We start from the raw sequence: 57,671 nt of genomic DNA, 5'->3' as shown, positions 1-57,671 counted from the left end.
GAAACTGATGAGATAGCTTCGCTAATTCCTGCTGCATTTGCCATTTCGTTAAGGCATCTAAGGCAGCAAAGGGCTCATCCATCAAGAGAACTTTCGGTTCGGTCATGAGGGCTCGAGCAAGAGACACTCGAGACATCATGCCTCCAGACAACTCATGAGGAAATTTGAGCTCATTTCCGGCCAACCCTACGAGTTTCAAGATCTCTTTCGCTTTCTTGCCATCTTCCTCTGTCACCCTTCGCTTCAATTCAATAGGAAGGAGAACATTTTCCAAGACATTCTTCCACTCAAGAAGGATAGGCCTCTGAAAAACATAAGTCGTCTTTTCCTTAGGCTCTATTACCTTTTCTCCTCCCACGAGCACCTCACCAGAGGTTGGGGAGAGCAGCCCTGCCATTAACTGAAGAAGACTGGTTTTTCCACAGCCGCTTCGTCCGATCATACTCACGAACTCCCCCTGATTCAATTCTAGATTGATCTGATCCAATACAGGAGGACTCTCCTTAGAAAAGGTAAGCGAAATATTCCTCAATTCTACTTGTACAGTCTTCAATAGATCCAAGCCTCCCTTCCCCTAATCTCGGTTAGGATCATAGCGATCCATTTGCTCTTCGGCAGAGGACTCTATATCACACCAACGGACGAGATCCCCTAAGTTCAAACGCCCGTCATGGTGCCAGCCCGACTTAGGTTGAGGCATTTCTCCCAAGGCACATATGCGGTTAACCCCGCATTGGCCTAGAAGCTCGATCCATTTACGAAACTTCAGGGGAGGACAAGCAATTCCTACCGTTTGAAGATAGGCCTTGAGTGCGGTTACTTTCTTAATCCCTTCCTCTAGATCTTGAATTGGAATGACGGAAACAAAACGATTTAATGGAGAGAGGGAAAAGTCCGCCTTCTCCCGGTAGATCACCGTCCAGGAAGAATCCTCTCGACTCGCTAAACATTCTGTCCCTTCATCCTGGAATGATTGGAACTCCGCTTGTGAGCGTGCTTGGATTAACGCTTGTTGCTCCTCGGTCGAAAGAGCGGCTCTTGGCATCTTATGTTCGAAGGCTGCCATTTCCTGAGCAAGTAATCTTGAAAAGTCTCTAGGAGAGATCTTCCCGCCTTTTTCCACAAAGAAAACATGAGGAGACAGACATCCCTGCTGATCAAACCAAGAAGCATCTCTTGCGGCTAACCGTGCCGTTATGGAGGCTAAGGAGACCTCTAAACATTCACGAGCAATCACCCCAAAGCTGACTTTGTGCCCGTGAGGGATAAAACGGACATGTGATGGGATCCTACGAGCAATCTCTCTGGTCGACCTTTCACTTCCATAGGCAATCACGAGCTCAGAATGGCCGAAAGCCGTTTCTTCAAGCTCCTGGTGACCGCCTTTCCACCATACGATGGCGATCGCGCGAGCCAGCTTTGGGTTGATCTCTTCTATCGTCTTAACAAATAGAACAGGAAAAAGCGGTTCAGACGATGACACTTTTCCCAATGTGGCCGATTTCACAAGAAGACCAGAAGCTAGACTCCAAAGTGGTAATCCCGGTACATTTCCCGAGAAGATATGCGTGGCAAGCTCAGGCCCATAGGCCCGGACAAGACCCCCTGCCATTCTTGGACGGAACTCATCGAGAACAAGCGGATTCGTAAAGTCCTCATCCACGATTCGCTGCAATTTTTCCTTGCGGAAATTTCGCAAATATTGCGTGAGAAATAAACGAATCATCTCGCCATCATACCCTGTGATGATGGGCAAACACTCCTGAGCGATTTGTCTCCGCTCATAACTTGGATCGAGCCAGCGTTGTACCGCTTGATCTAATACATCGATCACGTCTTGAACACGGAGATGTCTTACATAGTCTTGATATTGTTTCTTAAGGATCCTTGTGATTTCCTCTAACTGAGCTGCGGTTAAATCAGGAACACGTAATTCGATCTTCCCTGTTTTTCCTTCAAAAGTTAAAGATCGATATTCGAGCTGGTCTCGAATTTCTTCTGGCACATGAAAGCAATCTAGTATCATGCCTTACTCTCACTTTTTGAGGCCACAAACTGTTCAACAGCTAACGAGCAGCCTTTTGCTTCAGCACCCGCCGCACGACCGAGCAATAGAAAACTCCCGTCTTCCATCGAAACCCCTACATCTTCGGTCATAATAGCAAGAACAGAGTTAAGATTAGCCAAGTCATAATGAATAATAATCCCTTTTTCTCCGCTGGCCTTTCGCTCCATGGTAGCCGGGTCTACCATGACGGTCCGCACCCAATGAGGAGCTTTCTTGTACGAGCTGACTGTTGGGTTTTGAAGAATATGATCACGGTAATGAGCGTCATAAAACTGGGAGCTTAATTCGCTCATGCCGTACATGTTAATGCAACCATAAGGTGGTACGCCAAAAAGGTCGCATAATTGCCCTCTTAATTCCTCTGGATCCATTTCTCTGGATCGCCCTTTCGCTCCCCCTGTGTCCATGATTCGACTTCCTTTTGGAAGTTGAAATCCCATTCCTTTAGCGCGGCATTCATCAAGATAGTGAATGAATGAAAAAGTAGCTCCAATCACGAGAATCGGATCGCCTTCTACTTCTGCTTTTCTCAAGAAGCTCGTCAATTTTTCCGTTTCCATCCCTTGTTCGGAGAACATGTACTCGCTGCCTTCTAATCCAAAAGACTCCAGTCCTAAATGAAGATAGTGAGCAAGTGATGAGTTAGGAAGTTCTTGCTCGGTTGGGAATAGGATCGCCATTCTGATCTTATCTACATCGGGTAGAATATAATTTTTGAACTGTTTCTTCATGGATAAGTCCCAAATCTCAAGATCCTGATGATAATTTTTTCCTTTTTTCTCCGGGTTGGTCGTACCACTCGTCATAAAGACAGCTTGAGCCTCTTCAGGAGGACAGCAGGATAGAGCGGCTTCTTTAAAAGCTCCGATCGGTACTGCTGGGATCTGCCAATAATAAGTCACAGTCGAAGGGGAGACTCTTCGTTTCCTGCAATACTTTCGAAAGGGGGCATTGTTTTCGTATTGATAGGCAAACAAGGTAAGAGCCCATTGGTTGAATTCTTCTTCCGTCGCTGAGTCGCTAAGAATAAATTCACGGGCTTGGTGCTTCAACGTTTCATACTTCATTTTCTTCCCTCCTTACATAAGAGAAGCCGCTTCTCCCGAACGGACAAGCGGCGTAGAGAATAGACAGCCGGCGTCTTAACCTAAAAATCGATGATAAAGGCTCTTCGCCTCGGTAATGTCTTTGGTTCCATGGACCAGAACACGCCCATCCTGAAAAATAGCCAAACGATGTTCTCCAATCGTTAAGGACACGAGATAAGGATTCTTTTCTACTTTTCCGTGTCCTGCAAGAGAGGCTGCTAATTCATCCAAGTTTCGATTCATCCGAGTTACAGGACGGATCTGAACCGTTTCTCGCCCACACAAGACGGCTGTCTTCGTATGATTGGATGCGTCCAGATAAGGATAAGCAGGCGCTTCCCCACAAGACGGACAGCCTGGCTTCTTCACTCGATCAACTCGAATGGAAGCATGCTGATTCTTCCATAAGTCAAACGAAAGCAGCGTCCCTCGCAAAGCATCCAAATCTCCCACTAGGATCTTTAAGGCCTCTGCCACTTGATAAGCCACCACCATCTGCACGGCAGGGCTAATGATACCGACGGTATCACAAGTCGCTCCACCTAATGGCACGGATTCTAGCAAGCAACTTAGACATGGGGTTACACCAGGAACAACGGTATACGTCAAGCCATAGCTTCCTACGCAAGCACCGTAAATCCATGGAATCCTGTATTTCTGAGAAGCATCATTCAACAGCAGACGCGTGTCGAAGTTGTCTGTCGCATCTAAAATGATGTCAACTCCACTCACGAGATCATGAATTTCTTCTGTCGTCACATCCGCCACTATGGCACGAATTTCAACTTCTGAATTAATGCTCTTGAGACGTTTTTCAGCAGCAATGGCCTTCGGGATGCGATCCCGTGCATCTGCTTCGGTATAAAGTTGCTGTCGCTGAAGATTACTCCACTCCACATAATCGCGGTCCACAATGGTTACTTTCCCCACTCCGGAGCGAACCAAGGCCTCCGCATTCCCGGTACCGAGAGCTCCCGCTCCAAGGACGAGAGCATGTTTTTGGGCCAGCTTCACTTGGCCCTCCTTGCCTATCGATGGAAATAATTCTTGTCTGGAGTAACGATCACTCACACCGTGCTCATCCCTTCTTGCGGGCTGCTTGCTGTGGCATAGCGCTTCTTCGGAATGCGTCCCGCTTCATAGCCCATGCGTCCCGCTTCGATTGCGAGCTTCATGGCACGCGCCATCTTGACTGGATCCTTTGCCCCAGAAACAGCTGTATTCAATAGAACACCATCTGCCCCCATCTCCATGGCAATCGCTGCATCGGAAGGGGAACCGATTCCTGCATCCACAATAACAGGTACAGTCGATTGTTCTATGATAAAGCTTAGATTCAGCGGGTTAATAATTCCCTGACCCGAGCCGATCGGGGAAGCTCCCGGCATAATCGCGTGAACACCCAAATCTTGCAATCTCTTAGCCAACAACACGTCGTCTGAGGTATAAGGTAGAACGGTAAAACCTTCATTTAATAGAATCTCGGAAGCCTTTAAAGTTTCTACTGGATCTGGCAATAGAGTCTTAGGGCAGCCAATGACTTCTACCTTAATCATGTCACATAAACCAGAAGCCTTCGCTAATCTCGCAATTCTTACCGCTTCTTCAGCTGTTGACGCTCCTGCTGTATTCGGAAGCAAGGTGAAATTCTTCACATCTAACATTTCTAAAAAGTTAGGCTGGCTTGGTTCAAAGATATTCATGCGTCTCACGGCAAACGTAAGGATTTGCGTTTCTGATACATCTACTGCTTCTTTTTGGATTTCAAAATTAGGGAACTTCCCTGTTCCTAACAATAATCTCGAACGAAACTCATATGATCCTATTTTTAACATGTCATCCGCCTCCTACAAAATGTACGATTTCTACTCGATCACCATCACTCAACTGCGTGCGGGCGTGTTCCTCTTTTTGCAAAATGTTCGTGTTGAGTTCGATAATTAACACCTTATTTTCCAAACCAAAATGCTGGATCAAATCTGTTACATAAGAAACCGCATCTGGAACTTGAATTTCTTCTCCATTAATATGAAGCTTCAAAGGCCATTCCTCCCTTCTATTAAACCGTTAATCCTCTGGCTGCTTGGAAGGGCTTGATTCCCCCCACATCTTTTCCTTCCATTAAATCGGCAATAACAACCCCTGTCACCGGGCTCAGTAAGATTCCATTGCGATAGTGACCTGCCGCCAGATAAACTCCCTTCCACTCGGGATGCTCTCCAAGAATGGGAAGTCCATCCCGGGTCTGCGGACGGGTGCCCGCCCAGGCCTTCTCGAACTCTGCTTCAGCAATTGCCGGAAGTAGGCGCTTCGCTCGTTCCATGAGGGTGGATATACCTTCAATGGAAACCTTGCGATCGTACGTGTGCTCCTTCATGGTTGCCCCAATTACGAGCCTTCCGCCTCTCTTTGGAACCAAGTAACATCCGTGAGAGAATACCGTAGTTCGTAGTAACGGACGTGTGGTCAGAACGGATAAGCATTCTCCTTTTACGGGATAGACAGTAGCAGGTTCGTTTCCTTGACCTAGCCATGATCCGCTCCAAGCTCCTGTCGCGACGACCACTTGCTCGCTGCGAATGGTCTCACCATGGGTGACAACACCCTTCACTTCTCCTCTCTCAACAAGAAGGGACTTTACTTCGGTATACTCCCGCAGCTCGGCTCCCAATACAGCAGCAGACTTTAGAAAGGCAAGGGAGAGCTCCGGAGCTAAGACCTGTCCGTCATTGGGAATATACATAGCACCTAGGATCACTTCGGATAACCCGGGTTCGCGAGCTCTAACCTGCTCCCCTGTCAGCCACTCGGCCTCTTGGCCTGCTTGAAGCTGACAAGTCATCACTTCTTTTAGTTCATGTACTTGTTCCTGTGACGTGGCAATCTTCAGCATCCCACGATTAATTAAGCTAATATCGATACCAGATAGTTCTCTTAACTCTTCTGCCAAGTGTGGAAACATCGCCCTACTCTGAACGGCTAACTTGAACAATGGGCCGGTTTCTTTCTCCAACTCCCCTTGTGCTGCCAACATTCCTGCCGCCGCTCCAGAAGCTTGCTCAGCCAGTCTTCCTTTCTCCAGGACAATAACCTTCTTCCCACGCTTCGCTAATTGAAAGGCAATGGATCCCCCTATGACTCCACCGCCAATAATGGCTACATCATAAACCAATCCCATTTTTGCTTCCCCCTTGAAGTAATGCTTCGCTGTAGTGCATGGCAACATCCAGCGGGTCCTTAGCCTCCACGATTCCAGACATAACCGCAATGCCAGCCGCCCCTGTTTCCATGACGTCTTTTACTTGATCAGGACCAATTCCTCCAATAGCAATAACAGGAATTTGGACAGAATCTACCACTCTAGCTAAAGCTTCCAACCCTCTGGCCTCAAGCCCTGGCTTAGAACCTGTAGCAAAGATATGTCCAAACAAGAGATAATCCGCTCCCTGTTCCTCCATCGCCACGGCTTCGGCTGCGGAATGAACCGATCGACCAATCCTTAAAGTAGGGAAGAATGGTTTCACCTGCACAGGATCTAAGCTGTGATAGGCTAATTGCACTCCCCTTATCCTAGTAGACCAAGCCACATCCACTCGATCATTCAAGTAGATTTTATCGGTTGGTACTCCCCTTTCTACTAGACACTCGATCCATTCATGGAGTTCCCGAGCTGTCTTCGCCTTCTCCCTCAAGTGCAGGGCCGATACAACAGGATGAACAAGAGCAGCGATATCAGCAAACTGATCTAGCGGTTGTTTACCATTACTGATTACATGCAACTCAGGTATTGGCATCTTTAGCTCCCTCTTTCGTACAAAAACAAAAAACCACTCTCCTGTGAAAGAAAAGCGGTTAGCTATGAGCGTATGTATACGATACGGCTATCCACTTCCCTACGCTGGTATTAACCAGATCAGGTACAAAGGGTCTGGAAGTTCTCTCTTCCATCTCAGCTAGTAACAAGCTCCCCTAGGGATTAGGCAAACTATTTAGTTCTCTTTTATGATAACACGGAGGTGGTTATTGTCAAGATTGGCACTCTCCCTAAAGAGCTGGAGCATATTTCCATCCCTTAAGAAACATACTACATGTTAAAAAGGAGGGATTCCAGTGGTTCAGTGGAGCAACAACGATTTAGCTGTAATAGAGGAAGCGTTAAAGGAAGCCATGGCGAATCAAGCCGATTACCAAGCCGTGCTCGCCTATCAGGAAGTCCTACAAAAGCTGCAAGGAAATCCAGGTACCGGGGACGCCTTAACTGCCAATGTCGGTGAGCCCGTTCAGGATGGGTTCCGCTATGATTATGATGATTCGTCTAATGTATAGGTAGGGTGAGGGGTCAGTGTCGGGTAGGCGAGAAGTTCCTGCGGATTTTTTTATTATGGTCAGTTTTCAGCTCTTTTTTGATGAATTTATTGTAAAAGTGACTTGAAGACCCAAAGAATCGTCCCTCCCCACCCTCGCCAGCACATTTTTTTTACCGTTTTCTTTTAGATTGGCCCTGAACTAGACGTCTTGGAAACTTCAGAACGGCTGGTTAGGGCCCCATATGTTCAGCAAACTCACGAATTTTTGGAAATACTCACGGATTTATCGGTTTTTGTCACGATACAGAAGTCATTTGTCACAAAGCTGTAGCCATTACAAATAATAGTCTTGTGATACTCACGAAAACGACTATTATATTCACGCGCCTAAAATCATTCCAAATAAATCCAAGTGTAATCTCGCTATTTCGAAAACCAATTTACCAAACTTACGAAAGTACTCTCCAATGTCACGAACGTTAGTTACGGAGTCACGAACCGCTAATAATTACAAATAAGTGACCCTATGTACTTCATTTCTCCCGATCATATTTCCTTCCAAGGAGAGGTTTTTTTAGTTTAAATAAACTTAATTTCACTCATCTCCTCATTTTTCTTAAAATCCAAAATATCACAGCGTGCAAAAGGATAGCTAGCAAGAGGATCTTATAGTCGACTAGATAAATTAGCACTCCTAGTTGTAAAGCTAGAAAAAGAGGAATGAGGACACGAAACCTAGTCTTATTAATTTTATGATAGTAGTCCTTCATCCCTCGCCATGCCCCGAACGCCCCACCAATAGAAGCAAAGACTAGCAATCGGCTCTCCGGCGTACGCCATTCTTTCTTGCGAGCTCGGCCCTTATCCTGAGCATAGAGAAAGTAAGTTAGTAGGTTTATGAGTAGAACATAGAGAAGAAGCCACTTCATCGTTATAAAAACTCCTTAGATAAATTGAAAAAGAAAAAAGCCAAGCCAAATACTCGCTTAGCTGTAGTGATAGCCGTTACCCGCCAATATGGGACATTTCTACTTTGGTTCGTTTTTTTAAACCTTTGGTGTTTTTCAGTCTTTCCTCTGAGTAGCGATCCGTTCTAGCAGACCAAACATCTTCGATAAACTGGCGTATCTCTTCGTCCGTTGCCCCTGAACGAATGACCTTGCGTAAGTCATGCCCCTCGGAAGCAAATAAACAAGTGTAGATACTACCTTCCGCCGAGAGTCGAGCTCTGGTACAGGTAGAGCAAAACGCTTGCGTAACAGATGAGATCAATCCAATTTCCTTATCCGTCCCTACGTAGCGATAGCGCGAAGCCGTCTCCCCATAGTAATTCGGGTCGACAGGTTCAAGTGGCAGCTCCTGATGGATTCGGCGAACGATCTCACGATTAGGAACCACTTGATCAAGCTTCCAGCCATTGGTATTGCCCACATCCATGAATTCGATGAAACGAAGGATATGACCTTTGTCATAAAAATATTGAGCCATCGGAAGAATATCCTCGTCATTGACTCCCTTTTGCACGACCATGTTAATCTTGATTTTCATGCCTTCTTCAGCTGCCGCCTCAATACCTTCCAATACATCGGCTACTTTAAAACCTCTTCCATTCATCTTGCCAAAACGTTCTTCATCCAAACTGTCCAAACTAATGGTCACGCGGTTCAAGCCTGCCTTTTTGAGGCTTTTAGCATGCCGCTTCAACAAGGAGCCATTCGTCGTCATCGCGATATCTCGAACCCCTTCTACTTGGGTAAGCATGTCGATGAGTAAAGGCAGATCGGTGCGCATGAGCGGCTCTCCACCCGTAATTCGGATCTTCTCTACACCTAAGGACGTAAAGATCCTCGTCAACCGAGTTAATTCTTCGAAGCTGAGAAGCTTTTCTTTTGGTAAGAATTTAAAATCTGGTCCAAAAATTTCAGCTGGCATGCAGTATTGACAGCGAAAGTTACAGCGATCGGTTACGGAAATGCGCAAGTCGCGGAGTGGACGCTGATGAGAATCGATCGCATGTAAGTTAGGTTTGGACATCTGTTCACCCACTCTCTTTTAGTCGTTGTAATTTTGGTACATCACCTTTCCGGTGTCGCGGCAAGAATATCCGCCAAGGGCTTCCACTTCTTCTTTGAACGAAGAAGAGCTGATTAGCTCTAGCATTTTCTTGCCTTCTTCACTCTCGTAATAGCTTCGGCTAATCAAGAGATCATAGCGTTCTTCTGCAACGGGGACAAAATCAAGTCCCATGGCCTGCGCAGCAGAGTAGATTCCAAGTCCTGCATCTGCCGTGCCCCCAGCCACCGCTGCGGCTACGCTTAAGTGAGAGATTGCCTCTCGGTCATATCCGTAAATTTGATCCCTTTGGACCTGATCCTGTTTAAGAAGATAGTCAAACAGTAATCTCGTACCTGCGCCTCTTTGACGATTAATATACGTAACGCCCGACTGGGTTAGCTGGCCTACCTTCTCGATTCCTAGTGGATTTCCCTTCGGAACGATCCAGCCCTGCTCCCGATAGACAAGGTTAACCAAGACAGCCTCTTTATCCCTTAGATATTTCTCGATAAACGGAACGTTGTAAGTTCCGGTGCTCTCATCGAATAGGTGTACGCCGGCCATATGAGCCTCACCCTTCTGGATCGCCATGATACCTCCCATACTTCCCACATGAGAAGAAACCAAAAATTGGTTAGGGTAAGTTTTACGCAGCAAGGAATGCAATACATCTACCGATAGGTCATGACTTCCTGTGACAACCACCGTTTGATTAATCTGCTCAACAGGTCGATAGAGTTCAATCTCTGCTTCATCCCCTTGCTCAAACCCAAGGTTTCCTGGAGGAATTCTCAAGAGGCCATCCGCTCTAACCATAGACATCGTCACACCCGCCGCTCGGGTTAAAGGATTAGCCACATACTGCCCATCAATACAGCCAATCGTCATGCGGACAAAATCTTCCGCTCCCATAACCGACACCACGCGGCGACCCATCTTCGCCTTTAGCTTTGGTCGGCTCACTTCTTGCAGCCCGTAATAATGGTGGACTAAAGGACGTGCGAACCACTCTAGATTCAAATAGGCAGAAACAGGATACCCTGGCAAACCGATAATCGGTGTTCCTTGTATCATTCCGATCACAACGGGTTTACCTGGTCTTGTCGCTACCCCGTGTGTCAATACTTCACCTAGTTCAGCGACTACATGATACGTATAATCTTCGGTCCCAGCAGACGAGCCTGCATTCAGCAAGACCATATCGGACTCCTTCACCGCCTCTAGCACCGCTGCTTTGATCTGCTCATAATCGTCCTTTACAATCCCACGGTATACGGGTTCAGCTCCCCACTCTTCAAGATAGGCCGAAAATACCGTCCCGTTAAATTCTATGATTTCCCCCAGCTTCACCTCTTCAGAAGGAGGGATCAATTCCGTTCCTGTGGGAATGATAGCTACCCTCGGCTTGGCCAAAACGGGAACAACAACATTTCCTCCAGCGAGCAATGCCCCCAGATCTACCGCACGAAGCTTGTGATAAGCAGGAACAATCATCTCGCCGATCACCACATCCTCACCAATAGGGCGAATATGCTGCCAAGGCGCAGCGGCATCTAAGATTTCGAGGGTATCCTCATCAATTTGATGGACGTTTTCTATCATAATAACCGCATCAAATCCGGGTGGAATGGGATCTCCCGTATCAACGATTACATAGTCCTCATGACGTACAAGGCGAACAGGATTCAGCTCGTTAGCTGTGTAGGTTTTTTCTGCTTTTACCGCTATCCCGTCCATGGCAGAAGCGTGATAATTGGGCATTGAAACTTTTGCAAAGATTCCTTGTGCCGTTACCCGCCCTAAAGCTTTTTGCGTTGGAATCCATTCTATCTTTTTTTCAAACATCGCTCTATGAAGAATATCACGCTGCGCTTCGTCAAGCGGCGTATCTTCTAAGTATATTTTACGCATGGTGCTCTCCCCCTCTTAGTTGAACAGCTTCACTCTAACGTACTGTCCTTCTAATACCCCTTCTTTATTGGCTGTGATTTCCACAATTCCGTGACTGTCCGCCATGGTAGAGATCAAACCAGACTTTCCGAATACCGGAACCGCCCATAAACCATCCAGACGCTCTTCTAATCGGACTCGGACGTAATCGGTTCGCCCCACAGCTGATGGAATATTGCGTGAAATCCGAGCCTCTAATCTCGTATCGGGGGTTACCCGCTTATACCCCTCTATCTGTTCTAAAATGGGAAGGCCAAATAGGTCAAAGATAATCATGGCTGAGGCCGGGTGACCAGGCAATCCCATGATCGGTTTTTCTTTAGCCTTAGCTAGAATCGTCGGCTTGCCAGGCTTAATGGATACGCCATGAACTAATACCCCTGGCTCCCCTAAAGCTTCAAGCACTTGCACGGTAAAGTCGCGAGTCCCAACGGAACTTCCTCCAGAAAGAAGCATAAAGTCCACTTTTTCAAAAAGTTCTTGGGCACGCTGTAAAAATTCCTCATAATCATCCGCAACGATGCCTGCATAAATCACATCCGCTCCGTATTCTGCAGCAGCCGCACCTATAGTCACTCCATTAATATCGCGAACCTCTCCTGGAGCTAGCTCTTTCTTTTCTGGGGGAACAATTTCATCTCCCGTAGACAAAATGCCAACCACCGGCTTTGGGTAGACCAGGATTTCCGTTTGGCCAATGGAGGATAGTACCCCTAAATCCTGTGGCCTTAAACGACGTCCTGCTTCCATCACGAGAGCGCCCACTCGTACATCATCACCAGCTTGAACAATATTTTCGCCTGGTGCAACTTGCTTATACACATTCAATAATTCACCTAATTCTTCTACATGCTCTATCATCACAATACTATCTGCCCCAGGTGGCAACATGCCTCCTGTAGGGATGTACTGAGCTTGACCCTCTTCAAGTTGCCGGTCCGCCGCCTTCCCCATATCAATGCGCCCGGTGATATCAAGAAAAGCAGGAAGGGACTCTGTTGCCCCATACGTATCTCTAGCCTTAACGGCAAACCCATCTACCGTAGAACGGGCAAAAGGAGGAACATTCTCCGTAGAACGTATATCTTCCGCCAGGACTCTGCCTAAAGCATCTTGTAGAGAGACCCGCACCGGTGACTTAAAAGGTTGGTAGTGATCACGAATTATTGAGAGAGTCTCATGAACCGTTTTTACGTTAAAAAATTTCATGTGGGCCTCCACCATTGTCGAGTTTCCTATTATTTTACCATAGCCACATCAAGCAGAGATGAAATACTTTAAGGAAAAACAGATTTTGTCACTCCGATTGTCAGAATATCCATTATAATAAGGACAAAGGGAGGGAAAGGATATGATCATCAAGGTATTTGCCAATTTCCGAGAAATCTGTGGAGATAAGACGGTTGAAGTTGAGAGCCATGAAGGGGATACAGTCATTCAAATTCTAGAGGCTCTTATTAAAAAGTACCCAGCTTACGAAGATGAGGTGTTCACCCCTGAGAGAACGCTTAAGCCTTTCGTTCATGTATTCATAAATGGAAGAAATATCATTCATGAAAATGGACTTCAGACCGTAGTTAAACCAGATGACCAATTTGCCTTATTCCCACCGGTTGCAGGTGGGTAACTTATGAACCAAATCACATTAGAATTCCGCGGAATACCCCTTAAACACTTAATGGCTTACTTGACGGAAATCGGCGGAGAAAAAGTCACCTCACATCTTCCTTATCGATATATGGGTCCTTATTGGACTGCGGAGATATTGAAAGAACAAGAGGTTCAAATTACTTCTACCTTTCGCGTGGGTAGCGTCCATATTTGTTTTAAAGCTTCGTCAACCGAACAGCTTGATCAAGTTATTGCCGCATTCCGAAAGAAAACAATGAGAGCAGGAGGATAAAAGGTGGGACCATCAGGCCCCACCTTTCCCCTTAGGTTTTATAGAATTTCTAGTTCCTTCAGCTTTCCTTCTGGAACTACTCCATCTGTCCACCCACGCACTTGGTAGTACTCTTCTAGCATGATATCCATCCGGCTAACGTAACCCGCACTGTTTCCAGTTGCCGCCTCTTCTGTAAAGCGCTTCGGCAAGAAGTCATCTTCACGCTTGTTGAATCCTGCAAGATTATTATAATGACGCTCTAAGTTATAGATACGTTCCCCAGCCTTCATCACATCATCTGCGTTGAATGGGATCCCTGTCATAGCAGAATACTGCTCCGCATAGTTATCTGCATTCTCAGAGAAGGAGGAGAACTTACAGATGTTCATGGAATCCGAGAAAGCTAGAAGGTCTTGGAAAATCTTTAAGAGCTCGCCTTTTCCTTCTGGCTTCAAGCGGTCTGTTGGTTCAGGAATACCTGCGATCTCACTCGCTACGGTGTAGCCGCGTAAGTGACAAGCTCCACGGTTACTCGTGGCATAACCTAAACCGATTCCTTGTACGCCTCGTGGGTCATAAGCAGGGATGGACTGACCCTTAACGGTCATCGCTAATCCAGGCTCGCCAAACTGAATGGCAGCACGTGTAGGACCATCTGCTAAGATATTTCCGAATCCTCTACGGAATGCCACATCTTCAGCTAATTGAATCATGCGATCTGCATCGCCCCAATCCAGCTTCTCCTCAATAAGTCCTTTTTCCGCAGCTTCCATCGCAGCGGATAGAGCGTTACCGAGTTCAATCGTATCCATACCGTATTCATTACATTGATCAATCATAAAGGCAATCGGTTCTGCATTACTGAGCCCGCAGTTTGCTCCTAGAGCCCAAGCCGACTCATACTCGAAGCTTTCTACTCTAGTCTTATACTTGCCTTCCTTAACCTCAACTTCCTTCTTACAGGCTACAGGACAGGCATGACAGGTATTATCCGCAACGAGCAAAGTGGCATTGACGGTTTCTCCGCTATGTCCTTCCGCTCCTTCAAAATGGGTAAATTGAGAGTTCTTCGTTGGTAATGCACCTACCTCATTAATAATGCTAGTAAGTACATTCGTCCCGTAGACGGATAGACCGCCTTTCTTCGGAGCCGTGAGTCCACCTTCTAAGATCGCCTTCACAGCTTTCTGGTTGGCTTTCTTGTACTCTTCTTCTTGCGCAGGCTCAGGCATATTGCCTTTTTGTGCTGCTTTAATTACGATGGCCTTCAAGTTCTTATATCCTGCTACAGCACCTGTACCCCCACGTCCTGCCGCACGGTCATGCTCATTAATAAATCCAGCATAAAGAACTTGATTCTCACCTGCTTGACCAATACAAACTACGCTTAGATCTTCTTTTCCATAGCGATCTTGCATCGCCTTCACCGTTGCTCGTGTACCTTGGCCCCAAAGCTCACTAGCATCACGAAGCTCGGCTTCTCCATTTTCAATGTAAAGATAAACCGGCTTATCGCTCTTCCCTTTTACAATCACATTATCTATACCAGCCCACTTCAAACGAGCAGCTGACCATCCACCCATATGAGAGTCTGTAACCGTACCGGTTAACGGGGACTTCGTTACCATACATAAACGTCCACTCATTGAAGACCTAGATCCCGTCACAGGCCCTGTCATCATACAGAGGATATTATCTTCAGACAACGGCTCAACTTCAGGCCCGTTATCAAGAACATACTTGACTCCAAGTCCTCTTCCCCCAATGAACTTCTTCACTATCGCTTCATCTAATTGGCGATATTCCACTTCTCCACTAGTTAAATTGACGTAAATTTCCTTGTTCTTAAATCCACCAAACATTCAGCTCACCCTCCCCAATTGATTCGATGTGTAAGCGATTACTATTACTACAACTTTATAAATTCGACGTAACTTGTCTAAATCCTTCTAAAGATTAGGACAGTATAGAAAATTAACCAAAGCTTTTGTTTGCAATTTCTCTCTATATCCATTACGGTAAAGAAAAAGGACGAGAGGCGTGAACTTTTTTCATGGATGCTTATCAAAATCGTTACTCAAGACAAATCTTGTTTCAACCCATTGGTCGTTCCGGACAGGAAAAACTCAAAGAAGCTCGTGTGGCCGTTGTAGGGATGGGAGCCTTGGGGACGGTCTTGTCTAACCATATGGTGCGTGCCGGAGTAGGTTTTGTGCGAATCATCGACAGAGACTTCGTGGAGGACACGAATCTCCAACGCCAAATGCTCTATGACGAAACGGATGCATCAGAACACCTCCCGAAGGCTATCGCTGCGGCAGAAAAACTATCGAAGATAAATTCTCTTGTTCAGGTGGAGCCAGTCATTGCGGATTTGAATGCCACGAACGGCGAGTCCTTCCTTACCGATGTTGACTTGATATTGGATGGGACGGACAACTTTACAGTAAGGTACCTTATCAATGATATTGCCGTGAAGCACCGCATTCCTTGGATTTATGGAGGAGCTGTAAGCTCGAAGGGAATGTTCGCTGCCATTCGTCCGCATGTTACCCCATGCTACCGCTGTCTGTTTCCTAAGCCTCCAACAGGTAGAGGCGAAACTTGTGACACGGCCGGGGTCATTGGCCCGATTATCCATATCATTGCTTCCTATCAGGCGGTGGAAGCGTTGAAGATCTTAACCGGTGCCGAGGACCGTTATAATCCTAATCTTGAACAGTTCGAAGTGTGGAACAATCAGCATATGCAGATGGATATTAGTAGAGGTAGAAATGAAAACTGCCCCGCTTGCGGTCAAGGAGAATTTGAGTTTCTGAATCCCATGACGGAAAGGGAAGAAGATTTTAGCTCGTTATGCGGAAGAGACACCGTGCAGGTCGTTCCTAGAGAGAAGAGATCTATCGATTTATCTGAGCTGGCGGAACGATTGCAGCCCATCGGGACCGTTGAAAAGAATGCCTTCCTTCTTCGCTTCCATATTGATGGTCGTACTCTCGTATTTTTCGGTGATGGAAGAGTGCTCATTCAGGGGACAGACGATATAGCAGCAGCAAAGACATTGTATGCGAAGTATGTGGGGAACTAAATTCTAAGGACCTGGGCAGGGGGTGGGGATTACGGAAGATTTTCCGCTTATTTTTCCTTTTAGCTTTAAAAGGGCGAAAACAAGCGGATTTTTTTCCGTTATTGAGCTGATCTAGCCCATTTTCCTACCATTTTTGAGGAATAAGCGGAATTCGTTCCGCTATTCCGGGTCAAAAACCTCTTCTGATTAAAATAGGCGGAAATGCTCCGGTTAATTTTCCATCCCGCCACTCTCTCGACTACTGACTCAACCTAGAAATAAACCTTTCCAACCGATCCAATCCCTCTTTTAACACTTCCAACGAATACGCATAGGACAGCCTCACGTACCCTTCTCCGTACTCTGAAAAAGCCGATCCTGGCACGACGGCAACTCTGTCTTTTTCTAGCAACTGTGTTGCAAACTCAAATGAATCCAAACCAAACTTCTTCACCGAGGGAAAAATGTAAAAGGCTCCTTCCGGCTTGACGACGTCAAGGCCCATCGCGACTAATCGATCATGGACATACTCACGGCGCTCCTTGTAAGCCTCCTTCATTTCGTCAGCATCATGGATTCCGTTCGTTAGAGCCTCAAGTGCTGCATACTGACTAATCGTAGAGGCACAAGTCACATTGTACTGATGGACCTTTATCATTTGTTCGGTTATGTATGCTGGTGCAAATGTAAATCCAATCCGCCAACCCGTCATCGAATGCGACTTGGACAAACCGTTAATCACAATCGTTTTATCCCTTAGCTCTGGAATGGCTGCGATCGAGCGATGTTGATCCGTGTAGACCAATTCGCTATAGATCTCGTCAGATAAGACAAAGATCTCTTTATCCCGAAGCAGGTTAGCAATATCTTGAATCGTTTCTTCATCAAGCATGACCCCGGTCGGATTAGACGGATAGGGCAGGATCACACAACGGGTCTTATCCGTTATACATCTTTCAATCATCTCTGCGCTGACTTTAAAATCGCTTTCTCGTGTATCCACGTAGACAGGCACAGCACCACACAGCTTAATGATCGGCTCATACCCAGGGTAAACGGGTCCCGGTAGAATGACCTCTGAGCCTTCTTCAAGGATGGTTCGAAAAGCGATATCAATGGCTTCACTAGCTCCATTGGTCGTGATCACTTCAGTTTCTGGATCGTAAGTTAGACCATATTGATGCTGTAAAAAGTGACTCGCAGCCCTTCTTAGCTCAATAAGTCCAGCGTTATGGGTATACGTCGTTTTATTTCCATCAATCGCCTGTTTTCCTGCCTCCTTAATATGTTCAGGCGTGGAAAAATCCGGTTGCCCGATCGTGAGCGAGATCGCATCTGGAAACTGAGCAACGCGATTGGAGAATTTTCGAATGCCAGAAATTTGAATATCCTGTACCCTTTTATTCAGTAGGTGTTTCATGTTAATTCATCCTTTTCTACCAATGGATTAAATGACAAGCGTAGAGTATGAATCTACTGATTCGTTCGTATTTACCGTTTCTAAAACAGGGTATATGTGAATACCAGTCGCTGGATCTATCTGTAAATTACCCTCAAGTATAAAGCCTATTCTCGTTGCTTCATCTCCAACTTGAGCTAGAATCCGAATTCCCTCTTGTTGCATCAACAGTTGAATATGTTCCGAAATCGGGGCTTTCTTTGCCTCTAATACCACCAACTGGCATTGCTTATTGGCCCGAGCGCCTTCCAAGCTTATTCCCGTACTCCATGGTGACTGTGCCTGAAAGGGTTGGGACAGAAGATACGCGAGATCTTCTACCACCGCACTGGCCGTTGGCAGTTCACCTGCTCCTTTACCCGTAAATAATAAATCCCCTACAATATTACCCGTAATCTGCACTGCATTGAAAGCATCTTGAATCTGGGCCAAAGAATGGCCCAAAGGCAATAAAGTCGGCCTAACGGATAAAGTTACGGCATCCTGATCTTTTTGGGCTTGGGCAATTAACTTAAAGCGATACCCCAATTGCTTAGCGATCTGCATCTCCTCTACCGTAATCCGGCTAATCCCTTCCCGAACGGCAGCCTCAATAGGCGGAGCTTCTCCAAAAATAAGTTGTGAGAGGATAGAAACCTTGTAAAGAGCATCATAGCCTTCCACATCAGAGGTTGGGTCTGCCTCCGCAAACCCTAGTTCCTGTGCCTCTCTTAATACATCTTCATAACTCCTCCCATGCTGCTCCATCTAAGTCAAGATATAATTCGTGGTACCATTAAGAATCCCCTGTAGCTGGGTTACATCGTTCGTGCGCAAAAAATGCCGCAGCGTACTGATAATCGGAATCCCTCCAGCCACACTTGCCTCGTAAAAGAAATGAACTTGGTGCTCATTTGCTAATTGGATAAGCTCGGCTCCCTTTTTCGCTAAGAGCTCCTTATTAGCCGTAACGACATGACAGCCCTTCTCAAATGATTGTTTAATGTAAGAGAATGCAGGATCAAGCCCGCCCATCACTTCAACAACCACATCCACATCTGAACTCAGGACATCTTCAAACTCTGACGTCAATAGATTAGGATCCACCTGAACTTGTCTTTCCTTCGCTTTATTTTTTACTAGAATCTTCACAATTTCAACCTTTTTCCCCAATCGTTCAGATAATCTTTTCTCCTGATTCCGAATGGTCTTTACCACTCCTGTTCCAACCGTACCTAGTCCAAGCAAGCCAACTCGAATCACACTCATCCTGTTAGATCCCTCCTCGAAAAAAATAGACCTCTTCCTGAGTCAGAAGAGGTCGTTTTCTATCCTCCTCTTATCTATCAGGCATAACTTTCATCCTGTTGGAGTTAGCACCATTCCAGCTGTTCTAGCTGACGGTTGCCGGGTTTCATCGGGCCAGTCCCTCCACCTCTCTTGATAAGAGCAAATTTTTGTCTAGTCTGCATTGAAGTATTTCGCTTGCGGATGAGCAAATACCATAGCTGAAACCGAGGCCTCCGGCTCCATCATGAAGCCTTCGGTTAGTTCTATGCCGATTTGAGCCGGCGAAATTAATTTAAATAATTTTTCCTGATCTTCTAGATTTGGACAAGCGGGATAACCGAAGGATACCCGAATACCTTGATATCGTGCACCGAAGCGCTCCATCATCGTCATGTCGGCCGGATCCGGGAAGCCCCAGCTATCCCTCATGACATGGTGCAATCGCTCCGCAAACGCCTCAGCAAGTTCCAATGCCAACGCCTGAACCGCATGAGAACGGACATATTCTCCTTTATCTTTCCACCCACCAGCTAGATCTCGGATACCCTGACCAGCTGTTACCACGAAGAAACCTACACTATCCATCACACCGCTCTCAATGGGGCGGAGGAAGTCCGCTAAGCAGAGATATGGCGCTTCCTTCTGGCGTGGGAAAGTAAATCTCTCGAGCACTTTAGAATGATCCTTGGGATCATAGATGATGACATCATTGCCAGAAGCTTGGGCCGGGAAAAATTGATAGACCCCGTTCGCTTGGATTAAACCTTCTCCCTTTGCTTCCTTAAGCAATTGATCCATGACTTCCTTTAACTCGAGCGTCTTCACATCGCCTTCTTCGATCAGTCTTTCCACGTTGCCGCGCAGTCCCATGTGCTTACCTAAGAGCATTCTCCAGTTCAAGTAAGGCTGAAGGTAAGATAGCGGATAATTACGCAATACATGCGGTTCAAAGTCCGGCGCCTGGAAAATAGGGGCATTGCGATCGATATCCGAGCTCTTAGGTTGGTGATCCTCTTCCACTACAGTGACCGCCGCTTCCTGTTGCTGAAGCTTGGCTAGTTTATTCTCTTTTAGCTCAGCGATTAATCGCTCTCTTAAATGTTCATCCATCAATTGGTTAGCCAAATCCAGACCGTTCATGGCATCCTTCGCATAGAGAACAAGTCCCTCATATTCGGGAGCGATTCTATTTTCCGTAAATTTACGAGTTAAGGCCGCTCCTCCAACTAGAATAGGAACATCGATCCCAGCCGTTTTTAAGTCTTGTGCCGTCGTTACCATCTGTTGTGCGGATTTCACTAACAAACCAGAGAGTCCGATAGCATCAGGCTTCTCTTCCCGATAGGCACGGATGAGTTCCTCAGGTGGAACCTTGATCCCTAGATTGACGATTTTGTAACCATTATTCGACAGAATGATCTCAACCAGATTCTTTCCAATATCATGCACGTCGCCTTTTACAGTCGCAAGAAGGATTTTCCCTTTTACAGAAGAAGAGGTTTTTTCCATATAAGGTTCTAGGTAGGCAACGGAAGTTTTCATGACCTCAGCACTTTGCAGTACTTCGGCTACAATCAGCTCATTATTGTTAAACAAGCGGCCGACTTCACTCATTCCCGCCATCAAGGGACCATTGATAATTTCAAGTGGAGGGTATTTCGCGAGAGCCTCATCAAGGTCCTTTTGAAGTCCCTCTTTTGTCCCTTCCACGATATATTGAGCAAGGCGCTCCTCTAAGCTTAAATTGCTGATAATCTCTTTCTTCACGGTTTTCTTTTCACGATAGAAGGCTGTAAACTGCGCTAGTGTCTCATCGTTGGTCCGGAATAGAAGATCTTCGGATAGCTTCCGCTCCTCTTCTGGAATAGAGGCGAAACGCTCTAGTTTCTCGGTGTTGACGATCGCGTAATCGAGGCCCGCTTTTGTACAGTGGTACAAGAAAACAGCATTAAGCACTTCACGCCCCGCTGCAGGTAAACCAAAGGAGACGTTGCTTACCCCAAGGATGGTCTGACATTGCGGCATGGCCTCTTTAATGAGTCTAATTCCTTCTACGGTTTCAAGCGCTGCACCGATATAGGACTCATCCCCCGTCCCTACCGGAAACACAAGCGGATCAAAGATGATGTCTAAAGGATTAAGTCCGTATTTATGGACAAGCAGATCATAGGAACGTTTAGCAACTTCTAATTTCTTCTCTCGAGTAACAGCCATACCCTTTTCATCAATCGTTCCCACCACAACAGCTGCTCCATAGGTCTTGATCAGAGGTGCTACTTGTTCAAAGCGCTCTTCTCCATCTTCCAGATTGATCGAGTTAATAATCGCTTTCCCTTGGGAAAACTTAAGACTAAGCTCGATGACTTCAGGATCCGTAGAATCGATCATGAGAGGTACCTTTACTTTATTGACCACGTACCCTAGGAATTGGCTCATATCCTCTGCCTCTTCACGATCAGGATCAGCTAAACAAACGTCAATAATATGGGCGCCCTTCTTCACTTGGGCTCGAGCGATTTCGGAGGCTTCCTCATACTTTCCTTCTTTAATCAGATCCCGGAACTTCTTAGATCCAATGACATTCGTCCGCTCCCCGACAAATAATGGGCGATTGTCTTCTTCTAAATAGACCGGTTCAATACCGGAAACCACATGACCATGTGGCTTCGTTTCTCTCCTTGGGGAATAATGTTTAAGCTCCTCCGCCATGGCACGGACATGTTCTGGAGTCGTACCGCAGCATCCTCCTGCGACGTTGAGCCATCCTTTCTCTGCAAATCCGGCCAGCTTGGTAGCAAGGGCTTGTGGAGATTCGTGATAATGTCCATTTTCATCTGGAAGACCTGCATTCGGATAACAACTTACCGCACATTGAGCAAGTTCTGAGAGGGTTCGGATATGATCACGCATAAACTCTGGCCCTGTAGCACAGTTCAAACCAACAGAGATCGGCTTTAGATGCTCAAGCGAGATATAAAAGGCTTCAATATTTTGACCTGCAAGCGTCGTTCCCATCGGCTCGATGGTTCCTGAGATCATCACAGGAATCTCAACCTCTAGTTCATCTAGAGCCTTCTTAATCCCGATGCTTCCAGCTTTCACATTCAGCATATCCTGTGCGGTTTCTAAGAGGAGAACATCCACGCCTCCTTGGACTAAAGCTTTCGCTTGCTCATAATACGTTTCAATTAATTCATCAAAGGTGACCCCACCCGTAACCGAGAGGGTCTTGGTGGTCGGCCCCATAGATCCTGCGACATAACGTGGCCAGTCCTCTGTTGAATAAGCATCTACCGCTTCCTTTGCCAATCTGGCTGCAGCCAAATTAATTTCAGCGGATTGATTCTGAAGGTCATACTCTGCCAAAACGACGCTTGTTGCCCCGAACGTATTGGTTTCAATGATATCAGCGCCCGCCTCTAAATATTCTTCATGGATACGGCGAATCACATCAGGACGAGTAAGGTTAAGCATCTCATTACAGCCATCTAGGGCTTCTCCACCAAAGTCTTCTTCTGTTAAGTCGGCCTGCTGGATCATCGTTCCCATAGCCCCATCCAGGATGAGGATTTTCTTTTCTAATTGCTGCTTCAAGCTGATCTTGGACAAGTTCCTCTCTCCCTCCACGACTCTTATCGCGTTTACGCGTGTGCTGACAAATAAATATATACAAAAAAACTTCTTCTGATAAGAAGAAGTTTAGCTATCAGCTTCTTATCTTTCAGGACAATAAAAGTCCTGCTGGAATTAGCACCTGCACACTTCGTGCGGTTGCTGGGTTTCATCGGGCCAGTCCCTCCACCTCTCTCGATAAGGTCGAATATTCACTTTAATATATGTAAGCTATCATTTATCCTTACAGATGTCAATTCTTTTCGCTACTAAACGTATTCGGTTGACAGTTGGATCCCTTCAATTCCAAGACCAAAACCAACGCCTAGAGTAATCTCAGATCCCTTATATTGAACCCCGCCAATGACTCGATTCTCAGCTAAGAGCAAAGCAGAATCCAGATCTACTCGGGTAATATTTTTCTTTGCTGCTGCTAAGTGAGCCGCTGCCGTGATGCCAATCGAACTCTCCAACATACACCCGAGCATACATTCCACCCCATAAGACTCGGCAATCGCATTAATCTTTAGGGCTTGATAGATCCCTCCGCACTTCATTAATTTGATATTAACCAAGTCCGCTGCCCGCATCTCTAGTATTTTCAAGGCATCTCTGGCAGAAAACATACTTTCATCCGCTAGGATCGGTGTTTCTACCTGATCCGTTACAAATTTCAATCCTTCTAAATCATGAGCTTTCACCGGTTGCTCCACTAGTTCAATCTGTAAATCCATGTCTTCCATCTGGCGTATGATGCGAACGGCCTCTTTTCGAGTCCACCCTTGATTGGCATCTAATCGGATCAAAACATCTTTTCCTACCCGCTCACGAACCGCTGTTACCCGATCTAAATCTAGTTTCGCATCATTTCCTACCTTTATCTTAAGCATCGAGATCCCTTGCTGCACAGCATCATGAGCATCATCTGCCATCTCTTCAGGAGCATTGACGCTAATCGTAATATCGGTCTCCAATTTAGAACGTGATCCCCCTAACAACTTATAAAGAGGAGCTTTGTTCTTCTTTGCCCATAAATCATATAAAGCCATGTCGACAGCTGCTTTAGCACTATTATTATTAACAAGGACAGAAGAAACCGTATGTAATAAATTCTCTATTTCATCAAGATCTTGATTCATCAATCGTGGAGCGATGAACTCCTCGATATTGCCTGCAATCGAGTGAATCGTGTCACCCGTGATAACAGCCGTTGGAGGTGCCGCACCGTACCCCACTTCACCTGTATCCGCGGTAATCCTTACGATCATTTCATCTGCCGCGTACGCTGTGCGAAGGGCTGTCTTAAACGGTTTTTTTAGAGGAGTTGATTGTTTGATTAATTCAATTTTACTAACCTTCATTTATGTCATCTCCCTTTGCTTCTCTTTTTGAACATTCTACCAAAGCAAAAGGAAAAAGCAATCAAACCCGGTGCTGCCGAATCGCACCGGGTCTAAGGGTCCGCTAATTATAATGTGAAATTCATGACTCGGCTCCAGAGTCCCTTCTTTTTCTTATCCCGTATATCCCGAAGGTTATCCATCAGTGTCTGGTCTCTTTTCGCAATTTCTACTTCCGCCCATTTTTCTTTCAGCTCATTCACTTCTTTTTGCAGGGCTTGAATGGTTTCCTGCATCTCTTCAAGCTGTTCACGTTTAACCATCACCATGTCAACTGGAACAGCATCCGTCTCCACCGTCTCCTGTGCATCTTCGTCATCAGCTTGTCCACTAATCTGAAATAACTCGGAACGAATCGCATGATGATCAAGTCCCTTTTCTTTTGCTTCCTTAATAAATTGAAAGACTTCCACCGCTTCCGGTTTAAACCACACCTGTTTCCCAGCCGTCTCCATCGGAACAAATTGATAGTATTGCTCTTTCCAGCTGCGAATACTTTGCCAAGTTGTATCCATTTCCTTTGCCATTTCCTTCAAAGAATACAATTGTCCGGTATTCATTGCTTGTCACCCTTCCCGTTTGTTTCGTTATGCTCATGATAACAAAATATGCGAGAAAAGCTTGTCAGACGGTGGGCGAATTTTCTGTATGATTTTGTTTGCTTTTGTCTATTTTTTAACCATCTTGCCCATTCTCTGTGCGGCGACCATCACCGCAGGGGCCATCTCCACCATCTTTTCGATCGTAAGACGAGCGGCAGGTCCAGAAACGGAAAGTGCGGCAACGACATCTCCCATGCGATTAAACACAGGAGCCGCCACCGCGCTGGTCCCTTGTTCTCTCTCCTCCACACTGGTGGCGTAGCCTGTCTGCTCAATTCTCTTCAACTGCTCGACATAATTTTCTTTATCAATCGTTTCTGGCCAAGCTGGATCTTGAAGAATAAATTCCATGACCGACTCATCTGAAAACGCAACCAGAACTTTACTCGACGCCCCTACAGCTAAGGGCAAACGAACCCCAATGGGGGCTACTCTACGGATCGTATGCTTACTTTCTACCGCTTGGATGCGAATTCGTTCACGGCCATCACGAACATATAAACTAATAGTTTCCCCGAGTAAATCTCTTAACTTCTCCATCTCCGGCAAGAAAAGAAGAGCAGGATCATCTTCCCGAACTAAGTGTGCGGAGAGCTCCCACAACCTGAATCCTAATCGATACTTCTCAGTGATAGGATCTCGAATCAGAAAACCCTTCCCTTCTAATGAAGCAAGCAAGCGATGTACTGTGCTTTTATTCAAATCTACAAGTTTTGCAATTTCCGTTAGTCCGAGTTCCTGTTTATCCGTGAAGCAGATGAGGATATCAAGTGCACGCTCCACCGCTCTTACGGTTTGCTTTTTGTCATCCATCCTTCCACCTCCCTTAGAATCCGTTGTTATTTTATGAGAAGAATGGAAAACATAAAACTGAGCAGGTTTTATTGTTCCATTCTACAGAACAGTATTTCATCTGTTAATATTATATCTTAGGAGAAGAAATTCGTAAATATCCATCAAAAATTCAATTTCTTGTGTGAAAATCAAGGAAAATAGTTGTGTACGGTTCCTTCAAATATGTGTATAATAGGATACATAAGAGAAACTCGGTTTCATCTGTTGAAACTTGCAGGGTTCTTGGAAAACACTATTTAAGTTCCTTCAAGGAGGTCATGACATGGCAAACAAGGATCAATATGGCGTAAGATCTGAACTTCAAGTAGGAGGCAAAAGCTATACCTACTATTCCTTAGCAGGCCTAGAAAAGCTTGGCCCAGTATCCAGGCTTCCTTATTCTATTAAAGTTCTTTTGGAAGCAGCTGTTCGTGAATTCGACGGAAAAGCGATCACAGAAGAACATGTAAACAAATTGGCTAACTGGACTCTTGAGCGCGATCCAAATCAAGAAGTTCCATTTAAGCCTGCTCGTATCGTTCTTCAAGACTTTACAGGAGTACCTGCCGTAGTAGACTTAGCAGCTATGCGTGCTACCATGCAGCGTATTGGCGGGGATGTTTCAAAAATCAACCCTCTTGTGCCTGTAGATCTTGTCATTGACCACTCTGTTATGGTCGATAACTTTGGAAGCGTAGATGCTCTTGAGCAAAACGAAACCATTGAGTTCGAGCGTAATGCAGAGCGTTATCGCTTCCTTCGTTGGGCACAAACGGCATTCAATAACTTCCGTGCGGTTCCGCCTTCCACAGGTATCGTTCACCAAGTTAACCTAGAGTACCTCGCTTCTGTTGCTGCAACAAAAGATGTAGACGGAACGACAGAAGTATATCCTGACTCTCTAGTAGGTACAGACTCTCATACAACCATGATCAACGGTCTTGGTGTTGTTGGTTGGGGAGTTGGTGGTATCGAGGCAGAAGCAGGAATGCTAGGACAGCCTTTGTATTTCGTTACTCCTGAAGTTGTCGGCTTCAAGGTAACCGGTACATTAGCTGAAGGAGCAACGGCAACTGACCTTGCTCTAACCGTAACGAACATCCTTCGTAAGAAAGGTGTTGTAGGAAAGTTTGTTGAATTCTTCGGACCTGGCGTAAGCAAGATGAGCTTGGCTGACCGTGCAACTGTAGCGAACATGGCTCCTGAGTATGGCGCAACGATGGGCTTCTTCCCAGTTGACCAAGAATCCTTGAATTACATGAGATTAACTGGCCGCAGCGAAGAGCAAATTGCTCTAGTTGAAGCTTACTATAAAGCACAAGGTATGTTCTTAACCGAAGACAGTGCAGAACCTACTTATTCTGAAGTAGTAGAACTTGATCTTTCCACTGTCGTTCCATCCCTTGCTGGTCCTAAGCGTCCACAAGACCGCGTAGAATTGACTGCGATGAAGCAAACCTTTAACGATGCAGTTCGCACTCCAATTGAAAAGGGCGGATTCGGTTTATCCGAGGATGATCTGAAGAAAGAAGCTACAGTCGAACACGCTTCTGGCGAGAAGACGGTAATGAAAAATGGAGCTGTTGTGATTACGGCGATTACAAGCTGTACGAACACGTCCAACCCGAGCGTATTGATCGGAGCTGGACTTGTAGCACAGAAGGCTGTTGCTAAAGGATTGAAGAAGCCTGCTTATGTAAAGAGCTCTTTAACTCCTGGTTCTCGCGTTGTAACAGACTACTTACAAGAAGCTGGATTGTTAGATTCTTTAGAAGCTCTTGGCTTCCACGTTGCTGGTTACGGTTGTGCAACTTGTATCGGTAACTCTGGTCCACTTCCTGATGAAGTAAGCCAAGCTATCGCTGACAACGATCTAACTGTTGCTGCGGTTCTATCCGGTAACCGTAACTTCGAAGGACGTATTCATGCGCAAGTGAAAGCAAACTACCTTGCTTCTCCGCCTCTTGTTGTAGCTTATGCTTTAGCAGGAACGGTGGATATCGACCTAACTACTGAACCAATCGGTTACGATCAGAATGATCAACCTGTTTACTTAAAGGATATCTGGCCAACTTCCCAAGAGATCCAAGAAGCATTGAGCAAAGCGGTTCGTCCTGAACTATTCCGCAAGCGTTATGAGAATGTGTTCCAAGCGAATGAGCGTTGGAACCAAATCGATGCACCTGTTGGCGATCTTTATGAGTGGGATGAAAAGTCCACTTACATTCAAGAACCTCCGTTCTTTAAGGAACTTGGCGATCAGTTAGTAGACATCGCTGACATCACAGGCGCACGCGCTCTTGCTCTTATGGGTGACTCTGTTACAACAGACCACATCTCTCCTGCTGGTAACATCAAGGCTGACAGCCCTGGTGGGTTATACTTGCAAGAGAACGGCGTGAAGCGCGAAGACTTCAACTCTTACGGCTCTCGTCGTGGTAACCACGAGGTCATGATGCGCGGAACGTTCGCTAACATCCGTATCCGTAACCTTATCGCTCCTGGAACTGAGGGTGGCGTAACGAAGTACTTGCCAACTGACGAAGTGATGTCTATCTATGATGCTTCTATGAAGTATCAAGCAGATGGTACGAACCTAGTCGTTCTAGCTGGTAAAGAGTACGGAACGGGAAGCTCCCGTGACTGGGCTGCAAAAGGTACCTTCCTTCTTGGAGTAAAAGCTGTTATCGCTGAAAGCTTCGAGCGTATCCACCGCAGCAACCTAGTAGGTATGGGCGTTCTTCCACTACAATTTGCAGAAGGAACCAACGCACAAGTACTTGGCCTTACTGGACGCGAAACCTTCGATATCACTGGCTTGAGCAACGATGTTCAACCAGGTCAAACGATCAAGGTAACAGCTACTCGTGAAGACGGATCGAGCTTCGAGTTTAGCGCAATCGTTCGTCTAGACAGCGTTGTTGATATCGAGTACTATCGTAACGGCGGTATCTTACAAACTGTACTTCGTCAATTGGCTGTAAACTAATCAAAATCAAAAAGGGATAGACCCATTGGGTTTATCCCTTCTTTCATTTACTTATCATCCTCAAACATTTTATCCATATCTTCTAACAGCTTACGGATCGCGTCGTCACCATACTCTCCCGCTTCCTTAAATCCCGCAAGCTTGTCCTTCGCCACATTCGCCTTAGCTTCATAATGAGCAAGCAAGTCAGCTTCTTCAGGATTAAACCACACAAGGTTTCCCTCTGCCCCACTACGCAAGTAGGCCACCTTCCATTGCTCTGGAAAATCATAAGCCTTGTCTTCAAAGAGGACTTCTAAAACGTCATCATTTCCGACCGGCAAAAGGTGATGAAACGTTTGCTCTTCTCCTCCCTCAGCAAGATCAAGATGCTTATAGGTATAATAGATATAATGCTCCCCTGTATTCGTGTCTTTGTATAGAAAATAGGCATCCGCGTCCGTTTTCTTTAATTCTTTCACCATTTCTACTCGACTTTTAAACTCTTCATAAGAAATCACCTTATTGTCTTTAAACGATTTTTCCATCTCTGACACCTCCTTACAACATTCTACAAGAAAATCACTCAATAACCGACAAGAATTTCATGCATCTTTTGTTAATATAGCAATACAAACCTTTTCTCCCAAAGGAGGAACTTCCGAAATGATAAATCGAGAACAACTCATTGAACAACTTAAACATAAATCATGGGATGAATTACAACACTTTTCTAGAGAAAATCCTGGCCTGCTTATTTTAGAGGAAGAAGGCCCAGATCCTCAACCTTCCTTCCTTCGATTCTTATCCAAAACTTTTCATTGGTAAACAACCTGCAGAAGCGGAATAGAATATTTAGTAATAAATAGAATGAAGAAAAGGAGGGAAACGATGAAGTGCGTTTGGTGTGATTCAAAACAAGCTAAGGAAACCACAAAAGACTGTCAATGGATTGAACCTGGCGGGGTCGAAGTCATTATGGTAACTGGCATACCAGCCATCGAATGCTCACAATGCCAAGACGTCTATTTAGCCGATGAGATGAACGAGGAAATTGAAGTTTCTCTTAATACGGTAGACTTGAGACTACTGGGCAGCACCTTTTCCTATGAACAACTCGTGAAAGCTCCCAAAATGAGTATCTTTGATATCTACAATAACGGTGGCTCGTTTAAATGTAGATAAGAAAAAGGGTGAATTCAAACAAGCTGCTACCTTGTTTGGATTCACCCTCTTGCTTTTTTCCTATCATAGGAGTACAGTCTATCTGATTAGAACTTCCCTTGATAGTTCTCGATTTCCCAAGAATGAACAGCTGTGCGATAACTATCCCACTCCGCTCTCTTCATCGCCACAAACTCTCCATACACATGATCCCCTAGTACATCTCGAGCGAAATCACTTGCTTCAAGAGCATCAAGAGCATACTCTAAGCTTCCTGGCAAGTTATCAATACCTCGCTCAGCACGTTCCTCACTGGACATATGGAAGATGTCTTCGTTTACGGCAGCAACTGGTGTTAATCCTCTTTCTACTCCGTCTAGACCTGCTGCTGCAACAACAGCATAAGCCAAGTAAGGATTAGAAGATGGATCCGGACAACGCAACTCAACACGTGTAGCCATGCCTCTCTTAGCCGGAATGCGGATCAAGGCAGAACGATTGGAAGCAGACCAAGCGATATAGCATGGCGCTTCATATCCTGGAACAAGCCGCTTGTAGGAGTTTACTAACGGGTTCGTTACGGCCGCAAAGTTCTTAATGTTCTCCATCAAGCCAGCAATGAACGAATAGGCAGAGGAAGATAGTTGAAGACGATCGTCCGCATCGAAGAATAAATTTTGACCATCCTTAAATAAGGACATGTTCACATGCATACCAGAACCACTGATTCCGAACACCGGCTTCGGCATGAAGGTTGCGTGTAGACCGAATCTCTTCGCTACCGTCTTTACTACCCACTTGTATGTTGTTGCATTATCAGCTGCACCTAACACGTCCGCATACTTAAACCCAATTTCATGCTGGCCTTGCGCCACTTCATGGTGAGACACCTCGACTTTAAAGCCCATCGCCTTCAACGCACGATAGATCTCAAGGCGAACGCGCTCTCCTAGATCATGAGGAGACGTCTCAAAATAACCTGCTTCGTCATGCGTCTTTACAGTGGGTCTGCCATTCTCATCGGTTTGAAAAAGGAAAAATTCAAGCTCAGGTCCAGCAGAAATGGTATACCCTTGTTCCGCAGCTTTTTGAACTGTTCTCTTCAACACATTTCGTGTGTCCCCTTCAAATAAACTTCCATCCGGATTCATGACACTGCACAAAAAACGCGCTTCAGAATAGCCATCTTCAACTGTCCAAGGAATTACAGCGAATGTATTCAAATCAGGAAGCAAATATAAGTCTGACTTATGAATCGGCGAGAAACCTGCAATCGAGGATCCGTCAAACATGATACGCCCTTCTACAGCGTCCTCCAAGTCTTCAGCTGTAATCGTAACGTGCTTTAGTACGCCTTCAAGATCTACAAATTGCAAGTGCAGCAAATCCACACATTTATCTTCAATAATTCTCTTGATCTCTTGTAATTTCGTTTCAGTTCCCGCTGTCATCACCATTGTAACTTTCCTCCCATTCAATGTTAACTTACCTAACATCAACTTTATGGATTTATTATATGCCACTCTGAACAGAATGGCAACACCTTTTTTTCAGAATAATCATGTAAACCCTTACAATTATCGTCCGGTTTCTTACGTTGTGTATTCCTCCTCAATCTGGTACAGTTAAAGGTAGAAAAAACGCAAAAAACTTGGCACTCTAGCCAAGTTTTTCTTCAAAGTTAAGGAGGAAACGATTATGAACATGATGGATGCTAATCAAATTATCGAATTTATCCAAAAAAGCGTGAAGAAGACACCTGTTAAGGTACATATTAAAGGAAACTTGGAAGGGCTTGATTTTGGAGCAGAAACCAAATCCTTCATTAATGGACAAGTTGGTGTTCTTTTTGGTGAGTGGAAAGAAATTGCTCCCGTTTTAGAAGCTAATAAGGATAGAATCGAAGATTATGTAGTGGAAAGTGACCGTCGCAACTCCGCTATTCCTCTTTTAGACACCAAGCATATTCAAGCACGTATCGAGCCAGGTGCTATCATCCGTGATCAAGTAGAAATCGGAAACAATGCCGTCATCATGATGGGCGCCGTCATTAACATTGGAGCAGTCGTAGGTGAAGGTACCATGATTGATATGAACGTTGTGCTTGGTGGTCGTGCAACAGTTGGAAACAACTGCCACATCGGTGCTGGAGCCGTGCTTGCAGGCGTAATTGAGCCGCCTTCCGCTTCTCCCGTTATTGTAGAAGATGATGTTGTAGTAGGTGCTAATGCTGTTCTTCTTGAAGGTGTTCGCGTAGGAAAAGGTGCGGTTGTCGCCGCTGGAGCCGTTGTTGTAGATGATGTTCCTCCTTATACTGTGGTAGCTGGTACTCCTGCTCGCGTGATCAAGCAAATCGATGAAAAAACGAAGAGCAAAACAGAAATCAAACAGGAGCTTCGCCAACTCTAAGGAGATGGGACTATGAGCCTGAGCATATATCATGAGATCAGAAGAAGTCTTCATCTCATACCAGAGAAGGGCTTCGAGGAATTTAAGACTCAACAGTTTTTACTTGACTATATCAAGCAACTGCCTGAGGATCGGTTTGATTTAGAAACATGGAGAACAGGCATCCTCGTAAAGGTGAAAGGAACGAATCCTACCCGTATCATCGGCTACCGAGCAGATATGGATGGTCTTCCCATTGAGGAAGAAACGACTTACGCGTTTCGCTCTCAGCACCCTGGCTATATGCATGCTTGCGGTCATGATTTCCATATGAGTATTGCCTTAGGCGTGCTTACCCATATTGTCAATCATCCAGTTCAAGATGATGTGCTCTTCATCTTCCAGCCAGCAGAAGAAGGCCCAGGGGGGGCTAAACCCATGCTCGAAGAGTGCACGGCCTTGCAACACTGGAAGCCCGACATGATTATGGCCTTGCATATTGCTCCTGAATATCCAGTAGGAACGATCGCGACTCGTGAAGGGATCTTGTTTGCTAATACGTCAGAGCTATTTATTGATTTAGTTGGGAAGGGCGGTCATGCCGCTTTCCCTCATACAGCTAATGATATGGTTGTGGCAGCAAGCCATTTGGTTACCCAACTTCAGAGCATTGTTGCACGTAATATTGATCCCTTAGATTCCGGCGTTGTTACCATTGGGAAAATTGAAGGTGGCACGAAGCAAAACATTATTGCAGAAAAAGCAAGACTTGAAGGGACCATCCGAACCCTATCACTTGATTCCATGCACAAAATCAAAACGAGAATCGAAGCTCTCGTTAAAGGCATCGAAGCGGGATTTGCTTGTCAAGCTTCGATTGACTATGGGTCCAACTATTGTCAGGTTTATAATGACCCCAGCCTGGTACGCGAGTTTATGAACTGGGTTGAGACAAACGAAAGTGTAACACTGATTGAGTGTAAGGAAGCGATGACTGGTGAGGATTTTGGCTATTTCTTAGAAGAGATTCCTGGATTTTTATTCTGGCTTGGCGTTGATACTCCTTATGGACTCCACCACTCCAAGATTGAACCTAGTGAAGAGGCTATTGATGTAGCAATAAATCTCCTTACACAATACATTCATCATCTAGCAAATAAATAAAGATCTAAAGAAGGGTGAAAGATGAGGAAACTCCTCTCTTTCACCCTTTTTATTCCACCGGGTAAAGCAAAAAATATTCCCCTACAGCATGCGCAATAGTATCAGCTAATTGCTGCTGAAACTTATTGTCCCTTACCATTGTAAAATCTTGAGCATTACTCAAATATCCCAGTTCTACAATAACGGATGGCATCTGGAGATGCTTCATTAAAAAGTAGGTTCTTCCCCTTGACGGCTTTTTCTCTATCCCGTACAAAGTATTCAGATGTTGTTGTAATAAATGAGCAAGACTATAGCTTTTTTGGTTGGCTTGGTAGATCACTAAAGGGCCACGTGTTCTGTGATGACCGGACCAGTTCATATGCAAACTAATAAAAACTTTGGGATCTAGAGCATCAGCAATTAATTTTCTTTGTGTTAAATCTCGTAGATGACGGCTTCTGATTGGTTGGCGGTTATCGTCACTTAAAGCATAATCACGAACGCGGGTCATCCCCACATTATATCCCTGAGAGATTAACCGTTCATAAAGCCTTTTCCCGATTTGTAAATTTAGTTCCTTCTCCAAAACGCCATACGCCGATGTTCCACCATCTACTCCTCCGTGACCTATATCAATAATGACATCAAAGCGCTCAGGATAGCCTTGGGCTAACCCAGTATTAGCAAAATAGCAAAAGAAAGTGAAGATCCAACACCAAACCAGAATCAAAATCTTTTTCATGTTCATTTTTTCCACCTCTATATAGGGTTAGAATACCCTGTGGTAAAGCGAACATGCATTCACATAATCGACATATCCAATTTGGAAATATTGAAATTCACATTGAAAAATTTAGCAACCGCTTGTCAGTATGGTATACTAGGATGGAAAAATATTTTACATAACTAAGACCTTCATTAAAGGAGTGTTAAGATATGAGTCAAGCTGTCCAAACCTTGGAGGGCTGGTATGTCCTTCATGATTTTAGAAGTATCGATTGGAATGCCTGGAAGTCTCTCACACAGGAAGAGCGAGATCAAGCAACAGACGAATTACTTTCCTTAATGGGATCATGGAAAGAAGTCGAAGACCAAAAACAAGGAAGCTTTGCTCTTTATTCAATTGTGGGCCAGAAGGCTGACCTTGCCTTTATGCATTTGCGACCTACTCTTGCTGAACTAGATGACCTAGAAACGGCTTTTAACAAGACTTTATTAGCTCAAATCACTATTCCTACATACTCTTACGTATCCGTTGTAGAATTAAGTACCTACGTAGCAGGAGATGTTGATCCTGACACAGATCCTTATATCCAAGGCCGCTTAAAGCCTGTATTACCTGACACTAAGCATATCTGCTTCTATCCGATGAACAAGAGAAGAGAAGGAAATGACAACTGGTACATGCTTCCTATGGAACAGCGCAGTGCGATGATGCGAAGCCATGGGATGATTGGCCGTAAGTATGCTGGTCAAGTGACACAGATCATTTCTGGATCCGTTGGTCTTGATGATTGGGAGTGGGGCGTAACCTTGTTTGCCGATGATCCTCTAACATATAAGAAGCTCGTATACGAAATGCGCTTCGATGAAGTAAGTGCTCGTTACGGTGATTTTGGATCCTTCTTTGTAGGGAACAGAATGGACCAAGAGCGCATTAAGAGTTACTTACAGGTTTAATGAAAAGAGCTAGTGAAAGGAATGACCTTTCAACTAGCTCTTTTTCTCTTTACATCGAATCAAATTCCTCTAATTCCACTTCATACTGCATAGATGCCCCACACAACGTAATGATGACCTGACTACTGCCATTAGCATCACCAGACTTCACTTCCACGGTTACGTCTTGTTTTTCAGTTACTTCCTTCTCTTTCATCACCGTGTGTATAAATTGAAGTGCCTTCGAAGTCAAAGGCAAACCTACAATCTCTCCTCGTTGATCAGGAACATGAAGCAATTTATGATTATCGACGAACGATTCTACAGTCTCAGACAAAATCTCCACTTGAATAATGGATAACGGAATAATGGAATGCACGTTGAAGTCTCCTCCTCTTAGGTTAGTAGTTCTTTCACTACGTTTGGCGGTACTTCTCCTGTTACTGCCATGACAAGGTTTTTAGCCGCCGTTTTGGCCATGTCCAAACGTGTTTTTGCTGTGGAAGATCCGATATGAGGCAAAGTTACCACTTGGGGCATCTTTAAAAACGGGTGATCACTTGCGATAGGCTCCCGTTCATAGACATCTAGTCCTGCTCCCCTGATCTGCTTTGTTTCCAACGCCTCTATAAGAGCTTGCTCGTCTACGGTCTTCCCCCGGGAGGCATTAATAAAGATGGCTGTGTCTTTCATCTTTTCAAATTCCTCACGCCCCATCAAGTGTGTGGTCTCCGGAGTTAGAGGGGTCATGAGTACGACGAAATCAGACTGTGCTAGCAAATCGTCTAAAGAAGCAGGACGAATGCCTAAGCTCTGTTCTACCTCTGTCTTAGGACTCCTATTATGGTAAAGTACATTCATATCAAAGCCCAACTTCGCCCTTCGCGCAATGGCCTCACCGATTCTTCCTAAACCAATAATCCCTAAAGTGGAATGATGGACATCAACCCCGAATAAGACTTCATCGTCTCCTCTTCTCCACTGTCCGTTTTTAACATATTGATCGAGTTCAGGAATACGGCGTGCAGTAGACAAAATAAGGCCCATCACTAAATCAGCTACCGTATTATCTAGTACATAAGGAGTGTTCGTCCCGAGGATCTTTCTTGCTTTCATCGCTTCAAGATCAAAATTGTTATAGCCTACAGAAATATTACTTACTACTTTTAAGTGAGGGGCATGATCGAGCAACTCTCCATCAATTCGTCCACCTGTCGTTAGTAATCCTTCAACTTGTTGGACAGCCTTAAGCAACTCCGCGCGAGGGATGGTATCCTCCCCTAACCACTTCTCTACCTCACAGTGTTCTGCTATGTATTGTTCAACTTCTATTGGGATGGGTCTCGCCACAAACACTTTGGGTTTCATTTTTATCCTCCTATAAAACGTTTACTAATACTGACAGTACTAGAAATTCTCGCAAATGCCAAGCTTGTTATGCTCTTATAAAGAAAGTCCGGACAAGTTGTCCGGACTCTAATTACTTCTACCAGCCTAGTATGGCTTTAAATAAACTTGTTGCTTCACCTGGGGTCCATAGCACATAAAGCAGAACGTAGACCACTACCCCTGTACTTGCTGTAAAAAACCAGATGATCGATGTGATAGGTCCAATCTTTTTATGAAGCTTTAAACGATTCTTAAACCCGGACCATAAAGATGTAATACCGAATACAGCTCCTGTTGTGGCTAATATGATGTGAAAAATTAAGAATACTGTGTAGTAGATCTTAATCTCATCTGGACCACCAAATGCTGTATTTCCCACAAAAAGCGTTCTTGATGCATAGATAATAAAGAATGCTGTCGCAAAAATACCTGCCCAAGTCATGACCTTTTTATGAGTCTCAATCTTTCTCTGAGTAATGTAATACCAGCCTATCGCCACTAATATAGCGCTAATTACAATAAATGAAGTACTTAAAAAAGGTAGAATCGTAGCCATCAGGTTATCCCTTTCCATTTCTCTCTATATTTCTATTTCTTTCTACTACTCTTTCACTCCTTGTGGTGTATCAACAGCAGGTTGAGGGTAATACATATCAATGGAGTCTTTCGGATTTTCTTTTCGGAACCAGCGGAAGAAGATAAACGCGAGAGCAGAACCAAAAGCCAACTCCTGGACAAGCTTCATCAATACTCCACCTAATTGCTGGTCATCCATAGGGGGTAACCACCAAAACACTTCTGGAGCTCCCACATACGTTTGATAAACAATGGAATCCGCGAAGATAATTAACGCACATGCCGGTGTAAGCAAGACAGCTCCACTGATAATATAAGCCATCTTACGCAGTTCAGTTGTATGTTTAACTTCAGGTAAGGGACTAATGATAGGCCACCACATCTGGAAAGCAGCGATGAATAGGACCATGTGGGATAGAGCCATTAAGAATTCACTTTCCATCACGGTATTAAAGATAAGTGGCAAGTGATACATAGAGAACATAAAGTTAAAAGCGAAAATCGTCACAAGCATGTGAGTCTCAAGCATTCTTCGAGCAAATTTGATACTAAACAAAGCTTGCAATAAATATTTAGGCAACCCGAGAATTAATAATGGTGGAACAACAAAATACAGTAAAGATTGCTGCAGCATATGCGCACTAAACAAGTAGTGGTGACCATAGTAATTCATAGGGCTTCCTGCCGCCATGTAATACGTAACAAGACCTGTTATGAACAAGAAAATATGACGCGGCTTAATCGGTGACACATTCTCAAAGCGGTGACGGCCTGGACCAATAAGATAGAAATAAGTGAAACCTAAAGCAAGTGTAAGCAGCAACTGCCACGGATTCCACATTGTAAATAAACCAGATGATTCAACGACATGATGTCCATGTGACATACTAACGTTCCCTCCTGTCTTGGAGATGAAATGACATACCTATAATATTCTACCACTAATGCACCATCATTCTCCATAGGAAAAGAGAGGGGCATCTCATTCGCCCCCCTCTTCTTTCTTAAATCTTAGTAACCGCCCATCCAGTAGGCGAAAACGATAACGGTAACCACCGCAACCAAAAGACCTGTATAAATTCCTAACTCAGGAAGTTCATGTCCCTTTTGATCCATGTGCATCCAGATATAAAGTTGGAAACCTGCTTGAATAATACCAAGAACGATAATGAATGGAATAACAAAGGCATTAGAGCCTCCAAGAATAACAGCTAGAAAAGCAATCGCCGTAAGAATAATGGAAACGATAAAGGCAACGATATGCCTTTTCTTACCTTCGGGCTTATGGTGCTTGGGCCCAGTTTCAGTATGATTAATCTGTTGTCCCATCCACTAACCCACCTTTCCCATTAGGTATACTACTGTAAAGATGAAAACCCACACTAAGTCTACAAAATGCCAGTAAAGACTTGCTAAATAAAACTTAGGTGCTGTGACTACAGTTAAGCCTTTCTTAGCTAACTGCATTTGAAGTAAAGCAATCCAGGTTACACCACCTAGAACGTGCGCTCCGTGGAATCCAACAAGAGTATAGAAAGCGGATCCGAAGGCACTGCTAGACATAGTGTGTCCCATATGGTAGTAGTGCATAAACTCGTAGATTTCTAAGCCTAAGAACGCAACACCTAGTAGTACGGTAATTCCAAACCAACGCTGCATTCCTGCCACATCATGGCGGTGCATCGCTTGAACCCCAAATACACTAGTCAAACTACTTGTTAAAAGCAACAACGTAGCTATAGCTACAAGACCAAGGTCAAATAATTCTTGCCCTGTTGGTCCGCCAGCATAAGAGGTGCGAAGAGCGATAAATGTTGCAAACAAGGAACCGAACAATACAACTTCTCCACCTAAGAAGAGCCAGAAGGCAAGAACTTTATTTTTGCCTTCTAGTGTTGCTGTCTCAGGATGGGCGGGAAGGCTTGTAAAATTTTGTGCCATTACGCCTTTACCTCCTCTTCATCCGGATGCACATGGTATCCAGGATCATCGTAGATGGAACGAAGGAACATACATACCACTGTCGTTCCGAGTCCAATAATAACGATCAGATACGCATGGTGCATAAATCCGAAACCTGCAATAAATAAACCAAGTGACATAATGAACGGAAGAATCGATGGAGACGGCATATGAATCTCACCAAGCGGTTCTGCTGGTGTCATCTTCTTCTTGCCTGCCATCTTCTCAACCCAGAAAGCATCCAATCCACGAACAAGTGGAGTTTGAGCAAAGTTGTATTCTGGAGCTGGAGAAGAAATCGTCCACTCTAGTGTACGAGCATCCCAAGGATCGTTAGACGCCTTCTCACCACGAGTTGCTGTAACAATAACATTATACAAGAACACAAGGGTTCCGATAGTCATTGAGAAAGCACCAATAGTACTAATAAAGTTACCTAGTTCTAGACCTTGATTCGGTAAGAATGTAAATACACGACGCGGCATCCCCATTAAGCCAAGGAAGTGCTGAGGGAAGAACGTTAGGTGGAATCCGATAAAGAAGAACCAGAATCCAATCTTACCAAGTGTCTCATTCAAAATTTTACCGAACATCTTAGGCCACCAGTAATGAAGACCAGCGAATAGTGCGAACACCATTCCCCCTACAATCGTGTAGTGGAAGTGAGCGACTACGAAATAACTATCATGGAATTGGTAGTCAGCAGGAGGTACGGAAAGCATAACCCCTGTCATCCCCCCAATTACGAAGGTTGGCAAGAAGCCTACAGCCCAAAGGTTGGCTGCTGTGAATCGGATTTGTCCGCCCCACATCGTAAACAACCAGTTAAAGATCTTAATTCCGGTCGGAACCGCAATTAGCATGGTTGCAATGGAGAACAAGGAGTTGGCCACCGGTCCTAATCCAACAGTAAACATGTGGTGTACCCAAACCATGAATCCTAAGAAACCAATCAATACAGTAGCGAAAACCATGGCGCTATATCCAAAGATACGCTTCTTAGAGAAAGTAGCTATGACTTCAGAAATTACACCAAACGCTGGCAAGATCAAAATGTAAACCTCAGGGTGTCCGAACACCCAGAATAAATGTTGCCAGATTACAATATTACCGCCGAGAGCTGGTTCGAAGAACGCTCCTCCAAATAAGCGGTCAAACATCAACAAGACTAAACTTACTGTAATCGCAGGGAAAGCAAACAAAATAAGGGCAGAAGTAACAAATACACTCCATGTAAACATTGGCAAACGCATAAATGTCAATCCAGGAGCACGCATATTAATAATCGTTACAAGGAAGTTAATTCCCCCGATCCATGTTCCAATACCCGCAATCTGAAGACCTAATACATAAAAGTCAACACCCATGCCACTGTAATTCTTACCGGAAAGAGGCAAATACGCTGTCCAACCTGCATCAGGTGCTCCACCTAAAAACCAGCTTAGATTTAACAGTAAACCTCCAAGGAAGAAAAGCCAAAATCCAAGGGAGTTTAAGAAAGGAAATGCTACGTCGCGAGCACCAATCTGTAAGGGCACAATTGCGTTCATTAAAGCAAAGATAATAGGCATCGCAGCCAAGAAGATCATTGTTGTTCCGTGCATTGTTAAGAGCTGGTTAAATGATCCGCCCACAAATATCTCTTGGTTCGGGTACATTAACTGTATACGCATGAGAAGAGCTTCTAATCCACCGATAAGAAAGAAGAATCCACCCGCAATAAGGTAAAGAATACCGATTTTCTTGTGGTCAACGGTAGTTAGCCAATCCCACAAGCCAGTTCTCTTTGGGTGTGCATGTGTAGCCACGGTAATACCTCCTTTATTAGAGATTATTCAAGAGTCAAGGTGTTCATATATTCGACTAGGTCGTTAATTTGTTGTTCATCCAGCTTACCTTCAAAAGCTGGCATTAAGTTTCCTGGCTTTAAAGATTGAGGATTCTTAATCCATTGAGCTAAGTTTTCATTGTTGTGCTCGATGAAACCAGCTAATACCGTACGATCAGCAAAACCAGCAAGGTTTGGAGCAATGTCAGGTACTTTAACTCCTTTTGTTGCATCCACTGCGTGACAACCAATACAGCTCTGGTTGAACACTTCTTGTCCTGCTTGTGCAGAAGCTGGAACAGTTTTAGTAGCTGTCGCCTTCATATTGTTTACCCACTTATCAAACTCAGCTGGTTCAAGAGCAATGACCTTGAAGTCCATAAGAGCATGGGATGGTCCGCAAAGCTCAGCACATTTACCTTTATAAGTACCTGGCTTGTCAGCTTGAAGCCACATATTGTTAGTCATTCCAGGATTTGTGTCGATCTTACCCCCTAATGCAGGGATCCAAATGGCGTGCATTACATCCTTAGCCGTAACTTGGAATTGGATCTTCTGACCAGTAGGAATATATAGATCCTGTCCAGCAGAAATTTCAAGATCAGGGTATTCAAATTCCCACCAGAACTGGTGAGCTGTTACCTTTACTTGTAACGCTTCTTCAGTACTATGTTTCTCAGCTAGATCAAACGTCAGAGAAACGGTAGGGACCGCTAATACTGCAAGAAGAATAAGAGGAATAACAGTCCAAATAATTTCTAGTTTGTGATTACCTTCTACTTGCTCTGGAATACCTGTTTGTCCTGGACGCTTACGGAAGCGGAACAGAACATAGACGTAAATCACCATCACCACGACGAATACGCCAATCATGATGTACAAACTGAGCATAATCAATGATAACTGCGCTGATGCTACGGGTCCTTTTGGATCCAAAGCAGACAGATATGGGTCTTGTGCACACCCAGTGAGTACTAGCATCATTACCGCGAGCAGAGGCAATAGACGCCAACTTAAATTCCATCGACTCATCAAAATTCAACCCCACTTTCTTGTTTAATCACTCTACCTAATGGTTTAGTTAACTCTATATCCACATATAAAACAGTGGATGAACAGAAGTGCAAACAAATGCAAATCTGCAGTAATGATATGAGGGCGTAGAAACTTCCCCTTTTGTGTAAAAACACATAAAACGACATTATCTACCTTTGTTGCCACTTCACAGTTACATTAAACAAAAAATAGATAATGGGTAGAGATTTGTTTGCTAACCAAGAATATTTGCACCTACGTGTTTGCAATATTCCTCCCCATTAAAGTAGTTAGTAGTTATCACACTTGAAGATTATACATCATTGTAAGCATTATTTGAAGCGTGAAAAACGTATTTTTGGGGAAATACAAATTTTGGGTAGGATTTATTTTTCTTGGCTTAATTAATATTTATAATATATGAACTTCAATATATTTTTCATAGTTTGTATGAACATTTTATGAACTTTTTGTGTCCGAAACTTTTTAAAGTTTCTATTGTCAACCTGATAATAAGGTTTTCTTGTCGGTTCTTTTCGACAAGGAAATAGTATTTTTATCTGCAATTATGACTTTATCGTGAATTATTACCTATACACATAGTGTTTATAATGCTATATCATTATAATAGAGGTAATGTAAGACTGGTTTCTAAGTGAATTACAAACATACATAAACTCATACAAGGAGGTTTTTTTGCATGCTTAATAGTCCCATTGGTCGCTTACGTACGATAGGTTTAATAGAAGGAATCTCTTTTCTTTTGCTCCTTGGCATTGCCATGCCTCTAAAATATTTTGCTGGGATTCCCGAAGTAGTGCGGGTGGTTGGAGCGATTCATGGATTACTGTTTGTTCTCTATCTTTTTGCTGTCGCTCATGTAACCTATCGATTCCGCTGGTCCATTGCTAAGGTACTTGGAGCTGTTGCGGCTTCCTTCATTCCGTTTGGTAACTTTGTTTTGGATCGTAAACTACGCAGCTATCAATAGACATCATATAAACAAGACCCAACTGTTGGGTCTTGTTTTCATTTCGTTTAAGTCTGTAATGATTAAGTGTGTTATAATCTTTTAAAAATCTTAGGAGTAGAGGTAAAATGACTTGGATCATAGCCCATGACTATATTTGGAAACTCGGACTTGCTTTGTTTTTAGGGTTGTTGATCGGTATAGATAGACAATTGAAGAAAAAGCCCGTAGGGATCAAAACCTGTATGATTATTAGCGTAGCCAGTTGCCTAATCACGATTGTCTCCATTGAGTCTGTCCACATTTACTCGGTCGAGGGCCATACCAATATGGATCCCATGCGGTTAGCTGCTCAAGTGGTGAGTGGAGTCGGCTTTTTGGGGGCGGGGGTTATTCTTCGTCGGAATAACGATGTGATCTCCGGATTGACTACCGCATCCATGGTATGGGCCGCGTCTGGACTTGGTATTGCTGTTGGAGCAGGATTCATCCTCCAAGCCTCGGCTGCTGTTGTGATTATGATGTTAGCCATTAATGTATTTCCTTCTTTATTGAAACTTTTAGGACCTAAGAGTTTTAGCCAACGTGATCTGCTGGTGAAGATCATAGTGGATCACAGAGAAGACGTAGACATCATATTTAAAGAGATCAAGCGCTGTGGGATGAAGGTAAAGCACGTAAAACTAAAAGACATTGACGTAAATCATTCTGAAGTTCAGATGATCATTCTCGCATCAGAAAAACAGTATACGACGCATATCTATCGTCTGCTCAAAAGTATAAATGGAGTCGATTCCGTTGAGCTAGAAAGCAGATAAGAAGAAAGGAGCCTGTAGTGGCTCCTTTCTTCTTTTTCATCTACGTCTATTCCAAGCCTACGCCTTGAAAATAAACAAGTATAAAACCTTAAGTATAAGAGAGTAAATGAACTTTATATCGTGATGATAGTGCTTACATATCTATTTATCTTCATAGCCAAGTTCTAAATGTTTATGTATAATTCACAATTAGGTACAACGGCTCCGACTTTCCTGAGAGAGGAAAGTCAACATGTTCTTTAAAAATTGAATAGAAAGAGGTTGACTTATGAATTACAAGCAAGAATGGTTCTCGAATATTCGAGGTGATATACTGGCAGGAATAACAGTAGCTCTCGCCTTGATTCCAGAGGCTATCGCTTTTTCCATCATTGCTGGTGTTGACCCGATGGTCGGATTGTATGCATCTTTTTGTATTGCTGTCATCATTGCATTTGTCGGAGGACGTCCCGCCATGATCTCCGCTGCTACGGGGGCTATGGCTTTACTCATGGTTAACCTTGTAAAGGATTACGGCTTAGAGTATTTATTGGCTGCAACGGTTTTAACCGGAATTATTCAATTCCTTCTAGGAGTATTAAAAGTAGGAAGGTTTATCACCTTTGTTCCGCATTCCGTCATGATTGGATTCGTGAATGCCTTAGCGATACTGATCTTCATGGCACAGTTGCCTCACTTTGTAGGTGAATCTTGGCAGATGTATGTTATGGTTGCGGCCACATTAGCCATCATCTATATCCTACCTCGATTTACAAAAGCTGTTCCGTCACCACTCATCGCCATCATCGTGATGACTATCATCGCTATTTATGGAGGCTTTAATGGACGAACAGTTGGAGATATGGGAGAAATTACGCGGGCCTTACCCGTATTCCATCTCCCTAACATTGAGTTATCTCTACAGACATTGTGGATTATCTTACCTTATTCCATTACGCTTGCTATTGTAGGGTTACTGGAATCTCTACTAACCGCAACCATTGTAGATGAAATGACCGAGACGAAAAGCTCTAAAGATAAAGAGGTCAAAGGGCAAGGAATTGCAAACATGATTACGGGTTTCTTCGGTGGAATGGCAGGTTGTGCCATGATTGGCCAATCCGTCATTAACGTTCAATCTGGTGCTCGGGGCCGTTTATCCTCTCTCGTGGCTGGGGTGTTCTTGTTATTTCTTATCATCGTACTTGGTGACATTGTAAAGCAAATTCCTATGGGCGCACTAGTCGGAGTCATGATCATGGTATCCATTGGAACTTTTGATTGGCAGTCTCTTAAGATTCTACCTAGAACTCCTCGCCCTGACGCCGTCGTCATGATTGTCACCGTTGCTATTGTAGTAGCAACACACGACCTTGCTAAAGGGGTTCTAGCTGGGGTAGTGATGAGTGCTTTAATCTTCGGGTGGAAAATGACGAAGATGAAAACAACAACAAAGCTCGAAAATGGGGCGAAAATTTATAAAGTAACCGGGCAGATGTTCTTCGGAACGATGAGTCATTTTGTAGATCAATTTAACTTTAACGAAGATCCAGATCAGATTATTATTGATTTTAGCAGCTCTCATGTTTGGGACCATTCCGCCGTGACTGCCATTGCTAAAGTGATCTACAAGTATCAAAAGTTAGATAAGCACGTTGAAATTATCGGACTAAATGAAGAGAGTCAAAAGCTTGTGAATCAAGTAGGATTATCGGCTCCTTCTGGACATTAAAACGAAGAGCTTGCTTGTACCTAAAAACAAAAAGAGACAGTTTATACTGTCTCTTTTTGTTTTTGGCTTTAAGTTTTAATATATAATGCCGTTAATATTTAAAAAAACAAACCTTCCTCTTAAGAAGAGGTGGAGGTTTGTTCATCTAATGGTGGTGTAGTTTCGGGCTCCATAATGATCGTCATCATCATGGGGCTTCGGTTTGTTTTGGAAATAAAATAAGGTGTCAACGTATTTGAAATTTGTTGCTTCCATTCTGCCCAAGACGTGATTCCTTTTTCCAATAATTGATGTACGGTTTGTCTCGTTAGCTGAGTGGCTTCTCGCATCATGTCCTCTGATTCACGAACATAGACAAATCCTCTGGTTACGAGGTCAGGACCCGCCAAAACTTTCCTCTCCTTCATATCCACAGTAAGCACCACAATCATGATTCCATCCTGGGCAAACCTCTTGCGATCTCGGAGCACAATATTCCCCACATCACCAATTCCACTGCCATCAACTAAGACAATTCCCGATTGAACGCTAGGGTTGTTTTGATTCTTGTTTCTTTCGATGATGACGGTAGCTTGAGTAGGTGACTTCGTATGACGGAATACATCGCCATTCTCTAAGATGAATGTGTTCTCAGATGCAATCCCAACTTCCTCAGCCAGTTTAGCGTGTTGAACCAGCATCCTATATTCGCCATGAATCGGAATAAAATATTTTGGCTTCATAAGATTTAACATTAACTTTAAATCTTCTTGACTGCCATGTCCAGATGCATGAATTTCTAGGTGGCTGCCGTACTTGACGTCTGCTCCTGCACGGAACAGCAGGTCAATCGAGCGATTGATATTTACGTCATTACCTGGAATTGGCGAAGAAGAGTAGACAACCGTATCTCCAGGAATAATCTTCACCATCCGATGAGAACCTTGGGCAATACGCGTTAATGCAGCCATAGGTTCACCTTGGCTTCCGGTACAAAGAATAACGATTTCTTCTGCCTTATATCGGTCTATATCCCTTGCGTCAATCAACATGCCTTCCGGTGCCTTAATGTATCCTAAGCGTTGAGCAATCTCAAAGACTTTCTCCATGCTGCGGCCAATTAACGCAATTTTCCTTCTATAACGAACAGCGGCTTGAACGACCTGCTGTAAACGATAGACATTGGAAGCAAACGTTGAAAACAAGATCCTGCCTTGAGCGAGGTGAAAAATATGATCTATAGCCTCGCCCACCACTTTTTCAGATGGAGTACCTCCTTCTCTTTCACTGTTGGTACTATCCGATAAAAGTGCTAATACTTGCTTGTTCTCTCCCAACTGAGCCATCTTGGCGATGTCAGCTGAGTTTCCAATCGGGGTTAAATCAAACTTGAAGTCGCCCGTATGAACCACCGTTCCATGTGGTGTATGAACAGCAATGCCTAGGGAATCAGGTATTGTATGGTTCGTCCTAAAGAAGGATAAGCTAATCTTTTCGAATGGGAGCGTTTGTTCTGGATCAATGACATGAAGTTTGGTCTCACGCAATAAGCGGTGTTCCTTTAGTTTCGCTTCCACTAATCCTATGGTGAGAGCCGCTCCATATACGGGTACATTCACCTGTTTTAACACATAGGGTAGGGCTCCGATATGGTCCTCATGTCCATGGGTTAAGAAGATTCCTTTAATTTTACCCTTATGTTGAATGAGATAAGAGATATCTGGAATGACTAAATCAATTCCCGGCATGTCTTCTTCAGGAAACTTCCCCCCGCTGTCCACGACAACGATCTCATCTTCAAATTGAATAACGTACATGTTCTTTCCGATCTCGCCTAGTCCTCCTAATGCGAAGATAGAAACAACGGATTCAGACATGATATTCACCTCTCGATATATAAAAAGAATAACGGGCTATATGCGTAAGCAAAAGCCCGCTTATTAGTATTTGTTTAATGGTCTTTTCCGTCCATTGGCTACTATTCTCTATTATATATGAATTAGACAACAAATACCAACAATCGCTTTACTAAACAGAAAAAAGGGCATTCAAGCCCTTTCTTTTGTTTGTAATGAAAAACTAATCTCAATGGTAGTTCCTTTATTCAGTTCACTTCTGATATGAACCTCACCAAAGTGGTTCTCAATAATTTTTTTACTTATCATATAACCTAGACCCGTACCTTTGTCCTTCGTTGTAAAAAACGGTTGGCCTAGCTTAGCCAAAACTTCTTCCGGCATCCCTATTCCTTCATCGATAAAACGGATAAACAGTATTTCTCGGTTAGTACTTTGAATTTGAATGAGTAGTTTACCACCTGTAGGCATCGCTTCAATCGCATTCTTAATAAAGTTGATAAAGACCTGCTTCAATTGATTCTCATCGCACGGAAGATGGGTAAACTCGGAGTGAACCTCCGTGACAATCTCCACATTTTTTAGAATCGCTTGGGTATCTAGTAAGGTGATCACCTGCGCTATTAATGATCTAATGTCTTTACTTTCAAACCTACTGACCTGGGGCTTCGCTAGAATCAGCAACTCACTAAGAATATGCTCGATTCGTTCAATTTCTGAAGACATGATATCGAAGTACTCTTTCTTCTCTCCATATCCCGATCTCATTAATTGTACAAATCCCTTGATAGCGGTAATCGGATTCCGAATCTCATGAGCGATTCCAGCTGCTAGCTGACCAGCCACCGATAGTTTTTCAGTATTTTGCAATAATTCTTGCGATCGTTTCCAAGCTGTGATATCTCGTAAAGTAACCGACCACCCGTTCAGGTTCCCTTTGGCGTCTTCAATAGGAGAAATATACAACATAACGTTCAATATTTGCCCGTCTTTTCGAAGGCGTCTAGTTTCAAGTCCTATAATTTGTTTTCCCCTTCTAACTTCTGCCTCGCACTCTCTTACTTCATGAAGATATTCGGTCGGAACAATGGGTAATTGATATAATCCGAGGCTTAGAATCTCCACTTTTGACCAACCAAAGGTTTCCTCAAATGCCTTATTCACACGGATGACGTTCCCTTGCAAGCTAAAGATAAGAATGGGATCTACATTATGGTCAATAAGGAACTCGAGTTGTTGTGTCTTCTGTTTAAGTGCAGCTTCTGCTTTTTTCGTTGAGGTGATGTCCCGAGCAACGCCGTAAACACCAACAACCTCATAATCAACAATAATGGGCATATTCGTTACATCAACATAGACGATAGATCCATCCTTATGTAGCGCTTTTGTTTCATAATGCTGCGTTGTACCTTCTGCGGCCATCTTATAATGTTTCATGGTTCTTTCTTGATCGTCTTCAGATACCAGTGGCATAAAGGAATGATGTAAATATTCTTCCTCACTGTAACCTAATAGCCGTTCCATCGCAGGATTAACACTCAGGTAATTCCCTTCTAAATCAAATGAAAAGACGGCATTAGGATTATGTTCAAAAAGAGACTTGTAATGTTGTTCACTTTTAGCCGATACCATTTTTTTCTTTGTTATATCCTGAAAATAAACCGATAGTCCATTAGACGAAGGATAGGCCCTTACATCATACCACGATTTCAATGGGGAGTAGTAAGAGTCAAAGGTTACCGGTATTTGTTCTCGAACCGCCTTATGATACTGTTCATAAAATGGTAGTTGTGTGGCCTCAGGAAATTCTTCCCAAACATTCTTCCCTATTAAATCTTCGCGGCTTCGAAAAAGCAACCGAGTAGCTTCTGCATTGATGTAGGTAAAGTTCCACTGTTCGTCTAACGCAAAAAATGCATCGGTAATCCTCTCTAATATTTCAAATGCATCTACTATTGGATTACTCATACCTCAAGCCTCTCTCTACCTTTTATTTGATATTCTGTCAGCTTGATCTGTAAAGTTAAAATTAGGTCAATTTTCCGAAATTATTATAATATTATACCATACTATGCTTAACCGCATAAAAAACATCCCGAATTTGTTCCCCGGGATGTTGTAAAGGTTATATGACGATACTTTATACTTTTGCTTTCTGTAAACGCAACGCGTTAAGAACGACAGATACGGAACTAAGAGCCATCGCCGCACCTGCGACCCAGGGAGCAAGGAGTCCTACCGCTGCTACAGGAATACCCAAAGAGTTATAGGCTAAAGCCCAAAATAGATTTTGCTTGATGTTACTCATCGTCTTCTTACTCATTAAAATAGCTTCTGGGAGACTGTTGAGATCACCGCGCATGAGAGTCAGATCAGCGGCTTCCATCGCTACATCGGTTCCTGTTCCTATAGCAATACCAATGTCCGCAGTGGCTAAAGCAGGTGCATCGTTGATTCCGTCTCCGACCATGGCCACCTTTCGGCCTTGTTCCTGGAGCTTTTTCACTTCTCTCGCTTTTCCTTCTGGCAAGACTTCCGCTCTTACTTCGTCTATTCCTACTTCTTTCGCAATAGCGTAGGCCGTTCTCTCATTATCCCCAGTGATCATGATCACTTGGATCCCCATCTGCTTCAAGCGAGCTACCGCTTCTTTAGATGTTTCCTTAATGGTGTCTGCTACAGCCACCATGCCAGCATAGGTTCCATTAATAGCAACCAACATCGCTGTTTTTCCGGCATTCTCCAATTCACTCATCCATTCATTTGAAGATGTTGCATCAATGTTGTATTGGGCCATTAATTTACGAGTTCCAAGGAGTAATTCCTTACCTTCTACAACAGCACGTATCCCAAACCCAGGAATCGCTTCAAACTGCTCCGTCTCCGTTAAGACAATTCCTTTCTCTCTAACGCCTTGGACAATAGCTTCTGCTAGCGGATGCTCCGAATTCTTCTCTGCACTACCAACGAGGCGGAGAAATTCCTCTTCCAACCAGTCTTTGACAATGACATCCGTTAATTCTGGTTTTCCCTTCGTTACAGTCCCTGTTTTATCTAAGATAATGGTATCTATTCTTTGGGTCCCTTCGAGGTGTTCTCCGCCTTTAAACAGGATACCAAGCTCCGCTGCTCGACCCGAACCTGCCATAATTGAGGTTGGTGTTGCAAGTCCCAGCGCACAAGGGCACGCGATAACCAATACAGCAATCAATTTTTCAAGAGCATTAGCCACATCTCCAGGAGTAACCCAGAAGTACCAGATCAAAAACACGAGGATCGCAATTCCTACTACAATCGGTACAAATACCCCTGAAATCCGATCAGCTACCCGTTGGATAGGTGCTTTTGAACCTTGTGCTTCTTCCACTACTTTAATAATTTGAGCCAGGGCCGTTTCTTTACCAATCTTTGTTGCCTTTACTTTTAGTGAACCGTTTTTATTAATAGTAGCTCCGTATACGTTCGTTCCCGCTTCTTTTTCTACTGGAATACTTTCCCCCGTCAACATGGATTCATCAACAGAGGAACGACCTTCAAGCACTTCACCGTCCACTGGAATCTTTTCTCCGGGTTTAACCACCACGATATCTCCTAGTACCACATTCTCTACAGGTACAACCAATTCTTCACCATTTCGAATGATCGTTGCTGTTTTTGCCTGAAGTCCCATCAACGTCTTAATCGCTTCGGAAGTTCGCCCCTTGGCTACCGCTTCAAAAAGCTTCCCTAAAATGATTAATGTAATCAATACTGCGCTAGTCTCATAATACAACGCAACATGATGTCCAGCACCATGGCCAATGGATTGAATGGATTCATATAAACTATAAAAGTAGGCCGCAGAAGTACCTAAAGCAACTAATACATCCATATTGGCGCTGCCATTTCTTAGTGCCTTATAAGCCCCTTTATAAAACTGTCCCCCAACCCAAAATTGTACAGGTGTCGCTAGGGCAAACTGTACCCAAGGATTCATGAATAAATCCGGTACCCAGATGAAGGAAGTCCAAGAAAAGTGGGCCACCATCGTCCAAAGCAATGGAAACGACAAAATAGCTGAAATGATGAATTTGCGCTTTTGTTTTTCAATTTCTCTTTGTCTGTGATCGATTTGATCCTCGTTCTTCTCAGACTTGAGGGCTGCTCCGTATCCGATCTTCTCCACCTTGGCTATCAGTTCTTGGACGGATATTTCTGCAGGTGAATATTCAATCTGCGCGGTCTCTAAGGCAAGGTTAACGGTTGCCCGACTCACGCCCTTCATCTTGCTGAGTCCCTTCTCAATACGGGTCGCGCAAGCCGCACACGTCATTCCGGTGATTTGAAGATCCAACATTTCCTTTACCGTACCGTAGCCGAGTTGTTCAACTTTTCGCTCGATATCCTCTACGTTTACTTTCTCTGAATCATAAGTCACATTAGCCCGCTCTAAAGCCAAATTCACGTTCGCCGCTGAAACGCCGTCAAGCTTGTTTAAGCCTTTTTCAATTCGTATCGCACAGGCTGCACAGGTCATCCCTGTTATCTGAAGTGTAGTTTCCTTCACACTCATTACGTCCATCTCCTTTATTTGATCGTTCATCATTTATAATTATATACTATACCCCCCTAGACTATATGTCAATGGTTTTTCCAATTTTTTTAAACCTAAAATGGCATAGCCCGGGGCATCGCCAAGCTTTTACTGATATCATGGCTAAATAGCCTATTGAGGTATAGGGTTACCCCTTTTTGTTCAATAAAAATACTCCCTCTATGGGAGGGAGTATTATAGTGGACAATCATTGAATCTACAGTTAAAAAAATCACACAAGAAATTAATGATGACCATTGTGATTCATCTTGCCGTGATCTACAGGTTGCTCTTCTTTCGCAGGCTTTTCTGGCTGACTTGGTTCTTGGTGTCCTCCTCCGTGACCTGCATGACTGTCTCCCGTAACCGATTCAATCTCAATGAGATGATCGAGATTCCCTTGTTGTTCCCAGGATATCCAATCGGATCCTCCAACGATATATAAGTGATTGTAAGGGCCTTCTGTTGGCTCTTTTTCAAATAAAGGCTTAAGCTTAGTCAAATAATTAACTAAATTATCTGGTGCACTATCAGCATTCGTTAATAATAGTGGAGCATGCTTCCCACGGTGAGCAAAGGACCCTGTCGGGATGGATTCGGACATATTCGCCATATTGCCTAGCAGTAGCCCATGTCCTGGTTGGGTGATTCCCCAGCCAAATCCAGTGTTTGTATCTTTATACTGGGCAAACGCAATCGCGTTTGAAACAGGGTCATCACCCGCTATACGAATGACCGTTCCATAAGATCTAAGATTTTCTTCCACCGTTTTAGAAATGACCGACTCAGGCCCTAACAGATAGACAGTAGCTTTTCCTTCACGCTTTTGTAAAGCATTTATGGTTTCATTAGGGATTTCATCTTTGGTCACATACAGCAAAGGTTCAGGCATGTGAGAAATCCAGTTCCCTGCCGGTGCAGCGAATTCAACCTGCTCTGAAGTGGAAACAATAACGGAAGCAGGTAAGCTTCCACTTGCTTCAGCGTAAAATTGGTCAATCGCTTCAGCTAGCTGGCTAGGTGTTTCTCCTTTGATTTCTTTAACTTTAAAGTGATCTGAAAGTTGCTTGACCGCTTCTTCATCCATCCCAATCGTTATGACCTGCGTTCCATCCTCTGAGCCTCTAGGGTTCAAACGCATGATTTCATCAATTGCATTTGAGCTAATCTGATTTTTACTGGTTACAAGCAAGGGGCCATCACTTGGATGATGAACCAAGTCCAAACTTACTAATTGAGCTTGCCAACTTTCCTTAGGTGCTACAAGAACGACATTGGGGATTGTACCCTTTTGAGTCGCCGGCCAGATCATTCTTGACGTTGAAATGGATAATTCCTCTGCGTCTTTCCCCACAATTCTCGTTGTATTTTTTGTGCTGCTGTAATCCCAAGCCACCTGAGTTTGATCTGTACTTGCATTCGGATTTGGGGTTGATTCACTTCCTTGTGATTTCTCTGGTGTACAACCCGCTAAAAGTAAGCTCCCTGCTAATATTCCCACTCCGAAAAGCTTGAGATAAAAATTTCTTTTCATTTCTATCTTCTCCTTCATCATTTTAGTTTAGGTATACATCTAAAGTTGTTTTCCACCATAAATATACTATACCCCCCTAACCTATGTAAAGAGGTTTTTATATTTTGAAGCAGTCTCCTAAGCATTTATACAATCGTAAACATCTCTTAGGATTCGCTTATACATTTGATTATAGGAGTAAACCTTGAAGAATTTATGGAGAATAAACGTACAAAAAAAGACAGATCCGTTTTTTGATCTGTCTCCTCTATTTGTTATTCCCTTCTCCCATAAGACCGGGCAAAGAATAGCATTCGCCTATACATCGTTTGGTCAATCTTTTTTACTGGGTAGATCACTGGCCACGTAGAATTCACTTCAAGGATCCAGAGCTTACCAGTTTGATCAAAGACCCAGTCGATCCCGATTTGATGCATGCCACTTCTCTTGGCACTTAAACATCTGGCTACTTCAAGAGATAGCCTCTGAATATAATCAAAGCGTCGACTCTGTTCGTGAGGAGGAAGTCCTTTCGATTGAAAAAGCTTATTCACCGAATAAACTTTCCCTCCTTGAGCTAGATTTGTAACAATTTTTCCAGGAGATCCGACTCTAGCAAACCAGCCTGTACATACCCATTCACCTTTTGGTTTTCGTTGAAGCATCGCCCGAACATCGTAAGGCTTATTATTGAATCTTTCAAGTTCAATGCCTTGTTGAATAATAAGCCTAGAAGAACTGCGTCTATTAACAAATTGGTATAGAGAATGACTATCGGTAAATACCTTGGTCCTGGACTGATATTTTAGTATGAACTCCGGTCCATTCTTTACTACTCTATAAACTCCTTTTCCTTCCTTTCCAAAATCGGGCTTGATATAAACCGTGGTGTACCTAAGCAGAGTTTGCTCCAGATTGTCTTTCGTAAAGGGTCGGGTAAAAGGCAGATGAGGCCGAATCATACCCTGTTCCATTAAGTAACCATATACTTTAAACTTTCCTCTAATCCGCTTACTCCGAGAACTAAACTTTTTCACTTTTTCATCCACCTCACCATAATTCTATGCATGTTCGATACAAGATGATTGGGTAGAATGGTTGAAAAGGTAGATTGAGAGAAATGGCCCTAAATCGGGGTGAACGGACGAAGAAAGGAGCCCTGAGGGCTCCTTCATCCTATTGCTGCCCTGCAATCTTTACCATGATCACAGCAGCCATTTCTCTTGTTACCTGATTTCTTGGCAGAAAGTATCCTTCTCCATAGCCGACCATATATCCTCGATCGAATACAGCGCTAATGGATGGTTGAGCCCAAGCTCCAGCATCCTGTAAATCTTGAATCGCAGGTCCTGATGGGCTTGTTTGCAGTTTATAAGCATTCGCTAACATAACAGCCATTTCTTGACGAGTAATGGCCTTATGAGGATCAAATGTCGTGGCACTCGTTCCGTTCACGATGCCCAATTCTTTTGCTTTTACTACGCTGCCAAAATACCATGAACCAGGTTTCACATCTTCAAAGTTTAATTCTGCCTCTGCTTTTGGCTTTTCACCCAAAGCTTGAAGCAATAACGCAGCAAACTGTGCTCTTGATAAAGCTTGCTTCGGAGCAAAGGTATTTTGATCAAGACCTACCATAAGCTTTTTCTGATAGGCTTTTTCTATTGCTGGGAGTGCCCACTGGGCCATTTGATTCTGATCCCTGAATGGAAGGATCGAACTTACTTCTTTAACTGTACTCTTAAACGGATAAATCGAGGCTTCATTTTCTAGCAACAGATCATAAGCGAGTAGAGCCACGAATGCCTGCTGGGTTGACATTTGGTTTTTCCCTTGTCCCTTCGTATGTTCAAACGAACCATCAGCTTGTTGATAACTAAGAAGCTGAGTCAGAGGGTTGCCGTTGGTTTTTGCAAACGGTAGCTGGGTTGGATTCACTCCTAGAGAGGCTAGACCAATAATAGTCTGGGATATACTCTCGCTGCTTTCTGTCACATCCGCCGAGTAGGTAAAACCCCCCTTATCATTTTGAACACTGGCCAGCCAGTTCTTGGCTTTTTCTATTGCTGTATTGACAGCCGCGTCCTGTTTATAGGAAGTCAGAGCCCCCATAGCCATCGCTGTAAGATCAACACTTGGTGAACCATCCGTCGGATCTAAGGACCAAGCTCCATTTTGATGCTGGTGCTTCACAAGCCAATCGATTAACTTCTCCTTCGTCCATAGCGCTTGAGCTGGGATGTCCGCCTCAATCAACTCAAACGTTAACAGCGTAAACATAACCCCATTGGTTCCTTGGCGTGTTAATCGCTTATCGTTATACAACAATTCAGTGAGGTTATACCCAGCAAATTGTTGCGGGTTTCCACCAGCTAGATGCACGCCTAGTACTGCCGTAGATAAATCCGTCACTCTTCTAAATTGACCTTTTTTCTCCTGTAACTGCTTCTCAATGTAATTTAAGTAGTCCTTAGATGAAAAAGAACCAGTATGGTATAACGCTAATAACTCCCATAAATTATACTCTCCCGTATTCCAATCCTTTTTAGACACGGCTTTAATAGCTTCCTTTACCTTCTGATGCATGGGATCTATATAGCTACTCTTTAATTTGCTTCGATCAACCAAAGCAAACTTTGTAAAATGATTCACCATCCCTGTAACAATCCCTGTTTCTGCATCCACTACCGCTGGAATAGGGATCCACATGTTATTGGCTTCGTCAAGCCAAACGAGAGCAACTTCATCCAGATTGTCTATGAATAAAGGAGCTTTCACCGAAATATATACAGGTTTATTAAAGGTCGTCCCTTTGGGTAAAAATTCATAGATTGGTGATAAGAGTTCTTGACGTTCGTTATTAGGTTGTTTGGTTATGGTAATTTTTCTGCTCGTATTCAAAGCGTTAGCAGGAACAAGAAGTCTAATTTCCTCTTTTACATCCTTAATATCATGATCAACACTCAGGTTTTCAATTATTTTCTCTTCGTTGACCACATTACTAACTAACTCATCAGCTAACTTTTGCGCGGTATCTTTTGTCATTCTCTTTGAACCATTTAACACGATAACCGCCTGCTTAGTAGGGTCCAAAGGATTTTTACTGTCAATAGGAATGATCGATTTGACCTGATCTAAAGATTTCTGCACATCTTCGTTTAGCGTTCCGGTTTGTGTTGTTGTGGAACCACCACCTGTGTTTCCTACATCGTTTCCAAGATCTTTAGTATATAACCAACTTACATGATCTTGATTGTTCAATGAGTATTCACCTGCTGAAGCGCTAGGGAAGATTCCATTCACCGAATAGTTCCAACCACTCTCTGGTCCATGCGCTAATTCGGCTAGTCCTTGAATCTCTGTAACATAAAGGCTAGAACCACTTCCTCGAGTCTTCACTTTATCTAGTCCAATCGCCTCAACTAAAACCTGATATGGGGTAGCTGTACTTGAAATATTAACTGATGTATCTAGAACGAGAACCCCATCTAGTCCTTTCACTGTTACTTTTATCGTTTTTAGAAAAGGATTGTTATCCGATCCTCCACCTCCGTCGCCTCCCCCACCATGATCTGGTGTAGTTCCAAATTGTCCTTGGAATTGATACATCAAAGGCTTGGCTTCAATGTAGTGCTTATAAGAAACTAATGCCTGTAAAGCTTGTTGCGTTGCCATACTTGGCCCAGCTTGTCCGTAATAGAACAATTTCTCATCTTGCTTATAAAAGCTTAGTAAGTAATCAATTAAATTTACATTTTGCTTGGTAAATTCTTCATTGGACGGACTGATTCCTACACTGGTTAAACCGATGACAGCTTGAGCGACACTCGGTACGGGATCGCCTGATATCATAAATCCGCCACTAGCTTTTTGTTTATTCTTTAAGAACGTAATGCCCTTGTTTATAGCCTCTAGGACCTCTTGTTTTTCATAATACGGGGCAAGTGCCGTTAGCGCCATTCCTGTTACATCAATATCACTCGTTGAACCAGTCCAACTCCAACCACCGTCTGCGTTTTGTTTTTGAATTATATTATTTAGTATCTTTGTTTTCGTCCACTTCGCATCGGTTGGGATGTTATACTGACCACTATCTAAGGCAATCAAAGCATAAATGAGACCATTTGTATATTGTGACAGATTCCCAAAATTATAAAGCTTCTCTACTAAATTATAGCCTCCAAGATCGGTAGGATCTGCTCCTAATGCTTTGGCCGTTAATAAAATACGGGCATACTCCGTAGCAAGAGAATAGCTTCCGTTATTTTTTCTTACCTCAGCAATTAATTTATCTAGATAACTCTGAGGGACCTTTTTCCCTGCTAATGCAACAGCAATAGCATCCCAGTCGGATTTCACTCCATTAGTCAGAATCTTTGAACTTACATTGTTAATTATTTGGTTTATCGATTCTAATTTATCTTTATCATATTGAGTTGGTGGTTCTAATAAATCGCGAGGTTCGTCTTCTGGATCTTGTGGTGTTGGATCATTATCATCTTCACCCGTCCAAGATACATAGCGAAACTCTATAAAGTCT

The 57,671-nt window shown here is 43.9% G+C and carries 48 protein-coding genes, 1 pseudogene and 3 riboswitches (1 of these 52 running past the window's edge); of the genes and pseudogenes, 13 read left to right on the top strand and 36 right to left on the bottom strand.

Annotated elements, in window-relative coordinates:
* The 8 genes from EIZ39_RS16400 to tenI form a co-directional block, all read right to left on the bottom strand.
* Nucleotides 1-553, bottom strand: the 5' portion of a protein-coding gene (locus EIZ39_RS16400; protein ID WP_129201090.1) for an ABC transporter ATP-binding protein. It extends 221 nt beyond the left edge of the window; 553 of the gene's 774 nt are visible here — the first part of the coding sequence; it begins with the start codon at nucleotides 551-553; its stop codon lies off the left edge, out of view.
* Between the two features lie 21 nt (nucleotides 554-574).
* A complete protein-coding gene (locus tag EIZ39_RS16395; protein WP_129201088.1) occupies nucleotides 575-2,026 on the bottom strand; it encodes an acyl-CoA reductase in 1,452 nt (483 codons plus the stop codon).
* Nucleotides 2,023-3,135 (bottom strand): LuxE/PaaK family acyltransferase, encoded by a 1,113-nt coding sequence (locus EIZ39_RS16390; RefSeq protein ID WP_129201086.1) that lies wholly within the window; start codon nucleotides 3,133-3,135, stop codon nucleotides 2,023-2,025. Before EIZ39_RS16390 ends, EIZ39_RS16395 begins: the two co-directional genes overlap by 4 nt.
* 75 nt (nucleotides 3,136-3,210) lie before the next feature.
* Nucleotides 3,211-4,227 carry a thiazole biosynthesis adenylyltransferase ThiF gene (locus EIZ39_RS16385; protein WP_129201084.1) on the bottom strand — a complete coding sequence of 339 codons (1,017 nt, stop codon included), beginning with the start codon at nucleotides 4,225-4,227 and terminating at the stop codon, nucleotides 3,211-3,213.
* Nucleotides 4,224-4,991 (bottom strand): thiazole synthase, encoded by a 768-nt coding sequence (locus EIZ39_RS16380; RefSeq protein ID WP_129201083.1) that lies wholly within the window; start codon nucleotides 4,989-4,991, stop codon nucleotides 4,224-4,226. Before EIZ39_RS16380 ends, EIZ39_RS16385 begins: the two co-directional genes overlap by 4 nt.
* Before the next feature lies 1 nt (nucleotide 4,992).
* The gene (gene thiS, locus EIZ39_RS16375) at nucleotides 4,993-5,196 is read right to left on the bottom strand and encodes a sulfur carrier protein ThiS (RefSeq protein WP_129201081.1); all 204 of its coding nucleotides are present in this window, start codon (nucleotides 5,194-5,196) and stop codon (nucleotides 4,993-4,995) included.
* Between the two features lie 19 nt (nucleotides 5,197-5,215).
* The gene (gene thiO, locus EIZ39_RS16370; protein WP_129201080.1) at nucleotides 5,216-6,334 is read right to left on the bottom strand and encodes a glycine oxidase ThiO; all 1,119 of its coding nucleotides are present in this window, start codon (nucleotides 6,332-6,334) and stop codon (nucleotides 5,216-5,218) included.
* Nucleotides 6,318-6,950 carry a thiazole tautomerase TenI gene (tenI, locus tag EIZ39_RS16365; RefSeq protein ID WP_129201079.1) on the bottom strand — a complete coding sequence of 211 codons (633 nt, stop codon included), beginning with the start codon at nucleotides 6,948-6,950 and terminating at the stop codon, nucleotides 6,318-6,320. Before tenI ends, thiO begins: the two co-directional genes overlap by 17 nt.
* A 79-nt stretch (nucleotides 6,951-7,029) precedes the next feature.
* Nucleotides 7,030-7,137, bottom strand: a riboswitch (TPP riboswitch).
* Between the two features lie 129 nt (nucleotides 7,138-7,266).
* Between tenI and EIZ39_RS16360 the strand changes: the two genes are divergently transcribed.
* A complete protein-coding gene (locus tag EIZ39_RS16360; RefSeq protein ID WP_129201078.1) occupies nucleotides 7,267-7,482 on the top strand; it encodes a hypothetical protein in 216 nt (71 codons plus the stop codon).
* A 580-nt stretch (nucleotides 7,483-8,062) separates the two neighbouring features.
* Here the strand turns inward: EIZ39_RS16360 and EIZ39_RS16355 are convergent.
* The 4 genes from EIZ39_RS16355 to EIZ39_RS16340 all read right to left on the bottom strand — a co-directional run bounded on the left by EIZ39_RS16355 (nucleotide 8,063) and on the right by EIZ39_RS16340 (nucleotide 12,677).
* Nucleotides 8,063-8,392, bottom strand: a complete 330-nt coding sequence (locus tag EIZ39_RS16355) for a DUF1294 domain-containing protein (protein ID WP_129201077.1) — start codon at nucleotides 8,390-8,392, stop codon at nucleotides 8,063-8,065.
* A gap of 76 nt (nucleotides 8,393-8,468) precedes the next feature.
* A complete protein-coding gene (gene moaA / locus EIZ39_RS16350) occupies nucleotides 8,469-9,497 on the bottom strand; it encodes a GTP 3',8-cyclase MoaA (protein WP_129201076.1) in 1,029 nt (342 codons plus the stop codon).
* An 18-nt stretch (nucleotides 9,498-9,515) separates the two neighbouring features.
* The gene (locus EIZ39_RS16345; protein WP_129201075.1) at nucleotides 9,516-11,429 is read right to left on the bottom strand and encodes a molybdopterin biosynthesis protein; all 1,914 of its coding nucleotides are present in this window, start codon (nucleotides 11,427-11,429) and stop codon (nucleotides 9,516-9,518) included.
* 15 nt (nucleotides 11,430-11,444) lie between these two features.
* The gene (locus EIZ39_RS16340) at nucleotides 11,445-12,677 is read right to left on the bottom strand and encodes a molybdopterin molybdotransferase MoeA (RefSeq protein WP_129201074.1); all 1,233 of its coding nucleotides are present in this window, start codon (nucleotides 12,675-12,677) and stop codon (nucleotides 11,445-11,447) included.
* 142 nt (nucleotides 12,678-12,819) lie between these two features.
* On the opposite strand from EIZ39_RS16340, the gene EIZ39_RS16335 reads away from it, so the two are divergent.
* Nucleotides 12,820-13,095, top strand: coding sequence for a ubiquitin-like small modifier protein 1 (locus EIZ39_RS16335; protein ID WP_129201073.1), 276 nt, complete (start codon nucleotides 12,820-12,822; stop codon nucleotides 13,093-13,095).
* Between the two features lie 3 nt (nucleotides 13,096-13,098).
* On the top strand, nucleotides 13,099-13,371 hold the full coding sequence (locus tag EIZ39_RS16330; RefSeq protein WP_129201072.1) for a MoaD-like domain-containing protein: 273 nt from the start codon (nucleotides 13,099-13,101) through the stop codon (nucleotides 13,369-13,371).
* Nucleotides 13,372-13,409: 38 nt separating this feature from the next.
* On the opposite strand, the gene EIZ39_RS16325 is transcribed toward EIZ39_RS16330, so the two are convergent.
* Nucleotides 13,410-15,215 carry an aldehyde ferredoxin oxidoreductase family protein gene (locus EIZ39_RS16325; RefSeq protein WP_129201071.1) on the bottom strand — a complete coding sequence of 602 codons (1,806 nt, stop codon included), beginning with the start codon at nucleotides 15,213-15,215 and terminating at the stop codon, nucleotides 13,410-13,412.
* A 191-nt stretch (nucleotides 15,216-15,406) separates the two neighbouring features.
* Here EIZ39_RS16325 and EIZ39_RS16320 point away from each other — a divergent pair, with 191 nt between their 5' ends.
* The gene (locus tag EIZ39_RS16320) at nucleotides 15,407-16,441 is read left to right on the top strand and encodes a ThiF family adenylyltransferase (RefSeq protein WP_129201070.1); all 1,035 of its coding nucleotides are present in this window, start codon (nucleotides 15,407-15,409) and stop codon (nucleotides 16,439-16,441) included.
* A gap of 238 nt (nucleotides 16,442-16,679) precedes the next feature.
* On the opposite strand, the gene EIZ39_RS16315 is transcribed toward EIZ39_RS16320, so the two are convergent.
* From EIZ39_RS16315 to EIZ39_RS16290, 6 genes and pseudogenes are all read right to left on the bottom strand, one after another.
* Nucleotides 16,680-17,840, bottom strand: coding sequence for an aminotransferase A (locus EIZ39_RS16315; protein ID WP_129201069.1), 1,161 nt, complete (start codon nucleotides 17,838-17,840; stop codon nucleotides 16,680-16,682).
* A 27-nt stretch (nucleotides 17,841-17,867) separates the two neighbouring features.
* Nucleotides 17,868-19,127 (bottom strand): annotated as a pseudogene (locus tag EIZ39_RS16310) (homoserine dehydrogenase).
* Nucleotides 19,128-19,194: 67 nt separating this feature from the next.
* Nucleotides 19,195-19,308: riboswitch (SAM riboswitch) on the bottom strand.
* Nucleotides 19,309-19,319: 11 nt separating this feature from the next.
* Nucleotides 19,320-22,697, bottom strand: coding sequence for a methionine synthase (metH, locus tag EIZ39_RS16305; protein WP_240675849.1), 3,378 nt, complete (start codon nucleotides 22,695-22,697; stop codon nucleotides 19,320-19,322).
* Nucleotides 22,698-22,859: 162 nt separating this feature from the next.
* A riboswitch (SAM riboswitch) is annotated at nucleotides 22,860-22,965 on the bottom strand.
* Nucleotides 22,966-23,029: 64 nt separating this feature from the next.
* Complete coding sequence (locus tag EIZ39_RS16300) at nucleotides 23,030-24,121, bottom strand: dipeptide epimerase (protein ID WP_129201067.1); 1,092 nt, start codon at nucleotides 24,119-24,121, stop codon at nucleotides 23,030-23,032.
* A gap of 107 nt (nucleotides 24,122-24,228) precedes the next feature.
* Nucleotides 24,229-24,720: a MerR family transcriptional regulator gene (locus EIZ39_RS16295; protein WP_129201066.1), complete on the bottom strand. Its 492-nt coding sequence runs from the start codon at nucleotides 24,718-24,720 to the stop codon at nucleotides 24,229-24,231.
* A 108-nt stretch (nucleotides 24,721-24,828) separates the two neighbouring features.
* Nucleotides 24,829-25,575, bottom strand: a complete 747-nt coding sequence (locus EIZ39_RS16290; protein WP_129201065.1) for an IclR family transcriptional regulator — start codon at nucleotides 25,573-25,575, stop codon at nucleotides 24,829-24,831.
* 304 nt (nucleotides 25,576-25,879) lie between these two features.
* On the opposite strand from EIZ39_RS16290, the gene acnA reads away from it, so the two are divergent.
* Nucleotides 25,880-28,585 (top strand): aconitate hydratase AcnA, encoded by a 2,706-nt coding sequence (gene acnA / locus EIZ39_RS16285; RefSeq protein ID WP_129201064.1) that lies wholly within the window; start codon nucleotides 25,880-25,882, stop codon nucleotides 28,583-28,585.
* A 47-nt stretch (nucleotides 28,586-28,632) separates the two neighbouring features.
* Here the strand turns inward: acnA and EIZ39_RS16280 are convergent, their stop codons facing one another.
* Nucleotides 28,633-29,112: a hypothetical protein gene (locus tag EIZ39_RS16280; RefSeq protein ID WP_129201063.1), complete on the bottom strand. Its 480-nt coding sequence runs from the start codon at nucleotides 29,110-29,112 to the stop codon at nucleotides 28,633-28,635.
* Between the two features lie 118 nt (nucleotides 29,113-29,230).
* Here EIZ39_RS16280 and EIZ39_RS26715 point away from each other — a divergent pair, with 118 nt between their 5' ends.
* Together EIZ39_RS26715 and EIZ39_RS16275 are read left to right on the top strand one after the other, a co-directional pair.
* Complete coding sequence (locus EIZ39_RS26715) at nucleotides 29,231-29,392, top strand: hypothetical protein (protein ID WP_164985136.1); 162 nt, start codon at nucleotides 29,231-29,233, stop codon at nucleotides 29,390-29,392.
* Between the two features lie 63 nt (nucleotides 29,393-29,455).
* Nucleotides 29,456-29,749, top strand: coding sequence for a YokU family protein (locus EIZ39_RS16275; protein WP_164985135.1), 294 nt, complete (start codon nucleotides 29,456-29,458; stop codon nucleotides 29,747-29,749).
* Between the two features lie 86 nt (nucleotides 29,750-29,835).
* Here the strand turns inward: EIZ39_RS16275 and EIZ39_RS16270 are convergent, their stop codons facing one another.
* Nucleotides 29,836-31,185, bottom strand: a complete 1,350-nt coding sequence (locus EIZ39_RS16270) for a glutamine synthetase family protein (protein ID WP_129201061.1) — start codon at nucleotides 31,183-31,185, stop codon at nucleotides 29,836-29,838.
* A gap of 241 nt (nucleotides 31,186-31,426) precedes the next feature.
* Between EIZ39_RS16270 and dapD the strand changes: the two genes are divergently transcribed.
* Complete coding sequence (gene dapD / locus EIZ39_RS16265) at nucleotides 31,427-32,137, top strand: 2,3,4,5-tetrahydropyridine-2,6-dicarboxylate N-acetyltransferase (RefSeq protein WP_129201060.1); 711 nt, start codon at nucleotides 31,427-31,429, stop codon at nucleotides 32,135-32,137.
* Between the two features lie 12 nt (nucleotides 32,138-32,149).
* On the top strand, nucleotides 32,150-33,280 hold the full coding sequence (locus EIZ39_RS16260) for an N-acetyldiaminopimelate deacetylase (RefSeq protein ID WP_129201059.1): 1,131 nt from the start codon (nucleotides 32,150-32,152) through the stop codon (nucleotides 33,278-33,280).
* Nucleotides 33,281-33,329: 49 nt separating this feature from the next.
* On the opposite strand, the gene EIZ39_RS16255 is transcribed toward EIZ39_RS16260, so the two are convergent.
* Complete coding sequence (locus tag EIZ39_RS16255) at nucleotides 33,330-34,004, bottom strand: N-acetylmuramoyl-L-alanine amidase family protein (RefSeq protein WP_164985134.1); 675 nt, start codon at nucleotides 34,002-34,004, stop codon at nucleotides 33,330-33,332.
* Nucleotides 34,005-34,198: 194 nt separating this feature from the next.
* Here EIZ39_RS16255 and hemQ point away from each other — a divergent pair, with 194 nt between their 5' ends.
* Nucleotides 34,199-34,942, top strand: coding sequence for a hydrogen peroxide-dependent heme synthase (hemQ, locus tag EIZ39_RS16250; protein ID WP_129201057.1), 744 nt, complete (start codon nucleotides 34,199-34,201; stop codon nucleotides 34,940-34,942).
* Nucleotides 34,943-34,991: 49 nt separating this feature from the next.
* Here the strand turns inward: hemQ and EIZ39_RS16245 are convergent, their stop codons facing one another.
* The 8 genes from EIZ39_RS16245 to coxB all read right to left on the bottom strand — a co-directional run bounded on the left by EIZ39_RS16245 (nucleotide 34,992) and on the right by coxB (nucleotide 41,708).
* Complete coding sequence (locus tag EIZ39_RS16245) at nucleotides 34,992-35,300, bottom strand: hypothetical protein (protein WP_129201056.1); 309 nt, start codon at nucleotides 35,298-35,300, stop codon at nucleotides 34,992-34,994.
* A 17-nt stretch (nucleotides 35,301-35,317) separates the two neighbouring features.
* On the bottom strand, nucleotides 35,318-36,289 hold the full coding sequence (locus tag EIZ39_RS16240) for a 2-hydroxyacid dehydrogenase (protein WP_129201055.1): 972 nt from the start codon (nucleotides 36,287-36,289) through the stop codon (nucleotides 35,318-35,320).
* A 118-nt stretch (nucleotides 36,290-36,407) separates the two neighbouring features.
* Nucleotides 36,408-36,866 carry a DUF420 domain-containing protein gene (locus EIZ39_RS16235; protein WP_483296048.1) on the bottom strand — a complete coding sequence of 153 codons (459 nt, stop codon included), beginning with the start codon at nucleotides 36,864-36,866 and terminating at the stop codon, nucleotides 36,408-36,410.
* 45 nt (nucleotides 36,867-36,911) lie between these two features.
* Complete coding sequence (locus EIZ39_RS16230; RefSeq protein WP_129201054.1) at nucleotides 36,912-37,772, bottom strand: cytochrome c oxidase assembly protein; 861 nt, start codon at nucleotides 37,770-37,772, stop codon at nucleotides 36,912-36,914.
* 125 nt (nucleotides 37,773-37,897) lie between these two features.
* The gene (locus tag EIZ39_RS16225) at nucleotides 37,898-38,215 is read right to left on the bottom strand and encodes a cytochrome C oxidase subunit IV family protein (RefSeq protein ID WP_129201053.1); all 318 of its coding nucleotides are present in this window, start codon (nucleotides 38,213-38,215) and stop codon (nucleotides 37,898-37,900) included.
* Nucleotides 38,216-38,218: 3 nt separating this feature from the next.
* Nucleotides 38,219-38,827, bottom strand: a complete 609-nt coding sequence (locus EIZ39_RS16220) for a cytochrome c oxidase subunit 3 (RefSeq protein WP_129201052.1) — start codon at nucleotides 38,825-38,827, stop codon at nucleotides 38,219-38,221.
* Nucleotides 38,827-40,656 (bottom strand): cytochrome c oxidase subunit I, encoded by a 1,830-nt coding sequence (ctaD, locus tag EIZ39_RS16215; RefSeq protein WP_129201051.1) that lies wholly within the window; start codon nucleotides 40,654-40,656, stop codon nucleotides 38,827-38,829. Before ctaD ends, EIZ39_RS16220 begins: the two co-directional genes overlap by 1 nt.
* Nucleotides 40,657-40,679: 23 nt before the next feature.
* On the bottom strand, nucleotides 40,680-41,708 hold the full coding sequence (gene coxB, locus EIZ39_RS16210) for a cytochrome c oxidase subunit II (protein WP_129201050.1): 1,029 nt from the start codon (nucleotides 41,706-41,708) through the stop codon (nucleotides 40,680-40,682).
* Between the two features lie 703 nt (nucleotides 41,709-42,411).
* On the opposite strand from coxB, the gene EIZ39_RS16205 reads away from it, so the two are divergent.
* The 3 genes from EIZ39_RS16205 to EIZ39_RS16195 all read left to right on the top strand — a co-directional run bounded on the left by EIZ39_RS16205 (nucleotide 42,412) and on the right by EIZ39_RS16195 (nucleotide 45,210).
* Complete coding sequence (locus tag EIZ39_RS16205) at nucleotides 42,412-42,702, top strand: DUF3817 domain-containing protein (protein ID WP_129201049.1); 291 nt, start codon at nucleotides 42,412-42,414, stop codon at nucleotides 42,700-42,702.
* Nucleotides 42,703-42,809: 107 nt separating this feature from the next.
* Entirely contained in the window at nucleotides 42,810-43,499 is a 690-nt protein-coding gene (locus EIZ39_RS16200; protein ID WP_483296047.1) for an MgtC/SapB family protein, read from the top strand.
* Nucleotides 43,500-43,767: 268 nt separating this feature from the next.
* Nucleotides 43,768-45,210 carry a SulP family inorganic anion transporter gene (locus EIZ39_RS16195; protein ID WP_129201048.1) on the top strand — a complete coding sequence of 481 codons (1,443 nt, stop codon included), beginning with the start codon at nucleotides 43,768-43,770 and terminating at the stop codon, nucleotides 45,208-45,210.
* Nucleotides 45,211-45,329: 119 nt separating this feature from the next.
* On the opposite strand, the gene rnjA is transcribed toward EIZ39_RS16195, so the two are convergent.
* From rnjA to EIZ39_RS16165, 6 genes are all read right to left on the bottom strand, one after another.
* Complete coding sequence (rnjA, locus tag EIZ39_RS16190) at nucleotides 45,330-47,066, bottom strand: ribonuclease J1 (protein ID WP_129201047.1); 1,737 nt, start codon at nucleotides 47,064-47,066, stop codon at nucleotides 45,330-45,332.
* Between the two features lie 171 nt (nucleotides 47,067-47,237).
* Nucleotides 47,238-49,013 (bottom strand): PAS domain S-box protein, encoded by a 1,776-nt coding sequence (locus tag EIZ39_RS16185; protein WP_129201046.1) that lies wholly within the window; start codon nucleotides 49,011-49,013, stop codon nucleotides 47,238-47,240.
* A 172-nt stretch (nucleotides 49,014-49,185) separates the two neighbouring features.
* On the bottom strand, nucleotides 49,186-51,597 hold the full coding sequence (locus EIZ39_RS16180) for a heavy metal translocating P-type ATPase (protein ID WP_483296046.1): 2,412 nt from the start codon (nucleotides 51,595-51,597) through the stop codon (nucleotides 49,186-49,188).
* Nucleotides 51,598-51,862: 265 nt separating this feature from the next.
* Entirely contained in the window at nucleotides 51,863-53,152 is a 1,290-nt protein-coding gene (locus EIZ39_RS16175; RefSeq protein ID WP_129201044.1) for a cell wall-binding repeat-containing protein, read from the bottom strand.
* A gap of 254 nt (nucleotides 53,153-53,406) precedes the next feature.
* Complete coding sequence (locus EIZ39_RS16170) at nucleotides 53,407-54,168, bottom strand: YheC/YheD family protein (RefSeq protein ID WP_129201043.1); 762 nt, start codon at nucleotides 54,166-54,168, stop codon at nucleotides 53,407-53,409.
* A gap of 139 nt (nucleotides 54,169-54,307) precedes the next feature.
* Nucleotides 54,308-57,671: S-layer homology domain-containing protein (locus EIZ39_RS16165; RefSeq protein ID WP_129201042.1), on the bottom strand; the 3,364-nt coding region annotated here is incomplete at its 5' end.

Origin of the sequence: Ammoniphilus sp. CFH 90114 (assembly GCF_004123195.1) — a bacterium.
Classification (GTDB): Bacteria; Bacillota; Bacilli; order Aneurinibacillales; family RAOX-1; genus YIM-78166.
Note: the sequence above shows the minus strand (reverse complement) of the source record. Positions and strands in the feature narration are given on the sequence as shown.

What these genes read in the sequence shown, in the direction of transcription:
- EIZ39_RS16395 (WP_129201088.1), bottom strand. Translation starts at nt 2,026, where the DNA reads ATGATACTAGATTGCTTTCATGTGCCAGAAGAAATTCGAGACCAGCTC.
- EIZ39_RS16390 (WP_129201086.1), bottom strand. Translation starts at nt 3,135, where the DNA reads ATGAAGTATGAAACGTTGAAGCACCAAGCCCGTGAATTTATTCTTAGC.
- EIZ39_RS16380 (WP_129201083.1), bottom strand. Translation starts at nt 4,991, where the DNA reads ATGTTAAAAATAGGATCATATGAGTTTCGTTCGAGATTATTGTTAGGA.
- thiO (WP_129201080.1), bottom strand. Translation starts at nt 6,334, where the DNA reads ATGGGATTGGTTTATGATGTAGCCATTATTGGCGGTGGAGTCATAGGG.
- tenI (WP_129201079.1), bottom strand. Translation starts at nt 6,950, where the DNA reads ATGCCAATACCTGAGTTGCATGTAATCAGTAATGGTAAACAACCGCTA.
- EIZ39_RS16355 (WP_129201077.1), bottom strand. Translation starts at nt 8,392, where the DNA reads ATGAAGTGGCTTCTTCTCTATGTTCTACTCATAAACCTACTAACTTAC.
- moaA (WP_129201076.1), bottom strand. Translation starts at nt 9,497, where the DNA reads ATGTCCAAACCTAACTTACATGCGATCGATTCTCATCAGCGTCCACTC.
- EIZ39_RS16345 (WP_129201075.1), bottom strand. Translation starts at nt 11,429, where the DNA reads ATGCGTAAAATATACTTAGAAGATACGCCGCTTGACGAAGCGCAGCGT.
- EIZ39_RS16340 (WP_129201074.1), bottom strand. Translation starts at nt 12,677, where the DNA reads ATGAAATTTTTTAACGTAAAAACGGTTCATGAGACTCTCTCAATAATT.
- EIZ39_RS16335 (WP_129201073.1), top strand. Translation starts at nt 12,820, where the DNA reads ATGATCATCAAGGTATTTGCCAATTTCCGAGAAATCTGTGGAGATAAG.
- EIZ39_RS16330 (WP_129201072.1), top strand. Translation starts at nt 13,099, where the DNA reads ATGAACCAAATCACATTAGAATTCCGCGGAATACCCCTTAAACACTTA.
- EIZ39_RS16325 (WP_129201071.1), bottom strand. Translation starts at nt 15,215, where the DNA reads ATGTTTGGTGGATTTAAGAACAAGGAAATTTACGTCAATTTAACTAGT.
- EIZ39_RS16320 (WP_129201070.1), top strand. Translation starts at nt 15,407, where the DNA reads ATGGATGCTTATCAAAATCGTTACTCAAGACAAATCTTGTTTCAACCC.
- EIZ39_RS16315 (WP_129201069.1), bottom strand. Translation starts at nt 17,840, where the DNA reads ATGAAACACCTACTGAATAAAAGGGTACAGGATATTCAAATTTCTGGC.
- metH (WP_240675849.1), bottom strand. Translation starts at nt 22,697, where the DNA reads ATGGGAACGATGATCCAGCAGGCCGACTTAACAGAAGAAGACTTTGGT.
- EIZ39_RS16300 (WP_129201067.1), bottom strand. Translation starts at nt 24,121, where the DNA reads ATGAAGGTTAGTAAAATTGAATTAATCAAACAATCAACTCCTCTAAAA.
- EIZ39_RS16295 (WP_129201066.1), bottom strand. Translation starts at nt 24,720, where the DNA reads ATGAATACCGGACAATTGTATTCTTTGAAGGAAATGGCAAAGGAAATG.
- EIZ39_RS16290 (WP_129201065.1), bottom strand. Translation starts at nt 25,575, where the DNA reads ATGGATGACAAAAAGCAAACCGTAAGAGCGGTGGAGCGTGCACTTGAT.
- acnA (WP_129201064.1), top strand. Translation starts at nt 25,880, where the DNA reads ATGGCAAACAAGGATCAATATGGCGTAAGATCTGAACTTCAAGTAGGA.
- EIZ39_RS16280 (WP_129201063.1), bottom strand. Translation starts at nt 29,112, where the DNA reads ATGGAAAAATCGTTTAAAGACAATAAGGTGATTTCTTATGAAGAGTTT.
- EIZ39_RS26715 (WP_164985136.1), top strand. Translation starts at nt 29,231, where the DNA reads ATGATAAATCGAGAACAACTCATTGAACAACTTAAACATAAATCATGG.
- EIZ39_RS16275 (WP_164985135.1), top strand. Translation starts at nt 29,456, where the DNA reads ATGAAGTGCGTTTGGTGTGATTCAAAACAAGCTAAGGAAACCACAAAA.
- EIZ39_RS16270 (WP_129201061.1), bottom strand. Translation starts at nt 31,185, where the DNA reads ATGGTGATGACAGCGGGAACTGAAACGAAATTACAAGAGATCAAGAGA.
- dapD (WP_129201060.1), top strand. Translation starts at nt 31,427, where the DNA reads ATGAACATGATGGATGCTAATCAAATTATCGAATTTATCCAAAAAAGC.
- EIZ39_RS16260 (WP_129201059.1), top strand. Translation starts at nt 32,150, where the DNA reads ATGAGCCTGAGCATATATCATGAGATCAGAAGAAGTCTTCATCTCATA.
- EIZ39_RS16255 (WP_164985134.1), bottom strand. Translation starts at nt 34,004, where the DNA reads ATGAAAAAGATTTTGATTCTGGTTTGGTGTTGGATCTTCACTTTCTTT.
- hemQ (WP_129201057.1), top strand. Translation starts at nt 34,199, where the DNA reads ATGAGTCAAGCTGTCCAAACCTTGGAGGGCTGGTATGTCCTTCATGAT.
- EIZ39_RS16240 (WP_129201055.1), bottom strand. Translation starts at nt 36,289, where the DNA reads ATGAAACCCAAAGTGTTTGTGGCGAGACCCATCCCAATAGAAGTTGAA.
- EIZ39_RS16235 (WP_483296048.1), bottom strand. Translation starts at nt 36,866, where the DNA reads ATGGCTACGATTCTACCTTTTTTAAGTACTTCATTTATTGTAATTAGC.
- EIZ39_RS16230 (WP_129201054.1), bottom strand. Translation starts at nt 37,772, where the DNA reads ATGTCACATGGACATCATGTCGTTGAATCATCTGGTTTATTTACAATG.
- EIZ39_RS16225 (WP_129201053.1), bottom strand. Translation starts at nt 38,215, where the DNA reads ATGGGACAACAGATTAATCATACTGAAACTGGGCCCAAGCACCATAAG.
- EIZ39_RS16220 (WP_129201052.1), bottom strand. Translation starts at nt 38,827, where the DNA reads ATGGCACAAAATTTTACAAGCCTTCCCGCCCATCCTGAGACAGCAACA.
- coxB (WP_129201050.1), bottom strand. Translation starts at nt 41,708, where the DNA reads ATGAGTCGATGGAATTTAAGTTGGCGTCTATTGCCTCTGCTCGCGGTA.
- EIZ39_RS16205 (WP_129201049.1), top strand. Translation starts at nt 42,412, where the DNA reads ATGCTTAATAGTCCCATTGGTCGCTTACGTACGATAGGTTTAATAGAA.
- EIZ39_RS16200 (WP_483296047.1), top strand. Translation starts at nt 42,810, where the DNA reads ATGACTTGGATCATAGCCCATGACTATATTTGGAAACTCGGACTTGCT.
- EIZ39_RS16195 (WP_129201048.1), top strand. Translation starts at nt 43,768, where the DNA reads ATGAATTACAAGCAAGAATGGTTCTCGAATATTCGAGGTGATATACTG.
- rnjA (WP_129201047.1), bottom strand. Translation starts at nt 47,066, where the DNA reads ATGTCTGAATCCGTTGTTTCTATCTTCGCATTAGGAGGACTAGGCGAG.
- EIZ39_RS16185 (WP_129201046.1), bottom strand. Translation starts at nt 49,013, where the DNA reads ATGAGTAATCCAATAGTAGATGCATTTGAAATATTAGAGAGGATTACC.
- EIZ39_RS16180 (WP_483296046.1), bottom strand. Translation starts at nt 51,597, where the DNA reads ATGAGTGTGAAGGAAACTACACTTCAGATAACAGGGATGACCTGTGCA.
- EIZ39_RS16175 (WP_129201044.1), bottom strand. Translation starts at nt 53,152, where the DNA reads ATGAAAAGAAATTTTTATCTCAAGCTTTTCGGAGTGGGAATATTAGCA.